Annotated in this window: 54 protein-coding genes, 2 tRNA genes and 1 rRNA gene (1 of these 57 running past the window's edge); 22 read left to right on the plus strand and 35 right to left on the minus strand. The window is 68.0% G+C overall.

Annotated elements, in window-relative coordinates:
* The 24 genes from ACWEVR_RS24945 to argS all read right to left on the minus strand — a co-directional run.
* Window positions 1–89: ribosomal RNA gene (locus tag ACWEVR_RS24945) — 16S ribosomal RNA — on the minus strand; the annotation flags it as partial.
* A gap of 437 nt (window positions 90–526) precedes the next feature.
* Window positions 527–1807, minus strand: a complete 1281-nt coding sequence (gene murA / locus ACWEVR_RS24950; RefSeq protein ID WP_067490426.1) for a UDP-N-acetylglucosamine 1-carboxyvinyltransferase — start codon at window positions 1805–1807, stop codon at window positions 527–529.
* A gap of 96 nt (window positions 1808–1903) precedes the next feature.
* Complete coding sequence (locus ACWEVR_RS24955) at window positions 1904–2500, minus strand: cob(I)yrinic acid a,c-diamide adenosyltransferase (protein ID WP_067641561.1); 597 nt, start codon at window positions 2498–2500, stop codon at window positions 1904–1906.
* Between the two features lies 1 nt (window position 2501).
* Window positions 2502–2924, minus strand: a complete 423-nt coding sequence (locus ACWEVR_RS24960) for a DUF2550 domain-containing protein (RefSeq protein ID WP_067490432.1) — start codon at window positions 2922–2924, stop codon at window positions 2502–2504.
* A 176-nt stretch (window positions 2925–3100) separates the two neighbouring features.
* Entirely contained in the window at window positions 3101–3469 is a 369-nt protein-coding gene (locus ACWEVR_RS24965; RefSeq protein ID WP_370465737.1) for a F0F1 ATP synthase subunit epsilon, read from the minus strand.
* A 30-nt stretch (window positions 3470–3499) separates the two neighbouring features.
* Entirely contained in the window at window positions 3500–4948 is a 1449-nt protein-coding gene (gene atpD / locus ACWEVR_RS24970; protein ID WP_067490436.1) for a F0F1 ATP synthase subunit beta, read from the minus strand.
* 24 nt (window positions 4949–4972) lie between these two features.
* Window positions 4973–5941, minus strand: a complete 969-nt coding sequence (locus ACWEVR_RS24975; RefSeq protein WP_357146752.1) for a F0F1 ATP synthase subunit gamma — start codon at window positions 5939–5941, stop codon at window positions 4973–4975.
* Window positions 5942–6000: 59 nt separating this feature from the next.
* Complete coding sequence (gene atpA, locus ACWEVR_RS24980) at window positions 6001–7641, minus strand: F0F1 ATP synthase subunit alpha (protein ID WP_067641556.1); 1641 nt, start codon at window positions 7639–7641, stop codon at window positions 6001–6003.
* A 69-nt stretch (window positions 7642–7710) separates the two neighbouring features.
* A complete protein-coding gene (locus ACWEVR_RS24985; RefSeq protein ID WP_067490446.1) occupies window positions 7711–8523 on the minus strand; it encodes a F0F1 ATP synthase subunit delta in 813 nt (270 codons plus the stop codon).
* Between the two features lie 19 nt (window positions 8524–8542).
* On the minus strand, window positions 8543–9100 hold the full coding sequence (locus ACWEVR_RS24990) for a F0F1 ATP synthase subunit B (RefSeq protein WP_067490448.1): 558 nt from the start codon (window positions 9098–9100) through the stop codon (window positions 8543–8545).
* A 5-nt stretch (window positions 9101–9105) separates the two neighbouring features.
* Complete coding sequence (locus ACWEVR_RS24995; RefSeq protein ID WP_067447672.1) at window positions 9106–9354, minus strand: ATP synthase F0 subunit C; 249 nt, start codon at window positions 9352–9354, stop codon at window positions 9106–9108.
* An 82-nt stretch (window positions 9355–9436) separates the two neighbouring features.
* On the minus strand, window positions 9437–10270 hold the full coding sequence (gene atpB / locus ACWEVR_RS25000; protein ID WP_225282119.1) for a F0F1 ATP synthase subunit A: 834 nt from the start codon (window positions 10268–10270) through the stop codon (window positions 9437–9439).
* A 308-nt stretch (window positions 10271–10578) separates the two neighbouring features.
* Window positions 10579–11046, minus strand: coding sequence for a hypothetical protein (locus ACWEVR_RS25005; protein WP_452468947.1), 468 nt, complete (start codon window positions 11044–11046; stop codon window positions 10579–10581).
* Window positions 11047–11065: 19 nt separating this feature from the next.
* Entirely contained in the window at window positions 11066–12196 is a 1131-nt protein-coding gene (locus ACWEVR_RS25010) for an MraY family glycosyltransferase (RefSeq protein WP_452468948.1), read from the minus strand.
* Window positions 12197–12209: 13 nt separating this feature from the next.
* The gene (locus tag ACWEVR_RS25015; protein ID WP_357146763.1) at window positions 12210–12875 is read right to left on the minus strand and encodes an L-threonylcarbamoyladenylate synthase; all 666 of its coding nucleotides are present in this window, start codon (window positions 12873–12875) and stop codon (window positions 12210–12212) included.
* Window positions 12876–13044: 169 nt separating this feature from the next.
* Window positions 13045–13944 carry a peptide chain release factor N(5)-glutamine methyltransferase gene (gene prmC / locus ACWEVR_RS25020; RefSeq protein WP_452468949.1) on the minus strand — a complete coding sequence of 300 codons (900 nt, stop codon included), beginning with the start codon at window positions 13942–13944 and terminating at the stop codon, window positions 13045–13047.
* Window positions 13945–14081: 137 nt separating this feature from the next.
* Entirely contained in the window at window positions 14082–15152 is a 1071-nt protein-coding gene (gene prfA / locus ACWEVR_RS25025) for a peptide chain release factor 1 (RefSeq protein WP_452468950.1), read from the minus strand.
* A gap of 94 nt (window positions 15153–15246) precedes the next feature.
* A complete protein-coding gene (gene rpmE, locus ACWEVR_RS25030) occupies window positions 15247–15483 on the minus strand; it encodes a 50S ribosomal protein L31 (protein ID WP_067981454.1) in 237 nt (78 codons plus the stop codon).
* 208 nt (window positions 15484–15691) lie between these two features.
* Complete coding sequence (gene rho, locus ACWEVR_RS25035) at window positions 15692–17785, minus strand: transcription termination factor Rho (RefSeq protein ID WP_452468951.1); 2094 nt, start codon at window positions 17783–17785, stop codon at window positions 15692–15694.
* A gap of 264 nt (window positions 17786–18049) precedes the next feature.
* On the minus strand, window positions 18050–18973 hold the full coding sequence (thrB, locus tag ACWEVR_RS25040; RefSeq protein ID WP_452469029.1) for a homoserine kinase: 924 nt from the start codon (window positions 18971–18973) through the stop codon (window positions 18050–18052).
* A 25-nt stretch (window positions 18974–18998) separates the two neighbouring features.
* On the minus strand, window positions 18999–20093 hold the full coding sequence (thrC, locus tag ACWEVR_RS25045; protein WP_452468952.1) for a threonine synthase: 1095 nt from the start codon (window positions 20091–20093) through the stop codon (window positions 18999–19001).
* Window positions 20090–21424, minus strand: a complete 1335-nt coding sequence (locus tag ACWEVR_RS25050; RefSeq protein ID WP_067641542.1) for a homoserine dehydrogenase — start codon at window positions 21422–21424, stop codon at window positions 20090–20092. The genes thrC and ACWEVR_RS25050 overlap by 4 nt, the downstream gene beginning before the upstream one ends.
* The gene (lysA, locus tag ACWEVR_RS25055; RefSeq protein ID WP_067490473.1) at window positions 21421–22842 is read right to left on the minus strand and encodes a diaminopimelate decarboxylase; all 1422 of its coding nucleotides are present in this window, start codon (window positions 22840–22842) and stop codon (window positions 21421–21423) included. The genes ACWEVR_RS25050 and lysA overlap by 4 nt, the downstream gene beginning before the upstream one ends.
* A 31-nt stretch (window positions 22843–22873) precedes the next feature.
* On the minus strand, window positions 22874–24535 hold the full coding sequence (argS, locus tag ACWEVR_RS25060) for an arginine--tRNA ligase (RefSeq protein WP_452468953.1): 1662 nt from the start codon (window positions 24533–24535) through the stop codon (window positions 22874–22876).
* 89 nt (window positions 24536–24624) lie between these two features.
* Here argS and ACWEVR_RS25065 point away from each other — a divergent pair, with 89 nt between their 5' ends.
* The 7 genes from ACWEVR_RS25065 to ACWEVR_RS25095 all read left to right on the plus strand — a co-directional run bounded on the left by ACWEVR_RS25065 (window position 24625) and on the right by ACWEVR_RS25095 (window position 28951).
* Window positions 24625–25503 carry a DUF3105 domain-containing protein gene (locus ACWEVR_RS25065; RefSeq protein ID WP_452468954.1) on the plus strand — a complete coding sequence of 293 codons (879 nt, stop codon included), beginning with the start codon at window positions 24625–24627 and terminating at the stop codon, window positions 25501–25503.
* Window positions 25503–26183: a DUF305 domain-containing protein gene (locus ACWEVR_RS25070; protein WP_452468955.1), complete on the plus strand. Its 681-nt coding sequence runs from the start codon at window positions 25503–25505 to the stop codon at window positions 26181–26183. The genes ACWEVR_RS25065 and ACWEVR_RS25070 overlap by 1 nt, the downstream gene beginning before the upstream one ends.
* 114 nt (window positions 26184–26297) lie before the next feature.
* A tRNA-Arg gene (locus ACWEVR_RS25075) sits at window positions 26298–26370 on the plus strand.
* A 122-nt stretch (window positions 26371–26492) separates the two neighbouring features.
* Window positions 26493–27128, plus strand: a complete 636-nt coding sequence (locus ACWEVR_RS25080; protein ID WP_452468956.1) for an Rv0361 family membrane protein — start codon at window positions 26493–26495, stop codon at window positions 27126–27128.
* A 65-nt stretch (window positions 27129–27193) separates the two neighbouring features.
* Window positions 27194–27265, plus strand: a tRNA-Cys gene (locus ACWEVR_RS25085).
* A 40-nt stretch (window positions 27266–27305) separates the two neighbouring features.
* Window positions 27306–27845: a MarR family winged helix-turn-helix transcriptional regulator gene (locus tag ACWEVR_RS25090; protein WP_067490658.1), complete on the plus strand. Its 540-nt coding sequence runs from the start codon at window positions 27306–27308 to the stop codon at window positions 27843–27845.
* Between the two features lie 68 nt (window positions 27846–27913).
* Complete coding sequence (locus tag ACWEVR_RS25095; protein WP_452468957.1) at window positions 27914–28951, plus strand: hypothetical protein; 1038 nt, start codon at window positions 27914–27916, stop codon at window positions 28949–28951.
* On the opposite strand, the gene ACWEVR_RS25100 is transcribed toward ACWEVR_RS25095, so the two are convergent.
* Both ACWEVR_RS25100 and ACWEVR_RS25105 read right to left on the minus strand, forming a co-directional pair.
* Window positions 28952–29746, minus strand: coding sequence for an enoyl-CoA hydratase (locus ACWEVR_RS25100; RefSeq protein WP_452468958.1), 795 nt, complete (start codon window positions 29744–29746; stop codon window positions 28952–28954). It abuts the gene before it with no gap.
* 36 nt (window positions 29747–29782) lie between these two features.
* Window positions 29783–30853, minus strand: coding sequence for an enoyl-CoA hydratase/isomerase family protein (locus ACWEVR_RS25105; protein WP_452468959.1), 1071 nt, complete (start codon window positions 30851–30853; stop codon window positions 29783–29785).
* 94 nt (window positions 30854–30947) lie between these two features.
* On the opposite strand from ACWEVR_RS25105, the gene ACWEVR_RS25110 reads away from it, so the two are divergent.
* Complete coding sequence (locus tag ACWEVR_RS25110) at window positions 30948–31493, plus strand: hypothetical protein (RefSeq protein WP_067490492.1); 546 nt, start codon at window positions 30948–30950, stop codon at window positions 31491–31493.
* A 1-nt stretch (window position 31494) separates the two neighbouring features.
* Here the strand turns inward: ACWEVR_RS25110 and ACWEVR_RS25115 are convergent, their stop codons facing one another.
* Window positions 31495–32460 carry a GlxA family transcriptional regulator gene (locus ACWEVR_RS25115; protein WP_452468960.1) on the minus strand — a complete coding sequence of 322 codons (966 nt, stop codon included), beginning with the start codon at window positions 32458–32460 and terminating at the stop codon, window positions 31495–31497.
* Between the two features lie 101 nt (window positions 32461–32561).
* Here ACWEVR_RS25115 and ACWEVR_RS25120 point away from each other — a divergent pair, with 101 nt between their 5' ends.
* Window positions 32562–33359: an NAD(P)H-dependent oxidoreductase gene (locus ACWEVR_RS25120; RefSeq protein ID WP_452468961.1), complete on the plus strand. Its 798-nt coding sequence runs from the start codon at window positions 32562–32564 to the stop codon at window positions 33357–33359.
* Here the strand turns inward: ACWEVR_RS25120 and ACWEVR_RS25125 are convergent.
* Window positions 33356–34126, minus strand: a complete 771-nt coding sequence (locus ACWEVR_RS25125) for an SDR family NAD(P)-dependent oxidoreductase (protein WP_452468962.1) — start codon at window positions 34124–34126, stop codon at window positions 33356–33358. The genes ACWEVR_RS25120 and ACWEVR_RS25125 overlap by 4 nt on opposite strands.
* A 58-nt stretch (window positions 34127–34184) precedes the next feature.
* On the opposite strand from ACWEVR_RS25125, the gene ACWEVR_RS25130 reads away from it, so the two are divergent.
* On the plus strand, window positions 34185–34553 hold the full coding sequence (locus ACWEVR_RS25130; protein WP_452468963.1) for a MerR family transcriptional regulator: 369 nt from the start codon (window positions 34185–34187) through the stop codon (window positions 34551–34553).
* Window position 34554: 1 nt separating this feature from the next.
* On the opposite strand, the gene ACWEVR_RS25135 is transcribed toward ACWEVR_RS25130, so the two are convergent.
* A complete protein-coding gene (locus ACWEVR_RS25135; RefSeq protein ID WP_452468964.1) occupies window positions 34555–35514 on the minus strand; it encodes a DUF2157 domain-containing protein in 960 nt (319 codons plus the stop codon).
* 115 nt (window positions 35515–35629) lie between these two features.
* Here ACWEVR_RS25135 and icmF point away from each other — a divergent pair, with 115 nt between their 5' ends.
* From icmF to ACWEVR_RS25155, 4 genes are all read left to right on the plus strand, one after another.
* Window positions 35630–38845, plus strand: coding sequence for a fused isobutyryl-CoA mutase/GTPase IcmF (icmF, locus tag ACWEVR_RS25140; RefSeq protein WP_452468965.1), 3216 nt, complete (start codon window positions 35630–35632; stop codon window positions 38843–38845).
* A gap of 77 nt (window positions 38846–38922) precedes the next feature.
* Window positions 38923–39987 carry an amidohydrolase family protein gene (locus tag ACWEVR_RS25145; RefSeq protein WP_452468966.1) on the plus strand — a complete coding sequence of 355 codons (1065 nt, stop codon included), beginning with the start codon at window positions 38923–38925 and terminating at the stop codon, window positions 39985–39987.
* A 35-nt stretch (window positions 39988–40022) separates the two neighbouring features.
* A complete protein-coding gene (locus ACWEVR_RS25150) occupies window positions 40023–40430 on the plus strand; it encodes a DUF3224 domain-containing protein (RefSeq protein ID WP_067490513.1) in 408 nt (135 codons plus the stop codon).
* Between the two features lie 123 nt (window positions 40431–40553).
* Complete coding sequence (locus tag ACWEVR_RS25155; RefSeq protein ID WP_452468967.1) at window positions 40554–41846, plus strand: lipase family protein; 1293 nt, start codon at window positions 40554–40556, stop codon at window positions 41844–41846.
* Between the two features lie 2 nt (window positions 41847–41848).
* On the opposite strand, the gene ACWEVR_RS25160 is transcribed toward ACWEVR_RS25155, so the two are convergent.
* On the minus strand, window positions 41849–42598 hold the full coding sequence (locus tag ACWEVR_RS25160) for an SWIM zinc finger family protein (protein ID WP_452468968.1): 750 nt from the start codon (window positions 42596–42598) through the stop codon (window positions 41849–41851).
* Window positions 42598–45393: a DEAD/DEAH box helicase gene (locus tag ACWEVR_RS25165; protein ID WP_452469030.1), complete on the minus strand. Its 2796-nt coding sequence runs from the start codon at window positions 45391–45393 to the stop codon at window positions 42598–42600. Before ACWEVR_RS25165 ends, ACWEVR_RS25160 begins: the two co-directional genes overlap by 1 nt.
* A gap of 196 nt (window positions 45394–45589) precedes the next feature.
* Here ACWEVR_RS25165 and ACWEVR_RS25170 point away from each other — a divergent pair, with 196 nt between their 5' ends.
* On the plus strand, window positions 45590–45952 hold the full coding sequence (locus ACWEVR_RS25170; protein ID WP_067490527.1) for a hypothetical protein: 363 nt from the start codon (window positions 45590–45592) through the stop codon (window positions 45950–45952).
* A gap of 39 nt (window positions 45953–45991) precedes the next feature.
* Complete coding sequence (locus ACWEVR_RS25175; protein WP_452468969.1) at window positions 45992–46675, plus strand: HNH endonuclease family protein; 684 nt, start codon at window positions 45992–45994, stop codon at window positions 46673–46675.
* A gap of 15 nt (window positions 46676–46690) precedes the next feature.
* Here the strand turns inward: ACWEVR_RS25175 and ACWEVR_RS25180 are convergent, their stop codons facing one another.
* The gene (locus ACWEVR_RS25180; protein ID WP_452468970.1) at window positions 46691–47509 is read right to left on the minus strand and encodes a sulfurtransferase; all 819 of its coding nucleotides are present in this window, start codon (window positions 47507–47509) and stop codon (window positions 46691–46693) included.
* 251 nt (window positions 47510–47760) lie between these two features.
* Here ACWEVR_RS25180 and ACWEVR_RS25185 point away from each other — a divergent pair, with 251 nt between their 5' ends.
* Window positions 47761–48966 carry a benzoate/H(+) symporter BenE family transporter gene (locus tag ACWEVR_RS25185; protein ID WP_452468971.1) on the plus strand — a complete coding sequence of 402 codons (1206 nt, stop codon included), beginning with the start codon at window positions 47761–47763 and terminating at the stop codon, window positions 48964–48966.
* Window positions 48967–49077: 111 nt separating this feature from the next.
* Here the strand turns inward: ACWEVR_RS25185 and ACWEVR_RS25190 are convergent, their stop codons facing one another.
* Window positions 49078–49569: an Lrp/AsnC family transcriptional regulator gene (locus tag ACWEVR_RS25190; RefSeq protein ID WP_452468972.1), complete on the minus strand. Its 492-nt coding sequence runs from the start codon at window positions 49567–49569 to the stop codon at window positions 49078–49080.
* A gap of 171 nt (window positions 49570–49740) precedes the next feature.
* On the opposite strand from ACWEVR_RS25190, the gene pdhA reads away from it, so the two are divergent.
* The 5 genes from pdhA to ACWEVR_RS25215 all read left to right on the plus strand — a co-directional run bounded on the left by pdhA (window position 49741) and on the right by ACWEVR_RS25215 (window position 55441).
* Window positions 49741–50823, plus strand: coding sequence for a pyruvate dehydrogenase (acetyl-transferring) E1 component subunit alpha (gene pdhA, locus ACWEVR_RS25195; protein ID WP_452468973.1), 1083 nt, complete (start codon window positions 49741–49743; stop codon window positions 50821–50823).
* Window positions 50820–51794 carry a transketolase C-terminal domain-containing protein gene (locus tag ACWEVR_RS25200; protein ID WP_439268300.1) on the plus strand — a complete coding sequence of 325 codons (975 nt, stop codon included), beginning with the start codon at window positions 50820–50822 and terminating at the stop codon, window positions 51792–51794. The genes pdhA and ACWEVR_RS25200 overlap by 4 nt, the downstream gene beginning before the upstream one ends.
* Window positions 51791–53119, plus strand: coding sequence for a dihydrolipoamide acetyltransferase family protein (locus tag ACWEVR_RS25205; protein WP_452468974.1), 1329 nt, complete (start codon window positions 51791–51793; stop codon window positions 53117–53119). Before ACWEVR_RS25200 ends, ACWEVR_RS25205 begins: the two co-directional genes overlap by 4 nt.
* A 108-nt stretch (window positions 53120–53227) precedes the next feature.
* A complete protein-coding gene (locus ACWEVR_RS25210; protein WP_452468975.1) occupies window positions 53228–54586 on the plus strand; it encodes a uracil-xanthine permease family protein in 1359 nt (452 codons plus the stop codon).
* A 51-nt stretch (window positions 54587–54637) separates the two neighbouring features.
* Window positions 54638–55441: an SDR family oxidoreductase gene (locus ACWEVR_RS25215; RefSeq protein ID WP_452468976.1), complete on the plus strand. Its 804-nt coding sequence runs from the start codon at window positions 54638–54640 to the stop codon at window positions 55439–55441.
* Between the two features lie 5 nt (window positions 55442–55446).
* On the opposite strand, the gene ACWEVR_RS25220 is transcribed toward ACWEVR_RS25215, so the two are convergent.
* Window positions 55447–55863, minus strand: a complete 417-nt coding sequence (locus ACWEVR_RS25220) for an acyl-CoA thioesterase (RefSeq protein ID WP_067490558.1) — start codon at window positions 55861–55863, stop codon at window positions 55447–55449.
* Window positions 55864–55886: 23 nt separating this feature from the next.
* On the minus strand, window positions 55887–56477 hold the 3' portion of the coding sequence (locus ACWEVR_RS25225; RefSeq protein WP_452468977.1) for an AraC family transcriptional regulator. It continues 360 nt past the right edge of the window; the window shows 591 of its 951 coding nt (coding positions 361–951); its start codon lies off the right edge, out of view; it ends in the stop codon at window positions 55887–55889.

Consider the following 56477-nt stretch of genomic DNA (forward strand, 5'->3'; position numbering starts at 1 on the left):
GTGTACCCCGAAGGGCCTTACCGCTCGACTTGCATGTGTTAAGCACGCCGCTAGCGTTCGTCCTGAGCCAGAATCAAACTCTCCGTTGAAGACTCTCAACCACACCCCGAGGGGTGTAATCAGAAATATCTAACTAGAGTCCGAAAAATCTAGCAAAGCGAACACCAGCAAAATAAGATTCGCTGTTGTTCAAAATGTCCAACCTCCCACGACCGGGGGGTACGCGAAGGCTGGAACCAATAAAAGTATTGGCACTGACATTCATCGACACACTATTGAGTTCTCAAAGAACACACGCACACACTTCCGACCCGACGATCAGTCGAGGTTTCCGTGCGGCAAGGGTTCGTACTGTAGTCCAAGCAACCCGCCGGACGCAAATCCGGTCAAGCCCTGAACACGCAATCAGTCAGGCGCTCAGCGTCCTACCTCGTGTCTCAGCGGGGCTGAGTCGGTGTCCGTGTCGCTCTGACTCGAACTAAGTTACGTGCCGCCAAACACGAAGTCAAATCGGCTGGTCAGCAGGCTATTTCGGCGTACCGACGCGCTCGACCTGTCCACCGAGGGCTTGCATCTGCTCGACGAACTTGGGGTAGCCGCGGTCGATGTGGAACACGTCGTGCACCTCGGTGACGCCGTCGGCGACCAGACCGGCCAGCACCAGGCCGGCTCCGGCACGGATGTCGGAAGACCACACCGGGGCGCTCGACAGGCGCGGGATGCCGCGGACCACGGCGTGGTGACCGTCGGTGCGGGCGTCGGCGCCGAGACGGATCATCTCCTCCACGAAACGGAAACGGGCCTCGAAGACGTTCTCGGTGATCATCGAGGTGCCGTCGGCGATGGCGGCCAGGCCGATGGCCATCGGCTGTAGATCGGTCGGGAAACCCGGGAACGGGAGTGTCGCGAAGTTCACCGCACGCGGACGCTCCGGCTGCACCACACGGAAACCGTTGGGCTCGTAGGAGATTCGCGCACCGGCGGAACGCAGCTTGTCCAGCACCAGGGCCAGGTGCTTCGGGTTCACCCCGGTGACGCGCACATCACCGGTGGTCATCGCGGCCGCGATCCCCCAGGTGGCGGCGACGATGCGGTCACCGATCACCCGGTGCGTGGTGGGACGGAGGCTCTTGACGCCCTGCACGGTGAGCACCGAGGAACCGGCACCGTCGATCCGCGCACCCATCTGCGTGAGCATGGTGCACAGGTCGACGATGTCGGGCTCGCGCGCGGCGTTGTCGATGACCGTCTCGCCCTCGGCGAGCACCGCCGCCATCAGGATGTTCTCGGTGGCGCCCACCGACGGGAAGTCGAGCCGGATCCGCGCGCCCTGCAGCTCCTCGGCCTTCGCGACCACGCAACCGTGCTCGATCTCGCTGGTCGCGCCCAGCAGACGCAGACCGGCCTGGTGCATATCGAGCGGTCGCGAACCGATCGCGTCACCGCCGGGCAGGGCAACGACCGCGCGCTTACAACGGGCCATCAACGGACCGAGCACACACACCGAGGCGCGGAACTGGGTGACCGCCGGGAAGTCCGCGTGGTACTTGGGCTCCGCCGGGGTCACGATCGTCACGACCGAACGGTCGCCGCTCTCGTCGTCGGAGATCGTCACATCACAGCCGAGGCCGCGCAGCACCTCCGCCATCAGCGGGACATCGAGGATGTCGGGGCAGTTGGTGATGGTGGTTGTGCCTTCGGCCAGCAACGACGCGGCCATCAGCTTCAGCACGCTGTTCTTCGCGCCGCCGACCGCGACCTCGCCGACGAGCTGATTACCGCCGGAGACCAGAAACCGTTCGCTCACCCCGCCAGCTTATCGACCGATGCGCCACGACACGCCCCCCTGTCACCAAACCGGCTCGATCGGGCCGGAACTCGTGACCGCCGAGCCGCTTTCGCGCTAGCGTCCGCCGCCCGGTTGCCACAGCACGTCACCCTCGGGATTGGTGTAGCGGCTGAGGATGAACAGCAGGTCCGACAGGCGATTGAGGTATTTCGCGGGCAGCACGCTCGTGTCGTCGGGGTACGCGGCGACCGCGGCCCAGGCCGATCGTTCGGCGCGGCGGGCAACCGTGCGTGCGGTGTGCAACAGCGCGGCCAACGGCGTGCCGCCGGGCAGGATGAACGAATTCAGTGGCGCGAGTGACGCGTTGAACTCGTCGCACCACGCCTCGAGCCGGTCGATATAGGACTGGGTGATGCGCAGTGGCGGGTACTTCGGGTCGGCCACGATCGGGGTCGACAGATCCGCGCCCGCGTCGAAAAGGTCGTTCTGGATCTGGCGCAACACCGACAGGATCTCGGGCGCCGGCGTACCGAGGGCAACCGCGACACCGAGCGCCGCATTGGCCTCGTCGCAATCGGCGTAGGCGACCAGGCGCGCGTCGGTCTTGGCGACCCGGGAGAAATCGCTCAGACCCGTAGTTCCGTCGTCACCGGTTCGGGTGTAGATCCGGGTGAGGTGGACCGAAGATCGTGGCTGGGAGTCGTCCGGCATCTCAGATCGGACCCTTTCGCTTGGCACGGTCCGACGGCCGCGACTCCATCCACGACAGAAAAGCCGCCATCGATCCGCGGTCGAGTGCCAATTCGAAACTGGCATGCGGGTCGGTGACGGCTACCACGACGATGTCGTCGGTCATGATGTCGAACTCGTCGCCCTGGGGATGCCTGCGTTCGACGATTTCGAGGCCCTGGCGGTGAATCGTGCTGTCCGGGCCGAATTTGAGGCTGGTGAGTTTGAAGAAGACGAGCCGGTCCTCGTCGTAGCGGATGAGGCCGTGCCGCCAGCCCTGGCCGCCGCGCGCGGGCAGTACCCGCAGCAGCGCGGCCGTCCCACCGCGGCGCAGCATGACCAGCCGATAGGTGGAAGCGCCTGCGATGAACACGAGCGTCAGCACCAGAATGATCAGGAGAACCATCCCGGTTTGCAATGCCGTACGCCCTTTCGCTCCACTCGGGTGCCGTGGACACCCCTGTCATATTCAATCACGGCCGCCCGAAACGGTTCCGCCCGGATCCGTCATCCCCCGGATAAAACACTGCCGGCGGTGAACTCTGGGAGTTCACCGCCGGCAGTGTTCGTGTTGTGAAGCGATCAGGACGCCGTGGTCGCCTCGACGGCCCGGACCTGACCCTGCGCCGCGCGCAGCTGCGCCTCGTCGGCGTCCGCGTCGGCGAGCACCTTGCGTGCCGCGTCGACATCGACCTCGCCCGCGAGATCGGCCGACTCGGCCAGCACGCGAACGGTATCGGCGGTCACCGAGAAGAAGCCGCCGTGCACCGCGGCGACGATCCGCTCGCCCTCGGTCGGCACGATGGTCACCGTGCCGCCCTCGACGAGCTGACCGAGCAGCGGCTCATGGCCCGCCATGATGCCGATCTGTCCCTCGGTGGTCTGCGCGCTGACGAACGAAGCCTGGCCGGACCAGAGCTTGCGTTCGACAGCCACGAGATCGACCGTCATCGTCCTGGAAGTGGACTCTGCCATCGTGGACTACTTTCCGGCGATCTTCTTCGCAGCGGCCTCGACGTCGTCGAGTCCACCGCAGGAGTTGAACGCCTGCTCCGGGAAGTGGTCGAACTCGCCCTTGCAGACCCGGTCGAAGTCGTCGATGGTCTGCTCCAGCGGCACGACCGAACCCGGCTGACCGGTGAACTTCTCGGCCACGATGAAGTTCTGGCCGAGGAACTTCTCCAGACGACGGGCGCGGCCGACGAGGACCTTGTCCTCTTCGGAGAGCTCGTCCATACCGAGGATGGCGATGATGTCCTGCAGCTCCTTGTACTTCTGCAGGATCCGCTTGACCTCGTTGGCGACCCGGAAGTGGCGCTCGCCGACGATCGAAGCCTCGAGGATACGAGAGGTCGAGGTCAGCGGGTCGACGGCCGGGTAGATGCCCTTCTGCGAGATCGGGCGCGAAAGCTCGGTCGTCGCATCGAGGTGGGCGAAGGTGGTCGCCGGCGCCGGGTCGGTGTAGTCGTCGGCGGGGACGTAGATCGCCTGCAGCGAGGTGATCGAGCGACCACGGGTCGAGGTGATGCGCTCCTGGAGCTCACCCATCTCGTCCGCCAGCGTCGGCTGGTAACCCACGGCCGAAGGCATACGACCCAGCAGGGTCGAGACCTCGGAACCGGCCTGGGTGAAACGGAAGATGTTGTCGATGAAGAGCAGCACGTCCTGGTGCTGGACATCGCGGAAGTACTCCGCCATGGTCAGCGCGGACAGGGCCACGCGCATACGCGTGCCCGGCGGCTCGTCCATCTGGCCGAAGACGAGGGCGGTGTCCTGGAGGACGCCCATCTCTTCCATTTCCAGGTGGAGGTCGGTGCCCTCACGGGTACGCTCACCGACGCCCGCGAACACCGAGGTGCCGGAGAACTCGCGAGCGATACGGGTGATCATCTCCTGGATCAGAACGGTCTTGCCGACACCGGCACCACCGAACAGACCGATCTTGCCGCCCTTGACGTACGGGGTGAGCAGGTCGATGACCTTCACACCGGTCTCGAGCATCTCGGTCTTACCCTCGAGCTGATCGAAGCTCGGGGGCTTGCGGTGGATGCCCCACTGCTCGCCGTCGCGGCCGAGGCCGGGCGAGTCGAGGCAGTCGCCGAGGGCGTTGAACACGTGGCCCTTGACGATGTCGCCGACGGGCACCGAGATCGGCTTACCCGAGTCGGTGACGCTCGCGCCACGGACCAGGCCGTCGGTCGGCTGCATCGAGATGGTGCGCACGATGTTGTCGCCGAGGTGCTGGGCGACCTCGAGGGTCAGGGTCTTGGCCACCGACGCGAGCTTGATGTCGGTGTTCAGAGCGTTGAAAAGCTCGGGAATGGCGCCACGCGGGAACTCGACGTCCACGACGGGGCCGATGACACGGACGACGCGGCCGGCGGTTTCGCCCGCCTTCTTCGCGTTGTCCTGAGTGACAGCTGCGGTCATTAGATTGGTTCTCTTCCTGCGCTTCTAGTCGCGGTCCGAGCTCGACGCCAGCGCGTTCACGCCGCCGACGATTTCGCTGATTTCCTGCGTGATCTGGGCCTGACGCACCGAGTTCGCCTCGCGCTGGAGCACACTGGCCAGCTCGTTGGCGTTGTCGGTCGCCGCCTTCATTGCGGTGCGCCGAGCCGCGGACTCGGATGCCGCTGCCTCGAGCAACGATGCGTAGATTCGCGTGTTGACGTACTTGGGCAGCAGAGCGCCCAGCAGCACATCGGCGTCCGGCTCGAACTCGTACTGCGCCGAGACGACCACGTTCGGCGAGTCCGACATGATGTCGTCGCCGAGCTCGTAGTTCTCGTCGACGAAGCTGACCTGGATCGGCGCCAGGCGGCGCACCTCCGGGGTCTGCGTCAGCATCGAGACGAACTTGGTGTACACGATGTGCAGCTCGTCGACACCCGCCATGGTCCCGCCGCTGAGCGTCGGAACCTCGCCGTCGGAGCCGGCCATGAAGGCCTCGACCAGGTGCTGGCAGGCGGCCGACGCATCGGTGTACTTCGGCTGCTGCGAGAAACCGGTCCACGACGCCTGGAACGGGCGGTTGCGGAACTTGTAGTACGTGAGGCCCTTGTTGCCCATCACGTACAGCACGGGTTCTTTGCCCTCGCCACGCAGGGTGGTCATGAGCTCCTCGGCGCGCTTGAGCACGTTGGAGTTGTAGCCACCACACATACCGCTGTCACTGGTGATCACCAGGACAGCGGCCCGCCGGGCGTTGGCACGCTCGGTCAGCAGCGGGTGCGACAGGTTCTTCGAGGCGCTGGCCAGCTCACCGAGGACCTTGGTGATCTCCTCGGCGTACGGCTTGGCGGCCGCGACCCGGGCCTGGGCCTTGGAAATTCGCGAGGTCGCGATGAGTTCCTGAGCCTTGGTGATCTTCTTGATCGAATTCACACCACGAATGCGGGAGCGCAATTCGCGCAAACTTGCCACTACGATTCACTCCCTTCATTCGCCGTATCGATAGTTGCCGACATCAGTGCTGACCCGGCTTACTTGTCGACGTGCTTGCGGGTGACCGACAGCGACTCGACCTCTTCGTGGTCCAGGTCGCCCGCGGCGGCCTCGTTCACGACGCGGCTGCCGTCCGAAGCAAGGAAGCCCTGCTTGAACTTGTCGGTCTCGGACTTGATCGCCTCGGCGGCCTCGCCGTCGAGCGGCTTGCGGCCACCCTCGAGCGCGTCGAAGGACGACTGGGTCGCGCTGTGCAGGTGCTCGAGCAGCTCGGCGGTGAAGCGACGCACGTCGGCGACGGGAACCGAGTCGTAGTAGCCGGCGTCGACCAGGTAGATCGAGACGACCTGATCCTCGACGGCGACCGGGGAGTACTGGTTCTGCTTGAGCAGCTCGACCCAGCGGGCACCGCGCTCGAGCTGGGCCAGCGAAGCGGCGTCCAGGTCGGAGGCGAAGGCGGAGAACGCCTCGAGCTCGCGGTACTGGGCCATTTCCAGACGCAGCGAACCGGCGACCTTCTTCATGGCCTTGGTCTGGGCGGCGCCACCGACACGGGAGACCGAGGTACCGACGTTGATCGCCGGGCGGACACCCTTGTTGAACAGGTCGGACTCGAGGAAGACCTGGCCGTCGGTGATGGAGATGACGTTGGTCGGGATGAACGCCGAGACGTCGTTGGCCTTGGTCTCGATGATCGGCAGACCGGTCATCGAGCCGCCACCCATCTCGTCGGACAGCTTCGCGCAACGCTCCAGCAGACGGGAGTGCAGGTAGAAGACGTCACCGGGGTACGCCTCGCGGCCCGGCGGACGACGCAGCAGCAGCGAGATGGCGCGGTAGGCCTCGGCCTGCTTGGTCAGGTCGTCGAACACGATGAGGACGTGCTTGCCCTGGTACATCCAGTGCTGGCCGATGGCCGAGCCGGTGTAGGGGGCCAGCCACTTGAAGCCGGCGGAGTCCGACGCGGGGGCGGCGACGATGGTGGTGTACTCCATCGCGCCGTGCTCCTCGAGCGCGGTCTTGACGCCCGCGATGGTGGAGCCCTTCTGGCCGATCGCGACGTAGATGCAGCGGACCTGCTTGGTCGGGTCGCCCGACTCCCAGTTCGCCTTCTGGTTCAGGATCGCGTCGACGGCGACGGCGGTCTTACCGGTCTTACGGTCGCCGATGATCAGCTGACGCTGGCCGCGGCCGATGGCGGTCAGCGCGTCGATCGCGGTGATACCGGTGGCCAGCGGCTCCTCGACCGGCTGGCGCTCCAGCACGGTCGCGGCCTGCAGCTCGAGCACGCGGCGGTCGTCGGCTTCGATCTCGCCGAGGCCGTCGATGGCCTGGCCGAGGGGGTTGACGACGCGACCGAGGAACTTGTCACCGACGGGAACCGACAGCACGTCGCCGGTGCGGCGGACCTGCTGGCCCTCCTCGAGCGAGGCGTACTCGCCGAGGATGACGGCACCGATCTCGGTGTCCTCGAGGTTCAGCGCGACGCCGAGGACGCCGCCCGGGAACTCGAGCAGCTCGTTGGCCATCGCCGACGGCAGACCGCTGACGTGCGCGATGCCGTCGCCGGTGTCGGTCACGAGGCCGACTTCTTCGATGGAGGTTTCCGGGGTGTAGCTCTGGGTGTAGCTCTCGATCGCGCTACGGATCTCGTCGGAGGAGATCGTCAGCTCCGCCATGTTGTTCCTGCTCTCGCTGTGGTCTCGAATGTCGGGGGTTGAAGAAGTACCGCGAAGGTGGCGTCCTGGTCAGGACATCGCGCGACGCAGCTTCTCCAGTCGGCCGGTGGCGCTGCCGTCGATGACGTCGTCTCCGACGCGCACGACGACGCCGCTCAGCAGCGTCGGGTCGACCTGCACGTGCACGGTGACCGCCTTGCCGTAGATCCGCTGCAGGGAAGCCGCCAGCTTCTCCTTCTGCTGATCGGTCAGCGTGACCGCGGCGTGCACATGGGCGACGATCTGGTCACGACGGGCCGCCGCCAGATCGGACAGGGCGTCGAAGGCGACGCCGATGTTGTTGGTCCGCAGCCGGACCACGGCCTGCTCGGCCAGCGCAACGGTGACCGGCTCGGCCTTACCGTTGAGCAGCCGCTCGATCAGCTCACGCCGCGCCGAGGCGGGCTTGCCGTGATCGGACAGTGCCTGCTCCAGCTGCGGGTTGTCGGCGATGATCCGGCCGAGCCGGAACAGCTCGTCTTCCACCGCGTCGAGCCGGCCGCCGTCGGCGGCGGACTCGAGCAGAGCCTCCTGCCCGAGCAGCTCCAGGGTGTCGACCAGGTCGCGGGTGCGGGACCAGTTCTGCGCCACGGCGGTGGTCAGCACTGCCTGCGTGGCAGCGCTGACCTTGCCGCCGAAGATCCGCTCGCTGAGTTCAGCGCGCGCCGAACCCGGCACCGAGGCGTCCGCGAGCGCCACACGCAGCGAACGCTGGTCGTCCAGCACGGCGACAACGGCGAACAGTTCCGACCCCGTTGTGGCCGCAACAGTTTCGCTTCCGGTCAACGCGGCCCGAAGCGCCTCGCGAGACCGGGCACTGGCCTCGCGGCTCGCTGCGTACATGCTTCTCACTTTCGCGTCGCTACCTTCCGACCCCGATGGCGTCGGTGTCGTCGAGTTCCTTGAGGAACTTGTCGATCGACGCCGCCTGCTTGGCTTCGTCCGAAACCGACTGACCGATGATCTTCTCGGCCAGCTCGACGGCCGTACGGCCGACCTCGGAACGCAGCTCCGTCAGGATCTGCTGGCGCTGGGCTTCCAGCTGGGAGTGACCGGCGGCGACGATGCGGTCGCTTTCGGCCTGGGCGTCCTGGCGCATCTGCGCGAGGATCTGCTGCCCCTGGGTGCGCGCATCCTCACGGATACGTGCGGCCTCGAGCCGGGCGTCGGCCAGCTGCTGCTGGTACTGCTGCAGCGTCTGCTGGGCCTCGGCCTGGGCTGCTTCGGCCCTGGCGATACCGCCTTCGATCTTGTCGGTGCGCTCTTCGAGGGTCTTGGTCACACGTGGGATCACGTACTTCCAGAACAACAGACCGATGACGATGACACAGACGATCGACCAGACGATGTCGTACGTTGCGGGGACGAGAGGATTCACATCCTCTCCCCCTTCGGCGGCGAGCATCATGATTTCGCGCATCGGAATCAGAAGATGAAGCCGGCGACGAGGCCGATCAGCGCCAGGGCTTCGGTGAACGCGATACCGAGGAACATGGTGGTGCGGATCTGGCCGGACAGCTCGGGCTGACGCGCGATGCCCTCGATGGCCTTACCGACGACGATGCCGACGCCGATGCCGGGGCCGATCGCAGCGAGGCCGTAGCCGATGGCGCCGAAGCCCTTGAAGGTGCTCTCGGTGTTCGCGGCTTCCTGGGCCAGGTAAGCGAGGCTCATGAGTCTTCTTTCCCTTTCTGTTGCTCACCCGCCGGTCGGCGTGTGCAGCAGGTTTGGCGGTATGTAGGTGGTTCGGTCGGGTCTAGTGGTCGGCGGCGTGCTGCGACTGGCCGATGTACACGGCGGCCAGCAGCGCGAAGACGTAGGCCTGCAGGAAGATGACCAGCAGCTCGAACAGAGTGAAGCCGATGGCAGCCAGCAGCGAGAAGGGCGAGAAGACCTTCATCCACGCGGTCGCGTCGAACAGGAAGAACCAGGTGGCGCTGAAGAACAGCACCAGCATGATGTGGCCGGCCAGCATGTTGGCCATGAGACGGACGGTCAGCGTGAACGGGCGCAGGATGAAGGTCGAGATGAACTCGATCGGAATCAGCAGCACGTGCAGCGCGATCGGCACGTCGGGGACGACGATGCTGTGGCGGATGTAGGAGAAGAACCCGTACTTCCTGATGCCCACGTAGTTGTAGACGATGTAGACGATCGCGGCGAGGACCAGCGGCATGCCGATGCGCGCGTTCGACGAGATGTTCAACCCGGGAATCACACCGGAGAAGTTCAGAAAGAGAACCGTGAAGAAGATCGTCGCGAGCAGCGGGAGGAACTTCTTGCCGGATTCTTTGCCGAGTACCTCGTCGGCGATCTGCTCCTTGACGAAAACCACACCGGCTTCCATCACATTCTGCAGGCCGCGCGGCACGATCTTCGGCGAGCGGAAAGCCAGCACGAAGACGGCCACCAGAACGGCGGTCATCAACAGACGGACCAGCATCAGGCGATCGAGTTCGAACGGCGTACCCTCGAACAGCACCGCTGGAGGGAAGAAGTCGGACAGCGATGGCGCGTGGAACTCGCCCGCCGCCAAAGTGATGACGCTCAGCGTTCTCTCCCGTGTTCGGGCCGCGGGTACGACTGTCATTCCCGCGGTTCGATCGGACATTGACGATCAAAGGGGGTCGACTTTTGTCGGCTCGAAATTCGACAGTCGCTGATACGAGGGATACCTGTATTAGCTTCTGTACGGGCGTCGGCGACATCGTCGACATGCTTCAACCGGGCACATTCCACCCGGATCGGCAGTAAGCATAGCGGCCTCGGGTGGGATCTCGGTGATCCCCCCTTGGTAACCCGAGGCATAGCCCGAATCCCCGGACCGCGCCCCTAGCTTGGGTGCTTGCTTACCAACACTTTACCAAGCTATCTACGACAGTGCGTAGCTGGGTGGGATTATTCCTGCTCGGAAGCCGTTTCGCTGTCTCCCGCGCGTGTCGTGACGTACGGGACCTTGTGTCGCACAACGCCATAGGTTTCGGCGCCGAGCACGATGAGCAAGGCCCCTACCACGGTGAGGAACAGCGCTGGCCTGCTGTAGAAGTCGAACTGGTTGAGCACACCAACGACGACGAGCACCACCAGCAGCTTGGCGACCCAGCTGACCAGCATGACCATGCCCGCCATCTGCGGTGGCAGTTTCGCGCTGAACAGCACCGACACCACGGTGGTGAGGATGAATCCGCCACCGATCGCAGCACCGAGCAGTGCGCCCCACAGGCCGGGCATCCCGGCGACGAGGGAGGCGATCACGACCGAGGCGACCACGAGCACGCCGAGGCCGATCAGGCCGTAGCGCAGCGCGGCACGCAGCGGGGCGTCGGGGCCTGGCACGGTTTCGGGTGTAAAGCTCACGGCCCGCACTTTACCTTGCGGGCCGGAGTCAATGCTGGGCCGACTCCGTGCGGCGCATCGAGGGGATCACCGTCACCACCAGCGCGAACACCAATCCGCCCGCCACCAGCAACACCACGAGCCGCCGGTCCATCAGCGAAGTTCCCACCGCGCCGAAGGCGAGCACGCCGACCCATAAATAGATGAGCAACACCACGCGGCGCTGGGAATGTCCGATCTGCAGCAATCGGTGATGCAGATGCATTTTGTCCGGTGTGGAAAAACTCACGCCCGCGCGCACCCGGCGCACGATCGCCAGCAACAGATCGAGCACCGGAATGAACATCACCGCGCCCACCAGCAACAGCGGCGAGAGCAAACCCACAATGTCGCGCGGGCCGTAGCCCTGCAGCGGAATTCGGCCCGACGCACCGGTGGAAACAGCTGCCAGCATCAAACCGATCATCATCGACCCGGTATCGCCCATGAAGATTCGGGCCGGGGAGAAATTGTGCGGCAGAAACCCGAGGCACGCACCGGCCAGCGCGGCGGCCAGCAAAGCGGGCGGATAGGTGTCGACCGAGCCGCCCTGGTCGTAGAGCAAACCCACGGAGAACGCGAAAACAGCCACCGCGCAGATCAAACCGAGGCCGGCGGCCAGGCCGTCCAATCCGTCGACGAAGTTCATCGCGTTGACGAGTGTGACGGTGATGCCGACCGTCACCAGGCCGCCCTGCAGCGCGTCGAGCACCACGGTGGTGTCGTTGAACGGGTCGTAGATCACGTACCAGCTCAGGCCCATCACGGCCATCACGCCCGCCGCGGTGACCTGTCCGGCGAATTTGGTCAGCGCGTCCAGTCCCCAGCGGTCGTCGACTATGCCGACGAGCACGATGATCGTCGCGGCGACGAGCACCGCGGGAATATCGGGCGCGTAATCGAAGCCGCGGCGCAGCGCGGGCAATTGATGTGCGAACAAGATCGCGGCCACGACGCCGACATACATACCGGCGCCGCCCATCCGCGGAATCGGTTTGACGTGCACATCGCGTTCACGCGGAATCGCCACGGCGCCGAAACCGATGGCGAGTACCCGGACACCGCCGGTGGCCAGGAAGGTCACCGTCGCCGAGACGAGCAGCACGAGCAGGAGCTCACGCAGGGGAACGACTGAGCTCATCGCAGGCGGGCGATCACCGGTTGGTGGAGCTGGTCAGGGCCTCGGGCGCCATCCCGAGCACCTCGGCGATATCGGCCACCGGCACCGCACCCTCCCGCAATACGCGCGGTTGATCCGCGGTGAGGTCGACGATCGTGGAGGCGACGGCGTGCTCGGCCGGGCCGCCGTCGAGGTACACGCTCGCCAGCGAACCGAGTTGTTCCCGAGCCTGTTCGACGGTGGTGGCGGGCGGCTGACCCGACACATTGGCGCTCGACACCGCGAGCGGACCGACCGCGCGCAGCAGTTCCAGCGCCACCGGGTGCAGCGGCATCCGCAGCATCACCGTGCCGCGGGTGTCACCGAGGTCCCAGGCCAGCGAAGGTGCCGCCTGCACAACGAGACTCAGCGCACCGGGCCAGAACGCACGGATCAGGTCACGGGCCTGCGGGCGCACCGAGAACACGAGTCCGTCGATGGTGTGCCAGGAGCCGACGAGCACCGGGACCGGCATATCGCGACCGCGCCGCTTGGCGGCGAGCAGGTCGGCGACGGCGGACGAATCGAACGCGTCGGCGGCGATGCCGTAGAGAGTGTCGGTGGGCATCACGACGAGGCGACCCGACTTCAGCGCACTGGTGGCCGCGGTGATCCCCGCGTCTCGAGACGCCTCATCGGCACAGTCGTAGACAGTACTCAAAGCTGTCCGCCTCCTCCGCGTACTTTCCCGGTCTTTAGCTGCGGGCAAGAGTGTAGCCCCCGGTGCGAGGGGCCGGACCCGAGGGACTTTTGGGCGCGCATCAGGCGGTTAGCCACATGATTGCCCGGTGGAGCGGCGACGGAATCGCCGCGCTCCCGTCTCCGGCGGTTCAGCCGTTCGAGGGCCGGTGGGCAGTGACGAAGCGGGGCTTTTCGGACAGGTCGACGTGTTCGGCGACGTCGGTGAGGTCGGCGGCCGACAGCAGCGCCGCAACTCCCCCGCCGTTGGTGTCGTCGTGTTCGACGGCGGTGGCGCCGCCTGGGCGCAGAAGGCGGGCGATCGTCGGCACCATGCCCCGGATGACGTCGAGACCGTCGGGACCGCCGAAGAGGGCGCGGTGGGGGTCGTGGTCGGCGACCTCGGGGTCGAGGACCGCGTCCTGGGGGATGTAGGGCGGGTTGGCGACGACCAGGTCGGCGCGGGCGGTGAGGTGTTCGACCACGAACGGGTCGGTGACGTCACCGGAGTACAGGGTGATGGGGGTATCACCCGCGGCGATGCGCGCGTCGGCGTTGCGGCGGGCCCAGCGCAACGCGTCGGGATCGAGTTCGACGGCGTGTACGTCGGCGTCCGGGCGAGCGTGCGCGATGGCGAGGGCCAGCGCGCCGGAGCCGGTGCACAGATCGACGACGATCGGCGCGTGCGCGAGCGGTTGGGTCTCGAGGAAGCCCAGCGCCCAGGCGAGCAGCAGCTCGGTTTCCGGGCGCGGCACGAACACGCCGGGTCCGACGGCGAGGTCGACGGCACCGAGCGGCGCGGTTCCGGTCAAGTGCTGCAAGGGGATTCGCGCCGCGCGCTGCTCGACCGAATGATCGATGCGCGCCGCGGTCTCGGCGTCGATCATCGGGATCAGCGCCAACCGCATGCGATCCACACCGAGCGCATGGGCGGCGAGCATCTCGGCGTCGAACATCGGCGAGCCGACGCCCGCCTCGGCCAAACGACCGGCTGCGGCAACGATCAAGGGACGCAACGGGACTCGCTCAGCCGCGGTCTCGGACACGTTCACAGCAACCTCCGCAATCGCCTGCGGACGCGAACGGCCCACAGGGTCCGAACTACTGCTCCGCACGCCGGGCGCCAGTCGTTCATTCGTACTCCGGCGTCCGGCGTGATCGCACCGACCGGCCCGTGGCGGTCCATGCCTTACTCGGCAGCCATCCGGGCCTCGCGGTCGGCTTTGCCGAGCGCGTCGAGCAGGGCGTCCATGTCACCGTCGAGGACGGCGTCGAGGTTGTGCGCCTTGAACCCGATGCGGTGATCGGCGATCCGGTTCTCGGGGAAGTTGTAGGTGCGGATGCGCTCGGAGCGGTCGACGGTGCGGATCTGGCTGGCGCGACCGGCCGCCGCCTCCTGCTCGGCCTGCTCCTCGGCCAGCGCCTGCAACCGGGCGGCGAGGACCTGCATGGCACGGGCCTTGTTCTGCAGCTGGGAGCGTTCGTTCTGGCAGGTCACCACGATGCCCGAGGGCAGGTGGGTGATGCGGACGGCGGAGTCGGTGGTGTTCACGCCCTGCCCGCCCTTGCCGGAGGACCGGTACACGTCGATGCGCAGGTCGGTCTCGTCGATCTGCACCTGCTCGACTTCGTCGGGCTCCGGGTAGATCAGCACGCCCGCGGCCGAGGTGTGGATGCGGCCCTGCGACTCGGTCACCGGCACGCGCTGCACGCGGTGCACGCCGCCCTCGAACTTGAAGCGCGACCACACACCGTCGCGCGCGGCGTCGCGGCTCTTGATCGACAGCGTCGCGTCCTTGTATCCGCCCAGGTCGGAGTAGGTGACGTCGAGCGTCTCCACCTTCCAGCCGTGCCGTTCGGCGTAGCGGATGTACATGCGCGCCAGGTCGGCGGCGAACAGCGCGGATTCCTCGCCACCCTCGCCGGACTTCACCTCGAGCACCACGTCGTCGCCGTCGTGCGGGTCGCGTGGGGCGAGCAGATCGGCGAGGGCCTGTTCGAGTTCGGCCAGCTGGGCTTCCAGCCCGGGCACCTCGGCGGCGAAGGTGGCGTCGTCGGCGGCCAGCTCACGGGCGGCCTCGAGGTCGTCGCGCACCGCTTCGAGCTTGCGGTAGGTGCTCATCACCGGCGCCAGCTCGGCGAACCGCTTACCCACCCGGCGTGCCGCGCCCGCGTCGTTGTGCAGCGACGGATCGGCCAGCTGCGTCTCCAGGCCCTGGTACTCGGCCAGGATGTCGTCGATGGCGGACGGTTGCGTCACGGGAGGATTCCTTCGGTGTGCGGGGCGACGGCTCGGGTAGAGAAACCACCGACGCCCGGCCTGCGAATGCAGAACCGGGCGTCGGGGGAGACAACTAGCTTTCGGCGTCGGCCTTCTTGGAACCGGCGCGCTTGCCGTAGCGAGCCTCGAAGCGAGCCACGCGGCCGCCGGTGTCGAGGATCTTCTGCTTGCCCGTGTAGAACGGGTGGCACTGCGAGCAGACCTCGACCGTGATCTGGCCGGACTCCTTGGTGGAGCGAGTCTGGAAGGTGTTGCCGCAACCACACACGACGGTGGTGTCGACATACGTGGGGTGGATTCCTGCCTTCATGGGCGTCCTCTCGATAATGGTCGCCGGGTCGTAGCTCCATGGAGTGGAGTACGTGAACCGGAACCGACTAGGCGGGATGTCTGCGAACTCGCAGACACACAGCGGTCCAGTATGCCAGACCCGGCCGCCCTCATGAGAACACCCCCTACCCTTCGGATGTTCCCGGCAAACCGAAAGGGCCCCGCCGAAGCGGAGCCCTTTCGATCTGTCACTCGTCGAGTGCGCCCGGTGCGGTCTTGGAGACCGACATCAGGAACTCGAGGTTGTTCTTCGACTTCTTCAACCGGTCGATGAGCAGGTCGATCGCCTGATGCGAATCCAGGCCCGAGAGCACCCGGCGCAGCTTGTGCAGCACCGCGGCCTCGTCCGGGGACATCAGCAGTTCGTCCTTGCGGGTGCTCGACAGGTTCACGTCGACCGCCGGGAACACGCGGCGCTCGGCGATCTTGCGGTCGAGCTTGAGCTCGGCGTTACCCGTGCCCTTGAACTCCTCGAAGATCACCGTGTCGCCGGTGGACCCGGTCTCGACCAGCGCCGTGGCGATGATCGTGAGCGAGCCGCCGTTCTCGATGTTGCGTGCCGCGCCGAGGAACCGCTTGGGCGGGTACAGCGCGGTCGAGTCGACACCACCGGAGAGGATGCGGCCCGAGGCGGGCGAGGAGTTGTTGTACGCGCGGCCCAATCGGGTGATCGAGTCGAGCAGCACCACAACGTCTTTGCCCATCTCCACCAGTCGCTTGGCCCGCTCGATGGCGAGCTCGGCGACGGAGGTGTGGTCGGCCGGCGGCCGGTCGAAGGTGGAGGCGATGACCTCACCCTTCACCGAACGCTGCATGTCGGTGACCTCTTCGGGACGTTCGTCGACCAGCACGACCATGAGGTAGCACTCGGGGTTGTTGGTCGCGATCGCGTTGGCGATGTCCTGCACCACGGTCGTCTTACCGGCCTTGGGCGGGGAGACGATCAGCGCGCGCTGGCCCTTGCCGATCGGCATGATCAGGTCGATCACGCGGGTGCTCAGCTTGTTGGGCGTGGTCTCGAGGCGCAGTCGCTGGTTCGGGTACAGCGGGGTGAGCTTCTGGAAGTCGGGACGACGCTTGGCCGCCTCCACCTCGCCACCGTTGACGGTGTCCAGGCGCACCAGCGGGTCGAACTTCTGGCGCTGGTTGCCCTGCTCGCCGTCGCGCGGCGCGCGGACCGCACCGGTGATGGCGTCACCGCGGCGCAGACCGTTCTTGCGGACCAGGTTCATCGACACGTACACGTCGTTGGGTCCGGCCAGGTAGCCGGAGGTCCGCACGAAGGCGTAGTTGTCGAGCACGTCGAGGATGCCCGCGACGGGCTGCAGGACGTCGTCCTCGCGGATCTCGAAGTCGCGGGCCTCGCCGCCACCGCCACCGGTGCCACCGTCGCGGTCACGCCCACGACGACGCTCACGGAAGCGACGGCCCCGGCGACCGCGGCCGCCTTCCTCGTCGTCGCCACCACGATCACGGTCGTCGCGCGGGCCACGATTGCCGCCCGCGTTGCCGTTCTGGTTCTGGTTGCGCTCGCCGCGCTCGTTCTGGTTGCGGTCGTTCTGATTACGCTCGCCAGCGGAATTGCGGTCGCCACCGGAATTGCGGTCGTTGCGCTCGCGACGACGCTCGCCCTGCTCGCCACCCTCGGCCTGCTTGGGCTCCTCGGTGCGAGTCTCGGTGCGATTCTCGGCGGGGGCGTTCTCGCCGCCTCCGGAACGGGCCTGGTCACGACCGCGACGCTGCCTGCCACGGCCACGCTGACCGCTCTCGCGACCGGACTCCTCGCCCGCCTCGGCGGGGGCTTCGGTCTTGGCCTCGACCGGCTTGGTCGAAGCGGTCTCGGGCTCGGCGTGCTCGGTCTCGGTGGCCTTGGTCTCGACCGGCTTCACCTCGGCCGTCTTCGCCTCTGCCGCCTTGGATTCGGCGGCGGGCTTCTCGGCCTTGGCCGGGCGCTCCCGCTTGGCGGGGGCCTCGGCGGTGGTGGGCGCGTCGGCCGTCACGGCGGCGGCTTCGGCAGGCTTGGCACCCTTGGCAGGCGCTCCGGCCTGGTTTTCTTTGATTGCGGCGATGAGATCGCCCTTGCGCATACCGGAGGTGCCTCGGATACCGAGTTCCCCAGCGAGCGCACGCAACTGCGGCAACAGCATTCCAGTCAGCCCCGATCGTGCGACGTCGGTGTGTTCGCTCATTTTCGAAATCTGTCCGGATTCACTTTCGCGGCCGCCCGAATTCGTCGGGTCGGTATCCACCCCGGGTGTCGCGAGCAGGTCCGTTTCTGTCACGGAAATCCTTTCCTTCCCTCGAATGCCGTGTGCTGAGTCGAGGGTTCGTTCCGCAGACCCGGCAACATATGCCGAGCTCGGATTATGCGTCCCACAGGACGCGTGTGCCGTACTACCCGCCCCGCCGGACCGGAGGCTTCGCCACCAGAAGAAAGTGGTAAGGGGAGCGATTGCCCTGATGAAGCACCGGCGTCTGATGCGCACGATGTACGGACCACCCCAGAATAGCCGCCTACCACGAACAACGGCAAGGCAGGCACGCCGTCAGTCGATCGACACCCCGTCGGCGATACCTGGCTCGACCACGCGCAAACCATCTTTCTCGGCCAGTTCGCGCAGGTCAGCGGGGAATTCCGTGGTCGTAAGCGCGAGGATTGTCGGGCCGGCACCCGAAACCGTCGCGGCGATTCCGGCGTCACGTAGCCGCTCGATCCAGGCGGTGGTGAGCGGTAGCGCGGGGGCACGCTGGGTCTGGTGCAACCGGTCGGCGGTGGCGGGCATCAGCAGGTCGGGACGCTCGGTCAGCGCGACGACGGCCAGGGCCGCCCGGCTCACGTTGAACGCCGCGTCGCCGTGGGGCACCTGCTCGGGCAGCAGCCCGCGCGTGTGTGCCGTGGACGAACGCTCCTGCGGAATCAGCACCACCGGTCGCAGCGCCCGCGCGGGATCCAGGCGCACAGCCCGGTAGGCGCGGGCCTCGGCGTCGGTCTCGGTCCACGAGACGACGACACCGCCGAGCACGCTGGCGGCGGCGTTGTCGGGATGGCCCTCGAACTCCGAGGCCAGCTGAACCAGCCGGTCACCGTCGAGGCGAAGCGCCGGATCGAACTTCGCGGCGAGTCCGGCACCGGCGGCCAGGCCACCGACCACGGCCGACGCGCTGGAACCGAGACCACGTGAATGCGGAATCACGTTGCGGCACACGACATCGAGACCGTCGGCCCAGACGCCGAGCGATTCCAGGCCGCGTTCGATGGCGCGGACGACCAGATGGGTAGGGCCCCACGGCACGTCGTCGGCGCCCTCACCCTCGACCCGGATCGCGAGGCCGGATTCGGTGGTGCGCACGACGATTTCGTCGTAGATGCCCAATGCCATTCCGAGACAATCGAATCCGGGTCCGAGATTGGCGGTGGAGGCCGGAACGCGCACGGTCACCTCGAGACCGGCGGGCAGGGTCGCTGTCATCAGCGTCGGCTCACGCGCGGTCAACTCAGGCCAGCTCGAGTTCGCGGGCGATGGCGACCGGATCCACCGCGATCGGCTTGACCTCGGGCATTCCGGCCAGCGCGTTGTCGGGGTCCTTGAGGCCGTTGCCGGTGACGGTGCACACGACGGTCAGGCCCGAATCCAGCCAGCCCTCCTTGCGCGCGGCGAGCAGACCGGCGACGCTCGCGGCCGACGCGGGCTCGACGAACACGCCCTCGGTCGCGGCGACCAGGCGGTAGGCGGCCAGAATCTCCTCGTCGGTGGCGGCACGGAAGGCACCACCGGACTGCTCCTTGGCCTCCATCGCACCGTTCCACGAGGCGGGTGCGCCGATGCGGATCGCGGTGGCGACGGTCTCGGGGTCCTTCACCGGAGCACCGTTGACCAGCGGCGCGGCACCGGCGGCCTGCACGCCGAGCATGCGCGGCAGCACCGAGGTGATGCCGTCGGCGTGGTATTCGCGGTACCCGCGCCAGTAGGCGGTGATGTTGCCCGCGTTGCCGACAGGCAGCACGTGCACGTCGGGTGCCTTGCCGAGCACATCGCAGATTTCGAAGGAGGCGGTCTTCTGCCCCTCGATGCGGGCGGGGTTCACCGAGTTCACCAGTCCGACCTGCGGGAATTCGGCGGTCACCTTGCGGGCCAGCTCGAGGCAGTCGTCGAAGTTGCCCTCGACCTGGATGATCTTGGCACCGAGCATCACGGCCTGGGCCAGCTTGCCCATCGCGATCTTGCCCTGCGGGATCAGCACGGCGCATTCCATGCCCGCGCGGGTGGCGTAGGCGGCGGCCGAGGCGGAAGTGTTGCCGGTCGACGCGCACAGCACGGCCTTCTGACCGCGGTACTTGGCGTCGGTCATGGCCATGGTCATGCCGCGGTCCTTGAACGAACCGGTGGGGTTGGCGCCCTCGACCTTCAGGTACACCTCGCACCCGGTGAGTTCGGACAGGTGCGTGGCGGGGACCAGCGGAGTACCGCCCTCGAACAGGGTCACCGGCTCCCAGTCGGCGGCACCGGCCAAACGATCGCGGTAGGCCGCGATCAGGCCGGGCCAGCGCGAGTGCACGCCACTCTGCGGGGCGATGCCAGTGGAGTTCATGATTCTTCGGTGCCTTCCAGTCTGAGAACGCTGGTCACAGCGGTGACGGAATCCATTTCCGCCAGTACCGCGACAGTATCGGCCAGCGACGACTCCACCGCATGGTGGGTGACGACCACGAGCCGGGCGCCGTCGCCGTGACCCTGCTGACGCACGGTGGAGATGCTCACCCCGTGCTGGGCGAAGGTGTCGGCGACTGCGGCGAGCACGCCGGGACGGTCCTCCACCTGCAGGTTCACGTGGTAGCGGGTGGGGGTGTCACCGATCGGCGCGATCGGCAGCTCAGCATAAACCGATTCGCCGGGTGCGCGACCACCGTAGAACTTGTTGCGGGCCGCCATCACCAGGTCGCCCAGCACCGCCGAGGCGGTCGGTGCGCCGCCGGCGCCCTGCCCGTAGAACATCAGGCGACCGGCGTTGTCGGCCTCCACGACCACGGCGTTGAACGCGCCGTTGACCGAGGCGAGCGGGTGCTTGCGTGGGATGAGCGCCGGGTACACGCGCACGGAGACGCGGTCCTTGCCGCCTTCGGCCGCGCTCGGCTCGCCGGGGACGCGCTCGCAGATGGCGAGCAGCTTCACCGTGCAGCCGACGGCCGAGGCGGTCTCGAGGTCTTCGGCGGTGATCTTGGAGATGCCCTCGCGGTACACATCGGCGGCGGTGACGCGGGTGTGGAACGCCAGCGAAGCCAGGATCGCGGCCTTGGCGGCGGCGTCGTAGCCCTCCACGTCGGCGGTGGGGTCGGCCTCGGCGTAGCCCAGGTCGGTGGCCTCGGCGAGCACGTCGTCGTAGGCGGCGCCGGTCTCGTCCATCGCGGAGAGGATGAAGTTGGTCGTGCCGTTCACGATGCCGACGACCTTGTTCACCCGGTCACCCGAGAGCGACTGGATCAGCGGACGCACCACCGGGATCGCACCGGCGACCGCGGCCTCGAAGTACAGGTCGGCGCGGCTGCTCTCGGCGGCGGCGGCCAGTTCGCCGGTGTAGTCGGCCAGCAGCGCCTTGTTGGCGGTGACCACGGACTTGCCGGCGGCGAGGGCGTCGCCGATGAGCTTGCGGGCCGGGTCGATACCGCCCATGACCTCGACCACCAGGTCCACGTCGTCGCGGGCAAGCAGCGCCTCGGCGTCGGTGGTGAGCAGCTCGGCGGGCAGCCCGCGGTCCTTGGACAGGTCGCGCACGGCGACACCGCGCAGCACCAGCGGCGCACCGACGCGCGAGCGCAGGTCGTCGGCGTGGTCGCGCAGTACGCGCACCACCTCGGTGCCGACGGTGCCCATGCCGAGCACGGCTACGCCGAGCGGGCGCCCCGCGTCGTTGGTGCCGTTCATCCTTCTACCTCCAGGCTGAGCAGGTCCGCCACCGTTTCCCGGCGCAGAATCAGTCGCGACTCCCCCTCGCGCACCGCGACCACGGCGGGCCGGGTGAGCAGGTTGTAGCGACTCGACATCGAATAGCAGTACGCCCCCGTCGCCGCGACCGCGACCAGGTCGCCCGGTCCGGCGTCGGCGGGCATCCACGTGTCGCGGATGACGATATCGCCGCTCTCGCAATGCTTTCCGACCACGCGCGCGACCACGGCGTGCGCGTCGGAGCTCCGCGAGACCAGACGGCAATCGTAATCGGCCTGGTAGAGCGCGGGGCGGATATTGTCGCTCATCCCGCCGTCGACGCTCACGTACCGGCGCCGCGCGCCACCGTCGAGCTCGACGTCCTTGATGGTGCCGACCTCGTAGAGGGTGACGGTGCCCGGTCCGGCGATGGCGCGCCCCGGCTCGACCGCGATGATCGGCTCGGGCAGCCCGGCGCGGGTGGCCTCGGCGGCGACCAGGTCGCGCAGCTTGGCGGCGAACTCGTCGAGCTCGGGCGGGTTGTCGCTGGGCAGGTAGGCGATGCCGAGGCCGCCGCCCAGGTCGAGGGTGGAGATCTGGGCGGTGCGTTCCACACCGAACTTGTCGATCGCCTCGCGCAGCAGGCCGAGCATGCGGCGGGCCGCGATCTCGAAGCCGTCGAGCTCGAAGATCTGCGAGCCGATGTGGCTGTGCAGGCCGACCAGGCGCAGGTTGTCGGCCTCGAAGACGCGCGCCAGGGCTTCCATCGCGTCGCCGCCGGCGATCGAGAAACCGAACTTCTGGTCCTCGTGGGCGGTGGAGATGTACTCGTGGGTGTGCGCTTCGACGCCGACGGTCACGCGGACCAGCACGTCCTGCACCACGCCCGCCGCACCGGCGACGGCTTCCAGGCGTTCGATCTCGTAGAGCGAGTCCACGACCACGTGGCCGACGCCCGCCGCGACGGCGGCTTCCAGCTCGGGGACGGACTTGTTGTTGCCGTGCAACGCGATTCGCTCCGCGGGGAAGCCCGCGTTGAGCGCGATGGCCAGCTCGCCACCGGAGCACACATCGAGGGAAAGGCCCTCGTCGCGGATCCAGCGGGCGATCTCACCGCACAGGAACGCCTTCGACGCGTAGTGCACGCGCGCGGCGGTGCCGAACGCGGCGACCATGTCGCGGCAGCGCGAGCGGAAGTCGTCTTCGTCGATCACGAACAGCGGGGTGCCGTACTGAGCGGCCAATTCGGTGACGGGGATGCCCGCCAACCGGACCACGCCGTCGTCACCACGCGAGGCATTGCGGGGCCACACGTGTTCGGGCAGGTCGATCATCTCGCGCGGATCGGTCGGCCGCTCGCCGAGCGTCGGGGCGTGCGGGATCTCGGCGTGCCGAGGCCCGGCGGGGTGTGCACTCATCGAGCGTCCTTCCTGAAAAAGTCTGCGGAGCTCACATGCGCTCCGGTGCGCTCACGCCTAGCAGGGCCAGGCCGTTGGCCAGCACCTGACGGGTCGCCTTCACCAGTTCGAGGCGGGCGGCGCCCCGCGGGCTGACGGCGTCGTCGCCCTTGGGCAGCACGCGCATGTCGTCGTCGGACTGGAACGGGTGGTACACCCCGGCCAGTTCTTCGAGGTAGCGGGCGATCCGGTGCGGTTCGCGGGTCTCGGCGGCGGTGGCGACCACGCGCGGGAAATCACCGAGGGTCCGGATCAGGTCACCTTCGCGACCGGACGTCATCAGCGCGAAATCCGGTGTCACAGTGGCGAATTCGGGGTACTTGGCGGCATTGCCGATGATGCTGTTGGTGCGCGAGTGCGCGTACTGCACGTAGTACACCGGGTTCTCGCTGCTGGCCTTGGTCCACAGATCGAGGTCGATGTCGATGCTCGAGTTCACCGAGGACCGCACCAGCGAGTAGCGGGCCGCGTCGACACCGATCTGCTCGACCAGGTCGTTGAGCGTCACCACGGTGCCCGCCCGCTTGCTCATCTTCACGGCCTGGCCGTCGCGGACCAGGTTCACCATCTGCCCGATCAGCACCTCGACGGTGTCGGGATCGTCGCCGAAGGCGGCCGCGGCGGCCTTCAACCGGCCGATGTAGCCGTGGTGGTCGGCGCCGAGCATGTAGATGGCCAGGTCGAAGCCGCGCGAGCGCTTGTTCTGGAAGTAGGCGATGTCGCCGGCGATGTAGGCGGAGGTGCCGTCGCTCTTGAGGACCACCCGGTCCTTGTCGTCGCCGAATTCGGTGGAGGCGATCCACCAGGCGCCGTCCTTCTCGTACAGGTTGCCCGAGTCCTTGAGCTGCTGCACAGCCCGGTCGACGGCGCCGGAGGCGAACAGTTCGCTCTCGTTGAAGTACACGTCGAAATCGGTGCCGAAATCGTGCAGGTCCTGCTTGATCTGGGCGAACATCTGCTGCACGCCCTCGCGCCGGAACAGCTCGTGACGCTGGTCGGCGGGCAGGGTGAGCGCATCGGGATGCGCGGCGACGATGCTCGCGGCGATCTCCTGGATGTACTCGCCCGCGTAGCCGTCCTCGGGGGTCGGCTCGCCGAGCGCGGCCGCGACCAGCGATTTCGCGAACCGGTCGATCTGGGCGCCGTTGTCGTTGAAGTAGTACTCGCGGGTCACGTCGGCGCCCTCGGCGGCCAGGATGCGGCCGAGCGCGTCACCGACCGCGGCCCAGCGGGTGCCACCGAGGTGGACGGGACCGGTCGGGTTGGCGGAGACGAATTCGAGGTTGATCTTGGTGCCGGTCAGCGCCGAGCCGGTGCCGTACTTGTCGGCCGCGGTCAGGATCTGGGTGACGATCGCGCCCTGTGCCGACGCGGCAAGGCGGATGTTCAGGAAGCCGGGACCTGCGACCTCGGCCACATCGATGCCCTCGGTGGCCGACAACGCCTCGGCCAGCCAGCCGGCCAACTCACGGGGATTCGTTCCCACCCGCTTGGCCACCTGCATCGCCACATTCGTGGCATAGTCGCCGTGTTCGGGGTTGCGCGGACGCTCCACTGTGACCTGCTCGGGCAGGACCGACGAGTCCAGTCCACGTTCGACAAGCACCTTCGCCGCGGTGGTGCGAAGGAGATCTGCAAGGTCAGCTGGAGTCACGAGTCTCTATCCTATTGGCTGGGCGCCTCGCAACCACGACCGCCCGCCACGAACGCACCGATCCATACGTCGAAAGAGCTAACCGAGCGATGCCGAGCAGGACAAGCGCAACATCAGCCAAGGCCGTCCGGGCCGCGGGGAAGTCGTCTCCGTCCCGCAAGCCGGGCAAGGGCAAACTCCCGCACAAGAAGCGTGAAGTGCCCTGGGGCCTGCTCGGCGGCGGCGTGGTCATCGTCGCGCTGATCGGCCTGCTGGCCTACAGCATCGTGCCCAAGTACATGGACCAGGCCGCCATCCGCGAAGCGCAGACCGACCTGTCCGAGTGGGCGCCGAGCGAGCAGAACCAGGACCCGGCGGCCAAGATCGAGGGCGTCGTGAAGCAGGAGTACCCGGCGGCACTGCACGTCAGCGAGACGCAGCGCGTCGCCTACGACAAGTCGCCCGCCTACGGTGGCCCGCACGACGTGGCCTGGGCCAACTGCACCGGCACGGTGTACGCCAAGCCGATCCGCATGGAGAACGCGGTGCATTCGCTCGAGCACGGTGCGGTGTGGATCACCTACAACCCCGACAAGGTCGACGCGGCCGGGGTGGAGAAGCTGTCGAACTTCGTCAAGGACCGGCCGTACACGATGATGTCGCCGTACCCGGCCCTCGACACCCCCATCGCGCTGCAGTCGTGGGGCCACCAGCTGAAGCTGGACTCGGCCGAGGACGCGCGCATCAAGCAGTTCATCTCCGCGCTGCGCACCAACCCGTACGCGCACCCCGAGGTCGGCGCCAGCTGCTCGAACCCGATCTTCGACGCCAACAACCCGCCGCCGTTCGACTCCTCGCCCTACGGCCCCGACGCCATCCCGATGGACGGCACCGGCGCCAACCAGGACGCGAGCGAACTCGGCGGACTCGGTTCGGGTGTCCCCGGTCTGCCGGGCATCCCGATGCCGGGCGCGCCGGCCGGTCAGTGATGAGCGAGACCGAGCCCACCGGCAGGCGCCCTGCCGGTGCGGTGCTCGTGCTCGGTGCGATCGGCCTGCTCCTGCTCGGTGCCGTAGCGGGTGTGCTGCTGCGGATGCCGCTGGAGAAGGCCGAATCGGCCGCGCCCGGGCCGGTCGACATCGGTTTCAACCAGGACATGTCGGTGCACCACGCCCAGGCCGTCGACATGGCCGGAATCGCGTTGATCGGTTCCACCGACAACGACGTGCGCCGCCTGGCCTACGACATCATGACCACCCAGTCGAACCAGATCGGCCGCATGCAGGGCTGGTTGCAGCTGTGGGACGCACCGAGCCAGAGCGTCGAGGGTTTCATGGGCTGGATGAGCGACACCGGCGGACACGGTCACGGCGCGAGCCCGACGACCGCACACCACGGCCCCGTGTCCGCGATGCCCGGCATGGCGAGCCAGGAGGAGATGACGGCCCTGCGCCAGGCCACCGGCCCGGCCCTGGACACGATGTTCCTGCAGCTGATGCTGCGCCACCACCAGGGCGGTGTCCCCATGCTCGACTATGCCGCCGAACAGGCCTCGACCACCGCGGTCCGCTCCCTCGCGGCCACCATGTCGAAAACCCAATCCGGCGAATCGACCCTGATGACCACCATGCTCACCACTCGAGGCGCCACCCCCCTCCCCCTCGGTTGACCCCGGTGCCGGACCGGGATCAACCCCCCGGTCCGGCACCGTTTTTGGCGCACCGCACCCGATGCGATACGCTGTCGCTGCCCGATCGCCCCACCGGCGACCGGCATCTATCCCGCCCTCGTAGCTCAGGGGATAGAGCGTCTGCCTCCGGAGCAGAAGGCCGCAGGTTCGAATCCTGCCGAGGGCACATCGCGTTCAAGGCCCCGTCCGTTCGGTCGGGGCCTTGTTCGTTCGTCGCAGTTGTTCATCTGGTTGTACGCACGGTTCCACAGGTTTCGGGGCCTGTCCCCGGTGACAGCAGGAGCGGGCATGACTGATCCATCAGACGGCTTCGGGGAACAGCCCTATCCGGGGCAATCTCAGCAGGGGCAACCGCAAGCCGGGCAACCGCAAGCCGGGCAGCCGCAGGGCGGACAGCCACAGGCGGGTTATCCAGGGGCGGGTGGTCCGCCGCCCGGTGGGTTCGGGGCGCAGGCGGGACCGCCACCGAAGAAGAAGCGCACGGGTTTGTTCATCGGGCTGGGCGTGCTGGCACTGGTCGTGCTGGGGGTTTTGGCGGCGGTGGTGGTGCTCACCGTGCAGGGACGCACGCCGCTGGCCTCGGACGACAAGAAGATCGAGGTGGCCATTCGCGACTTCTACGACACCCTCGACTCCGACGGGTTCATCGCGGCGTCCGAACTCGCGTGCGCGGCCGACCGCGCCGAGATCGAGAACCTCACCCCGGAGCAGCGCAGACAGTTCGACACCGCGACGGTGTCGGTGCGCATCGACGACGTGCGCGACATCGTCGTCACCGGTGACGACGCGGAAGCCACCGTTGTCGGTCAGCTGACCCTCTCCGTCGAAGGCGAGGAGCCCGACACCGAGGACAGCACCGAGGAACACCTCACCAAAGAAGACGGCACCTGGAAGATCTGCTCGGCCCCGGCCAACAAGCACTGACATTGCGATCACCGTGATCGCAACCCTGGGCACACCCGCCGCGCACCGGCATCATCATTGGCGAGGCGGGCGTGGCTGAGAGGTTTAGGCGACGGTCTGCAAAGCCGTTCACGTGGGTTCGATTCCCGCCGCTCGCTCTATACGGAACGCGGCCCGGTTCGTGACATGATCGAAAACATGTCACGAACCGGACCGCTACCCCGAGACCCGATCGCCGAGGCACACCGGCAATGGATCGAGCACGGCTGGGGATCGGTCGCCGACGGCATGGCCCTCGTCACCTCCCTGGTCCGGGCACAGCAGATCGTGATGGCCCGCGTCGACGAGGCCCTCAAACCCTCGGGCCTCACCTTCTCCCGCTACGAACTGCTGCAGCTGCTCAGTTTCAGCCGCACGGGCGCACTGCCGATGGCCAAAGCCAGCGCCCGCCTGCAGGTGCATCCCACCAGCGTCACCAATACGGTCGATCGGCTGGAAGCGGCCGGACTTGTCGAGCGCGTGCCGCATCCGAGCGACCGCCGCGCCACCCTCATCGAAATCACCTCCGCCGGAAGGAAATCCGTCGCCGAGGCGACCGAGGCGTTGAACGCGCAAGTTTTCGCCGAGCCGGGCCTGGCGCCGGGCGAGAGCAAACAACTGCTCGAGCTGCTCGCCCGGTTCCGCCATGCCGCCGGGGATTTCGACGACACGGCAAACCTCGCATTCCACGCGACCTGAGGGACAGAGCCGCGAATCGCGGGCCGACTCGCTTGGCAGGTAGCGCGAAAAGGTCCACCATGTAGCGCATGGTGCTGGTCCTCGGGGTGTCGGCAGGTGCGGGTGGTGCCCGTGCCGTGCTCAACCACACCGACCAACCGCATCTACCGCCGCTCGATCGGGTGCGCATCCCGCGCCGCGCGGGCGCCTCGGTGGAGGAATCGGTACTCGCGGCGATCCGCCGGATGCGGGTGGCGGCCATCGCCCGCGACGAGTGCGTCACCGCCACCGTCGTCACCTGCCGCAGCGACCTGCACGGCGACGCCATCCGCGCGGCGGCGGGCCCCTCGGTGACCATCGTCGACGAACCGCTCGCCCAGCTGCGCTACCTGCGTTTCACCGGCCTGCTGCCCGACACCGATTCGGTGATGCTCTACGACCTCGGCAGTTCCGGCCTCACCGTCACCCACGCCGACTGCCGCACCGACACCATCCTCGCCAGTCAGCGCAGCACCGTCCTCAGCGGCGACGGCTACGACGCGCTGCTGCGCTGGCAACTGGCGCGAGGCGGCGTCGCGACCGACCGCCGCACCACCCGCACACATCGCGAAATGCTCAGCCGCGCAAGGGTTGTCACCGCAACCGACGCCGACACCGGCGAACGCGCCGTGGTGACCCGCAGCGATCTGGCCGCCTTGTGCGAAGCGGGACTGCATCATTCGGCATCGTTCGTGCGGAAGATGATCGAGGACACCGGTGTACGGCCCGGTGCGCTCGTCCTGCTCGGTGGATGCGTCCGCAACCCGGCGCTGCGGCACGCCGTGGGTCAGCTGGTGGATCTGCCGATCGTGTACGACCCTGAGCCGGAATATGTTTCGGCACGCGGCGCGGTGCTGCTGGCCGCACGGAAACCCTCGCGCCTGCGCATGCCACGATTGCGGGCGGGCGCGACGGCCGACCCGGTCGCACCGTCCGGGCCCGGTCGGCGCAAATTCCTCGCCGCCGTCGCGGTGACCGCGACCCTGGGCGGCGCGGTCGCCGGGCTGCTCGGCACCGACGACCGGGCGGACGAGAAGAACCCGCCGACGCCCGCCCAGTTCATCGACGGCTCGCTCCCCGCGAAATAACTAGCTGTTGGTGAAGTTCGGCGCCCGCTTCTCGGTGAAGGCGGCCATGCCTTCCTTCTGATCGTCGGTCGCGAACAGCGAGTGGAACGCCCGGCGCTCGAACAGCAGGCCCTCGGCCAGGCTGGTCTCGAAGGACCGGTTGACCGCGGCCTTGGCGAGCATGGCCGCGGGCAGCGACATGCTCGCGATGGCCTGGGCCGCCTCGAGCGCGGTATCGAGCAGCTGGTCGGCGGGCACGATGCGCGATACGACACCGGCCCGCTCGGCCTCCTCGACGCCCATATTGCGGCCGGTGAGGATGAGGTCCATCGCCTTGGCCTTGCCGACCGCGCGGGTGAGCCGCTGCGAACCGCCCATCCCGGGGATGACACCGAGCTTGATCTCGGGTTGACCGAACTTGGCGGTGTCGGCCGCGATCAGGATGTCGCACATCATCGCCACCTCACAGCCACCGCCGAGCGCGTAACCGGCGACGGCGGCGATGGTCGGCTTGCGGAAGTTCGCCAGGCGGTCCCAGCCTGCGAAGGTGTCGGCCAGGAACATGTCCATGTAGGACTTGGTCGCCATCTCCTTGATGTCGGCACCGGCGGCGAACGCCTTCTCCGAACCGGTGAGGACGACGGCGCCGATCGAATCGTCGCGCTCGAGTTCGTCGAGCGCGGCGGTGATGTCCGCGAGCACCTGCGCGTTGAGGGCGTTGAGGGCCTTGGGACGGTTCAGCGTGATCCAGCCGACCCCGCCCTTGCCGTCGCTGCCGCCCTTGCGTTCCAACAGAATCGTCTCGAACTCGCTCATGGTCTGCAGACGATACCGAGCGGCGCCACCACCGGACTACACGGGCAAACCGAGTTCGCGCTCGCCGAGCGGGGCGAAGTAGGCCTCGACCTGCGCGTCGGTGACCTCGGCGAGGGTCGCGGGCGACCAGCGTGGCGTGCGGTCCTTGTCGATCACCTGCGCGCGGATGCCCTCGGCCAGGTCGTGGGTGCTCAGCGCTGCCACGGTGATCCGGAATTCGACATTGAGAGCGGCGGCCAGGCTGAGCGGGCGGGCGTTGCGCAGGGCGCGCAGCGTCGCCTTCACCGCCACCGGCGACTTGGCGAGGATGTCCTCGGCGGCCTTGGTCGCCTCGGGGAGGTCGGCCGCGCGCAGGGCCGCGATGATCTCCTCGACCGTGTCGGCGCGGTAGCAGCGATCGATCCAGTCGGCGTGGGCGGCCAGCTCGGATTCGGGTGCGGGCGTGGCGAATCGGGTGATGGCCTCGTCGGCGGGAGTGGTGCGCAGGGCGTCGAGCAGCGCGGGCAGGTCGGCCGAGGGCACGAAGGTGTCGGCGAAACCGGCGACGATCGCGTCACCCGCGCCCATGCGCGCGGTGGTGAGGGCGACGTGGGTGCCCAGCTCGCCGGGCGTGTGCGAGAGCAGGTAGGTGCCGCCGACATCGGGCACGAAACCGATGCCCGCTTCCGGCATGCCGATCTGCGAGCGTTCGGTGACGATGCGATGGCTGCCGTGGGCCGAGACGCCGACGCCACCGCCCATCACGATGCCGTCCATGATCGCCACATACGGCTTGGGGTAGCTGTCGATCAGCTCGTTGAGCAGGTATTCGTCACGCCAGAACGCGGCCGCCGCGGTGTCGAGCGGGGCGGGCGCGCCGGGGCCGCCGTCGTTGATCGCCTTGGCGTCGCGATGGATGGCGACGATATCGCCGCCCGCGCACAGGCCACGTTCGCCCGCACCGACGATTGCGACGGTGTCGACGGCCGGGTCGGTCGCCCAGGCACGCAGGGCGTCGGTGACGGCCAGGCTCATCGCGTGGTTGAGCGCGTTGATGGCCCTCGGCCGGTTCAGCGTGATCAGACCGAGCCGGTCGCGGACCTCGAACAACACTTCGGCTTCACCCATGTCCGTCACCATAAAGTCGGATGTCCGAGTACCCGCAGCCGCGAGGTGCGAGTTGTGACCCATTCCACGGCGGTGCGTGGGGCAGAATCGGCGCATGGGCACCGACAACTTCGCACGGATATCCCGGCTGCGCGCGCTGATCGACCATGCGAACACCGGTGCGGGCGAACGCGCGACCGCCCAGCGCATGCTCGACCGGCTGTTGCGAAAAACCGGTGGCGGCAACGCTTCTCGACCCTCCGACCGGGTCTATGGTGAGCGGCACCACCGGCCGGGCAGGCACGCGACCACGGCCGCCATCGTGGAGTCGGTGCGCGAGGACATCTCCTTCGCGCGCACCTTCGCCCCCGGTGCGCCCGGTGAGGTGATCGTGCACAGCCCACTGGCCGCGGCGCCTGCCGAACTCACGGTCGCGGTGACCACTCCCTTCGCCGACCAGATCGTCGTCACGATCGACGACATCCCGCCGCAGTGGGGTTGGGAATCCGACGAGTTCGACCGCATCGTCGCCACCCGCGACCTGCGCGCCCTCGCCGACGAGCTGGCCGAGATCATCGACGCCTACAACCACTACGGCCCCGATGTGGGCCCGCGCTTCTTCCGCACCATCCGCGCCCAGCAGACCACCCTCATCCGCTGATCTACCCGCCACCGTGGAAGGTGGCCCGGTAGGCCGAGGGGCTGGTGCCCAGCGCTCGCGCGAAGTGCTGACGCAGGGAGGCGCCGGTGCCGAACCCGGCCCGCTCGGCGATCTGGTCGACGGTGAGTGTGGTCTGTTCGAGCAACTGCCTCGCCCTGATCAGCCGCTGTGCGGTGAGCCAGGCGCCCGGCGACATCCCGGTCTCGCGCCGGAACCTGCGGGTGAAAGTCCGCGGACTCATGGCTGCGCGCTCGGCGAGGACGCGCAGGGTGAGCGGTCGATCCAAGTGGTTCAGTGCCCATGCCCGGGCGCGGCTGGTCGTCGACTCGTCCTCGGCCGGGAGCGGTAGGTCGATGAACTGCGCCTGCCCGCCTTCACGATAGGGCGGCACAACCGTGCGCCTGGCGACGTCACCGGCGACGGCCGCACCGTGGTCGGTGCGGATCAGATGCAGGCACAGGTCGATGCCCGCCGCTTCGCCCGCCGCGGTGAAGATGCCGTCGTCCTCGGTGAACAGCACGGCGGCGTCGACACGCACTGCCGGGAAGGCCGCGCTGAACCGGTCGGCGGACAGCCAGTGGGTCGTCGCGCGGCGCCCGTCGAGCAGGCCCGCGCGGGCGAGCACGAAGGCGCCCGTGCAGATCGACGCGATCCGGCGCCCCGCCGCGCGGGCCAGGCGCAGCTGCTCGGCGATCCGGTCCTGCGCGGGGTCGCTCATCTCATCGAGTTCGTGCGAGGCGGGGACGACGATGGTGTCGGCAGTGGCGAGCGTCGCGCTGCCGTGCTCGACGGCGACCGCGAAATCGGCGTCCGTGCGCACGAGGCCCGGCTCGATCGCACAGGTCAGCACCTCGTAGAGGCGTGCGCCGTCGGCGGAGCGGGCCGAGCCGAAGATCTGGTGCACGATGCCCAGCTCCATCGGCATGACCCCGGTGCGAGCAAGAACCGCGACCCGGTGGACAGCCATGGCCCGATTCTTTCATATATCGGCCTTCCGGCCACTGGTGTGCGTGGGCCGGACTCGGCAGCCTGAGAAGGACGAACGAGCTACCGAAAGGACCGTGACCGATGCGAGTGCTGTGGGTGTTCGCCCATCCGGAACCGCGATCGCTGACCGCCCAGCTGCACACCGCCGGAATCGCCGCGCTGCGTGAGGCCGGGCACGAGGTGATCGAATCCGATCTCTACGCCATGAACTGGAACCCCGTGGTGACGGCCGAGGACTTCGCGCATGACGGCGCCGAGCGGCTGGACGTGGCCGACGAATCCGAAGCGGCCCTGCGCACCGGGCGGCTGGCCGCTGACATCCGCGCCGAGCACGCGAAGCTGGCCTGGGCCGACACCGTGGTGCTGCATTTCCCGCTGTGGTGGTACGGGATGCCCGCGATCATGAAGGGTTGGCTGGACCGCGTGCTGGTGCAGGGTTACGCGTACGGGGTGCGTGATCCCGAGTCCGGTCGCACCCGCCGCTACGGTGACGGCGGCCTGGCCGGCAAGCGCGCCACGGCGGTGGTTTCGGTCGGCGCCCATGCCGGGCTGGGACCGCGCGGCATCCACGGCGACCTCACGGAAGTCCTCTTCCCCCTGCTCCACGGCACTTTCTTCTACACCGGCATGGAGGTGATCGAGCCGGTGATCGTGCCCGGCACCAACCGGGTGAACCACGAACGCTTCGCCGCCATCACCGCCGACCTGTGCGCCCGGCTGCTAGCCCTGCCGACGACGCCGCCCATCCCCTACCGCCACCAGGACAGCGGCGACTACGACGCCGACTGGAACCTGCGCCCAGCCGAGCACCCGGGCGGGTCCGGCCTCGGGATCCACCGCCTCGACGGCGAATCCCGGTGGCCCGCAGCGGCTTCCTAGCCGAGCCCCTGGGCGAAGCCGCCGTCGACGACGAGTTCGGTGCCCGTGGTGAAGGTGGCGTCCACCGCCAGGTACAGCGCCGCGGCAGCCACCTCCTCGACCGTGCCCGGACGCGCCATCGGCGTCGTCGCCTCGCCGTCGCGGATGAACTCGGCGCGCTGCTCCTCGGTCAGCTCGGCGACACCCATGCTCGGCGTGAGGATGAATCCCGGAGCCACCGCATTGACCCGGATACCACGCGGAAGCAACTCGGCGGCAAGCACTTTCGAGAACGCACGCACTGCTTCCTTGGCCGCCGAATACGCGCTGAGCCCGGGGAAGATCCGGTCGTTGGACACCGTCGTGTACACGATGGCACCGTGGTCGCGGATCAGGGGCGCCAACCCCTGGGTGGTGAAGAACGCGCCCTTGGTATTCACGTCGAAGACGCGATCCCAGTGCGCCACAGTCACTTCCGGGAGGGTTTTGAATTCCGCGATGCCGTGGTTGACGAAGAGGTAATCGATGCCGCCAAGGCGTTCCTCGACGATCCGGCCGAGTTCATCGATGTCGTCGGGATCTGTCGCATCGGATCGAACGATATGTGCTGCGTCGGAATCCAGTGTCGCCCGTGCCTTCTCGATACCGGTCTCGCTGCGGCCGGTGAGCACGACGTCGGCGCCCCGCGCAACGAGCGCCTCGACGATAGCCAGGCCCATGCCATGAGTGCCACCGGTGACGACGGCCGTCTTGCCCGCCAATGTTTTCGGAGCTGCTGTTTCGGTCATGCCACGACGGTAAAGTTTTACGTTGACGTGAAGGTCAAGGCAGTGAGGCGGGCATCACATGCGGATCGGCGAGCTGGCACACAGAACAGGACTGAGCACCCGCGCGTTGCGCTACTACGAGGAACAGGGTTTGCTGCGCCCACGTCGACAGCCCAGCGGCTACCGGGAATTCGACGAATCCGCCGTCGAGGCGGTGCGGCGCATCCGCATTCTGCTGTCCGCGGGATTGCCCACCAGGGTGATCGTCGAGGTGCTGCCCTGCATGACCGAAGCAGGCACCTATCTCGCGCCGACCTGCCCGAAGATGGCCTACGACCTGCGTACCGAACTGGACCGGATGCGGCGCGACATCGCCGAACGCGAGGCGGCGACCGAAATCCTGGAATCGATCCTGGCAGAGGCGCCGCACGAGCAGCTTGCCGGTTAAATCAGCGGGGACGTTTCGGCCCGACGACGGTGGCGATCAGGCCGCCGGTCAGGACGATCGCGCCGACGGCCAGGACGGCGCTGGCGACGGCGGGGCCGCCCGACGTGTTGTCGGCGACCACCTGACCGACGCCGATCGCGATGCACGCGGAACCGCCGAGGACGAGGACCGGTTCGCGCCGGAGCAGGTAGGCGACGAGAAAGATCACGCCGACGAAGCCGGTGAGCATGGGACGCCAAAGAGATTCGCCGAGGGTCACCGATTGCGCGCCTGTTGTCGCGATCAGTCCACCGAGCAGGAATCCGGCCCAGTCGAGGACGAGCAGCCGCGCCCACGCGAGCCCGAACCAGACGGCCCCGAAGACCATGAGCGCGATGCCCTGCCACAGCCAGCGGTGCGTCCCGTCGGTGAGCTCGACGATCGTGGCCACGCCGAAACCGGCGATCGCGATCATCCCGAGCAGGCTCGGCACCATCAGGTAGCCGAGCGTCGCCACCAGCAACCCCGCGCACAGCGCCGCGATCTCGGCATCGCCACCGCGCTCACCGAACGCGATCGCCACCGTGCCGCTGGTCGCCATGGCCGCCAGCACCAGCAGCGCCGACGCCAGCCTGGTTCGTACGGCCGTGGCGATGGGCACACGGCGGAACAAACCGGGCCGTCCACCTGCCAGCACCACGGCGCCACCGAGCGAACATCCGGTGACGACGGCGAGCAACACCACTCGCCCGGTGTCGGCGACATCGGCCCACGCGCGGTCGAGGAAGAGCCCGAGACCCGCCGCGACGAGCCCGGCACCGAGGTAGGCGACGATCTCGGCGAGCACCCGCCCGGTCGGCGCGCGACCCGCTCGCTCCTGTTCCTCCACAGCTCGCAGCACCGCGTCGCGCTGGTCACCACTGATGACCCCGCCCGCGACCAGCCGCTCCAACGCCACGCCCACCCCGTGTTCGCGAACCATCCGTCGAGTATGTCGGCCGAGTGCCCCAACCGGCCCCTTTCGCCGTGACGCCGTTCACAGTAGGATTAGTTTGATGTCCTAGTATCGGGCGTTCTACAAAATGGCGGAGGAAGTCATGAGCACCTCATTGCACGTTCCTGTCCATCCGGTGCGGTTCGTGACTTCGGCCGCCCTGTTCGACGGGCACGACGCGGCGATCAACATCATGCGGCGCATCCTGCAGGCCCAAGGCGCGGAAGTGATCCATCTCGGACACAACCGGTCGGTGCGCGAGATCGTCGACGCGGTGGTCGAGGAGGACGTGCAGGGTGTCGCGGTGAGCTCGTATCAGGGCGGGCACATCGAGTTCTTCGAGTACCTGGCCGAGGCGCTGCGCGAGGCCGGGGCGGGCGACGTGCGCATCTTCGGTGGTGGTGGCGGTGTGATCGTCCCCGAGGAGATCGAACGCCTCGCCCGCTGCGGCGTGCGCATCTTCTCCCCCGAGGACGGCCAGCGCCTCGGTCTGCCCGGCATGATCAACGAGCTCATCCGGCTGTGCGATGTGGACCGAGCCACCGTCGCCCCCGATCTCGACGCCCTCTACACCGGCGATCGAATCGCCTTGGCCCGCACCATCACTTGCCTCCAGCAGGGCGCACTGCCCGAAACCGATCGCGCCGCGATCCTCGCCGCGGCGGCTGCGCGCGAAGTGCCGGTCCTCGGCATCACCGGCACCGGTGGCTCCGGAAAGTCCTCGCTCACCGACGAATTGGTGCGCCGGTTGCGCACCGACCAGCAGGACAAGCTGCGTGTCGCGGTGCTCGCCGTCGACCCGACCCGGCGCCGCGCCGGTGGCGCCCTGCTCGGTGACCGCATCCGCATGAACGCACTCGACGGCGAACACGTGTACTTCCGTTCGCTGGCCACGCGCGGCAATCACGAACTGCCCGACGACATCGACACCATGATCGCCGCGTGCCGGGCAGCGGGCTTCGACCTGGTGATCCTCGAGACGCCGGGCATCGGCCAGGGTGACGCAGGCATCGTCGACCACGTGGATGTGGCGCTGTATGTGATGACGCCGGAGTTCGGTGCCGCCTCCCAGCTCGAGAAGATCGACATGCTCGACTACGCCGATGTGGTCGCGGTGAACAAGTACGAGCGCCGCGGCGCGGCCGACGCGGTGCGCGATGTGGCGCGCCAATTGATCCGCAACCGTGCGGAATTCGGTTCCGACCCCGCCGATATGCCGGTGTTCGGCACCAGCGCGGCGACTTTCGACGACGACGGTGTCACCGCGCTCTACCAGCATCTGCTCACCCGGCTGACCGAGCACGGCCTCACGGTGGAGCCGGGTGCGCTGCCCCGCGTGGAGACGAAGGTGTCGACCAGGTTCGCCCAGCTCATCCCGCCGTCACGGGTGCGCTACCTGGCCGAGATCGCCGAGACCGTGCGCGCCTACCACCAGGACACCGCACGGGAAGTGACTGCGGCACAACGTGTTCAGCGGTTGCGTGCGGTATATGAGGAACTGCCCGACGACACTGCCGTCGGCGACCTGCTGGCGGCGGCCACCGGTGATCTGTCGCCCGCCTCGGCGGCCCTGCTGGACGAATGGCCCGCGCTGGCCGAGAGCTATCGGGGCGAGGAGCAGGTGGTGCGGGTACGCGACCGTGAGATCCGCACCCCGTTGCGACGCGAATCGCTCTCCGGCACAAGCGTTCCCCGAGTAGCGCTGCCCCGCTACACCGACGCGGGCGAACTGTTGCGGTTCCTGCGCGAGGAGAACCTGCCGGGCCGATTCCCCTTCACCGCGGGCGTTTTCCCGTTCAAGCGCGACAACGAGGACCCCACCCGCATGTTCGCGGGCGAGGGCGATCCGGCGCGCACGAACCGGCGCTTCAAAGCACTCAGCGCCCACACCGAGGCCACTCGCCTCTCGACGGCCTTCGACTCGGTGACCCTCTACGGCCACGAACCGGCGCAACGGCCCGATATCTACGGCAAGGTCGGCACCTCGGGTGTCTCGGTGGCGACGATCGACGACATGCGCACCCTGTTCGACGGTTTCGACCTGTGTGAACCAACGACGTCGGTGTCGATGACCATCAACGGCCCGGCCCCGACGATTCTGGCGTTCTTCCTCAATGCGGCGATCGACCAGGCGGTGCGACGCTTCACCGAATCCGAAGGCCGGGAACCGACAGAGCAGGAGGCCACCGAGATCAAGGCGCGCACGCTGTCCACCGTGCGCGGCACCGTACAGGCCGACATCCTCAAGGAGGACCAAGGGCAGAACACCTGCCTGTTCTCCACCGAGTTCAGTCTGCGGATGATGGCCGATGTGCAGGAGTGGTTCGTCCGCAACAATGTGCGCAATTTCTATTCGGTGTCCATCTCCGGCTATCACATCGCCGAGGCCGGTGCCAATCCGATCAGCCAGCTCGCCTTCACCCTGGCCAACGGATTCACCTACGTGGAAACGTATTTGGCGCGCGGACTGGCGATCGATGAATTCGCGCCGAACCTGTCGTTCTTCTTCTCCAACGGGATGGACCCGGAGTATTCGGTCATCGGAAGGGTGGCACGGCGCATCTGGGCCGTCGCCATGCGCGACCGGTACGGCGCGGGTGAACGCGCCCAGAAACTGAAGTACCACATCCAGACCTCCGGCCGTTCGTTGCACGCCCAGGAAATGCAGTTCAACGACATCCGCACCACTCTGCAGGCGCTGATCGCGGTCTACGACAATTGCAACAGCCTGCACACCAACGCTTTCGACGAAGCCGTCACCACTCCCACCGAGGAATCGGTGCGCCGGGCGCTGGCGATTCAGCTCATCATCGCCAAGGAATGGGGCCTGGCGGTGAACGAGAATCCGCTGCAGGGCAGTTTCATCATCGACGAGCTCACCGACCTGGTCGAAGAGGCGGTACTGCTGGAATTCGAGCGGATCAGTGAACGCGGCGGCGTGCTCGGTGCCATGGAGACCGGTTACCAGCGCGGCCGCATCCAGGACGAGTCGATGCGCTACGAGCAGCGCAAACACGACGGAACGCTGCCGATCATCGGGGTGAACACCTTCCGCGGTCCCGAAAGCGAGGCCGCGGCGCCGACGGTGGAATTGGCCCGGGCCACCGAGGACGAGAAACGGTCCCAGCTCGAGCGGGTGCAACAGTTCCGCGCCGAGCACGCCGAGGAATCGCATCGCGCGCTCGCCCGACTGGCCGAGGTCGCCCACACCGACGGCAATATTTTCGAGGTACTGATGGACGCGGCACGGGTATGCACTTTGCAGCAGGTCACCGATACCTTTTTCACTGTCGGCGGACAGTATCGGCGGACCGTCTGAGGCGACCGAATGCGACCATCGCCGCGGCCGACGTGTGACAATTCCCGGAGCAATGCCGGCGCGGCGATGGGACGTACATGGATCTGACCGGGCTCGACATCATCGATGCGCATATCCACCAGTGGGATCCGCATACGACACCTCGGCTGTTCAGCAAGCACGCCAAGCTGCTGCGATATGTGCCGCTGCCGGTCGACCTCGCTGCGAAATTGACCCCGCGCCGCGACCTCCAGTTCGTCGGCGATCCCGCGGCCTACCTCGGCCCGTATCTGCCCGCCGACTACCGCACCGACCAGGGCGGGGTCGCGGTGCGCGGGCTCGTGCACGTAGAGGCCGAGTGGACCGGCTCGGCGCCCGACGAGACGCGCTGGGTGGCCAGCCTGCCGTTCGGGGTCGATACACCCGCTCTCGCCGCGATCGTCGGCGCGGCCGACCCCGCCGCCGCGGATCTCGGGCCCACGCTCGACGCGCATCAGTCGGCCTCGCCGCTGCTGCGCGGGATCCGGGCCACCGTGGCCCACCATCCCGATGCGGGGGTGAAATCGTTCGCCGCGCACGACGGACTGCTCACCGCGCCCGCCTTCCTCGACGGTTTCGGTCAGCTCGCCGAGCGCGGGCTCGGTTTCGACGCGTGGCTGTACTCGGGTCAGCTGCCGGAGGTGACGGCGCTGGCCGAACGCTTTCCCGAGGTGACGATCGTCCTCGACCACCTCGCCACCCCCGCGGGCGTCTTCGGTCCGGTCGGCAAACACACCGGCAGGACGGCGGGCGAGCGACGCGACATCTTCGACCGCTGGCGCGACGACATCACCGATCTGGCCGCCCAGCCCAATGTGGTCGCCAAGGTGAGCGGGCTGATGATGCCGGTACTCGGCCACCCGGTCCCGCCGCGCGGGTTGTCGACCCAGGTATCGGTGCTCGCCGACCGGCTGGGTCCGATGCTCGCGCACGCCCTGTCGGTGTTCGGCCCCGACCGGCTGATCTGGGGCTCGAACTTTCCCGTCGACAAGCCGATCACCAGCCTCCCCGTGGCCGTCGACGCCGTCGCGACCGCGCTCACCAAGGCCGGTGCGTCGACCGAGGACCTGCGGAAGGTCTTCGGCGGTAACGCGGTTCGCGTTTACCGCATCGACCTGGGATGACGGGTTTTGTCGGTGCCCCGGTTTAGCATCACGGAATGAAGACGACCGGCACGTTCGAACTCACCGCCTTCGACCCGACCGATCTGCAGCCACAACCGCCGATCAGCACCGGCCTGCCGGTCGGCATCGCCCACATGACCAAGGTCTACGCGGGCGACATCACGGGCACCTCGGCCACGCTGTTCACCTCGGCATTCGACATGTCGACGGGTGCGGGCACCTACATCGCCATGGAGTCCTTCGAAGGCAGCCTGGCGGGCAGGTCCGGTGCGTTCAACTTCGTCCATTCCGCCACCACCGGCGGCACCGATCGGACCGACGAGTTCTTCCACATCGTCCCCGGTAGCGGCACCGGCGAACTCACCGGTATCACCGGCACCGGCGCCCTCTACGTCGACACCACCGGCGGCCACCACATCTGGTTCGAGTACGACCTGCCCTGAGGAACCGTCGGCTCGACAGAATCTCGACGCCAAACCGGCGTTATGAGCCCGATCGGCTGCGAGTGACCGCGTCGTCCAACTACGTTGACACCCTGTCAACAGGACGCGTTCGAGGGAGCTGTGGTGGCGGCAGGGTTTCGGTGCTGGGTCGGTGGTGTCATCGCGGTGATGGCCGTTTCGGTGGCGGTTCCCGCCGTGGCCGCTCCTCCGCTCGGTCCGACCGGCGACACCACGTTCTACACCCCGCCCGCCGAGATCCCGGCGACGCCGGGACAGCCGATCAAGACCGAACCCATGTCGCTGCCGATCACCCTGCCCGGTAGCAACGGCCCGCTTCCGGCGGAAACCACCCGCGTGATGTTCTCCGCCACCGATCGCACGGGGTCGGCGGTCGCCGCGACCGGTGCGTATCTGCGGCCGACCCTGCCGTGGGTCGGACCCGGGCCGCGGCCGCTGCTCGTGCTCGCGCCCGGCACACAGGGTCAGGGCGACCAGTGCGCGCCGTCGAATACCCTGGCATTTCTGTTGCAGTACAACGGCGGACTCGATGTGGGCGTGCAGTACGAGCAGTACGCGGCGATCTACCCGTTCCTCGCGGTCGGTGGTGCGGTGATGCTCACCGACCACGAGAGTTTCGGCACACCGGGACCGCACAGTTACATGTCGCGTGCCTCCACCGGGCAGGTCATGCTCGACGCCGCGCGGGCCGCCCGTGAACTGCCCGGCAACGGACTCGAGCCGGGTGCCCCGGTGGCGCTGTGGGGCTATTCGCAGGGGGGCGGGGCTGCGGCCGCGGCGGCGGAACTCGCCCCGAGCTACGCACCGGACCTGCCGATCGTCGGCACCTACGCCGGGGCACCGGTGGTCGACGCACGCGCCCAGCTGCGCCACTTCGACCGTGGCTCGCTGGCCGGCGCCCTCGGCTACTACATCAACGGCGCCGTCGACGAGAACCCCGCACTCGCGCCCGCTACCGATCGACTGCTCAACGACACGGGCAAGCGCATGCTGGCCGACACCGCACGGCAGTGTGTGGCCGAAACCGTACTCACCCAGGGTTTCCGGGACAGCCGTAGCTGGACGAGCACCGGACAGAGCGTGCTCGAAGCGTTGGATTCCGATCCGGACTGGGCAGCCCACCTCGACGACGACCGGGTCGGACAGTTGCGACCCGGCGCCCCGGTACTCATCCACAGCACGGCGAATGATGAACTGGTGCCCACCTACAGCGCTCGCAGGCTCGCCGCGGACTGGTGCGCCGCCGGTGCCACCGTGGCCTACTACGAGCAGCCGCTCCCCGGAGATCCGGTGAAACTCGGTGTGTCGCATGTGCTCAACAGCCCGCTGAGCTTGCCTGGCGCGCTGCTGTGGCTGCACGGCCTGTTGCGGGGCGAGCCCGCGCAGCGCACCTGCTGAACTCAGCTGTCGAATTCGGCGTAGAGGGCACGTAATTCGCGGAGGCCGGTGGCGGCGGTCTGCTCGTCTTCGGCCGACATGCGCAGGGCGCGGCGCAAGGCCATGGCGTCGAGGTCCTCGATGACGGGGTGGAATTCGATGCGTGGCAGGTCGGGGAGGGTGAGGTCGTCACCGTACGGATCGTCGGAATCGGTGGTGCGAGTGGATCTTTCGACGCCTCCGATGAGGATGTCGAGGTCGAGTCCGCGCAGGGTGAGGATTTCGCCCGGTTGCTCGTCGAGGCGTTCGGCGAGCAGGTAGCAGACCGCGGCCACATGCTTACACGGCCAGCCCATGTCCGGGCAGGTGCAGGAGAAGTCCAGTTCGGCGGCGGTGGTCGGCAGCAGGTGCGGGCCGAGCGCGGGTGGTAGTGCGCCCGAAGCGATTTCGGCGAGCATTCCGGGCGCTTCGCGGATCTCGGCCAGCAGCAGCTCGATCTCTTCCTCGCGCAGCGGCCGCACCGACAACACGGAGGTGAACGGGCTCGGTTGACTACCCTGCACCTCGGCCGTGACCGCACCGCGCTCCACGCGATAGTTCACCACCTGCCCGACCCGCGCGTAGGTACGGCCGCGCGAGAGCCTGCCCGCGTCGGCCACCTTCTCCACCGCCTCGAGCAGCGACTTTCCCCACCACGTGCGACCGAAACCACCGCGCGCCTGCGCACCGCCGCGCACCGGTTTGCGCGGACCGAACTGACTGAAATCGGCCATCAGTCACCCACCGCCTCGGCCCCGAGGGTGAACAGTTCGCGCAACTCGTCGGTGCCGAGCTCGGTGATCCAGTTCTCCCCCGCTCCGACGGCCAGGTCGGCCAATGCCTTCTTGCCGCTGATCATTTCGTCGATGCGCTCCTCGATGGTGTCGACGCAGACGAGTTTGCGAACCTGCACCGCACGCTGCTGGCCGATGCGGAACGCGCGGTCGGTGGCCTGGTTCTCCACGGCCGGGTTCCACCAGCGGTCCAGGTGGATCACGTGATTGGCGGCGGTCAGGTTCAGCCCTGTCCCGCCCGCTTTGAGCGAGAGCAGCATCAACGGCGGTCCACCCTCGGCTTGGAATCCGGTGACCATGTCGTCGCGACGCTGCTTGCTCACCCCGCCGTGCAGGAACGGGATGGGTGTCCCGAACCGTTCGGTGAGGAACGGCAGGATCAGGTCGCCGAACTCACGGAATTGGGTGAACAGCAGGGCCTTCTCGCCGTCGGCGAGGACGGCGTCGAGGATGTCCTCCACCAGGGCGAGCTTGCCCGAACGATGCCCGCCGCGGCGCATGATGGGCGAGGCGTCGCCGAGGAAATGCGCGGGATGGTTGCAGACCTGCTTGAGCCTGGTCAGCGCGCCGAGCACCGCACCCTTGCGCGCCATACCCTTGGCATCTTTGAGCTTCTCCAGCATGTCGTCGACCACGGCCTGATACAGCGCGGCCTGCTCGACGGTGAGGTTGGCGCGCACCGTCATCTCGAGCTTCTCGGGCAGATCGCTGATGACCGCCGGATCGGTTTTGAGCCTGCGCAGCACGAACGGTTCGGTGATGAGCCGCAACCGGTCGATGGCGTGCTGGTCGCGTTCGCGTTCGATGGGGACCGCGAAGCGGGCACGGAAGGACTGCGGGCTGCCGAGCAGCTTGGGCATGGCGAAATCGAACAGGGCGCGAAGTTCTTCCAGCCGGTTCTCCACCGGCGTTCCGGTGAGCGCCAGCCGATGCCGGGCCCGCAAGGCGCGGGCGGCCCGTGACTGCCGGGTGGTCGCGTTCTTGATGTGTTGGGCCTCGTCGAGAACCACCCGCTCCCAGTGCTGTTCGCTCAGCAACGTCGCATCGCGCGCCAGCAGGGCATAGGTGGTGACGACCAGATCCGCATTCGCGACCGCGGCGGCGAAATCCGCGCCCTTGCGCCGATCGGTCCCGTGGTGCACGAGGACGCGCAGGTCCGGTGCGAAACGTTCGGTCTCGCGCTGCCAGTTGCCGACCACCGACATGGGGCACACCAGCAGCGTCGGCCCTACCGGACCGACGGCCTCGCGTTCGTGCACGAGCAACGCGAGTACCTGCACGGTCTTGCCGAGACCCATGTCGTCGGCCAGGATCGCGCCGCAATCGAGCCGGCTCATGGTGGCCAGCCAGCTCAGGCCGCGCTCCTGATAGGGGCGGAGCTGGGCTTTCAGGCCGATCGGCACCGGAACGGGCTCGGGATCGCCGTGTCCGGTGAACAGTTCGGCCGCCCAGCCGTCGGCGGTGACCTCGGTGACCGGCACATTGTCGACCCGTTCGGCGGCGAGCTCGCCGATCATGTCGGCCAGGGTGATCGGGGTGTCGTCGGCGTGCAGCGCCACGTACCGGGCGGCGGCCGCCAGCGCGCGGTGGTCGGCCTGCACCCATTCGCCGCGCAGCTGGACGAGATCGGATTTGCTGCGCACCAGCCGTTCCATCTCGGCCGGGGTGAGCACCATGTCCCCGAGCGCCAATTCCCAACGATAGGAAAGCAATCCGCTCAGACCGACGGTGGATTCGGCGGCGGCCGGGCTGCTCACCCGCAGGCGCATGCTCGGTTCGGCGATGTTCCAGGCGCGCGGCAACAACAGGCGAATCCCGGCCTCCTGCAGCGCATGCGCGCCGTGGGCGACCAGGTCGGCGACCACCTGGGTCGGCAGCAGGAGGTCGAGTCCGCGCGGGTCGGTCGGCAGGTCACGCAGGCGCGGGTAGGCCTTGCGGGCCTGGCCCAGCTTCTCGGCGGCAGTGCGTACCAGAACCGGGTCATCATCGAGGACAACAGGTTTCGGTGCGTCGTCGACCGGACGCAGACACACCTGCAGTCGCCACAGCGCCACCGAGTCGTCGTCGGTGGTGAATTCGCCGTCGGGTTCGCACAGGCGAAGGACCAGCTCGGGTTCGTCGGCGGCGTATCCCTCGCGCCACTGCGACAGTGTTTCGGCCAGCCGGTAGGAGCCCTCGTCGAGCGGGGTGTCGCTCATCAGCGCCGCCAGCAGCGGGTGCGTCATCGAACGGTGGCTCAGGTATTCACGGGCGATCGGGTCGGTGAGTTCGGTGACCAGGTCCTCGAGCACCCCGGCGGGCGGCCCGGCCACCCGCAGCGCGGCGGGCATGGCCGTGGCCAGCTCGGCGAGCCACGCCCGCTGCCGTTGCCCGCCGACCAGCCGCCACCGCACCCACCACTGCCCGTCGGCGCGATCCACCTGCGGCACCACCCGACCGGCCCGCACCCAGCGCTCGATGCCACGGGCGACGTGCGCGAGGAATCGCAGGTCGCCGGAGATGTGCTCGCGGGGCAGCCTGCTGCGCAGCACGACGGCGGCCGTCGGCGGCGCGAGCGCGTGCGCGCGGACCTCGGCTCGACCCGGTGCGCCCGCCTCGTCGACGGTGAGCACCTCGGCGCGGTGCCGGAACCGCGCGCGCTCGAGAATGTCGCGGAGCACCGAACCCACCGCAACGGGTTGCCCGTCGTGCCACAGCAGCAGGCCCGAACCGGGGGACCACAGACCGTGCAGCATGGTTGCCATCCAAGCAGGAGCCACCGACACCCCGCGCTCGGCCATCGCTCTGGATTTCTGGGCTCCCACGGAACATACTTGGATATTCCCTGGTCACGGCCGGAAGATCACCGGCGACAACTGCATACTCACCCAGGCGAACCGGCCACGAACCGGCTCGGCCGATGAACCCCCTGAATGCGTGCGGAGGGCAGCGATGACGATTCTGCTCCAGGTTCTCGAGCAGAGCTACACCCCCACCACCCCGTGGGAGCGGCGCAAGTTCACGTTCGTCGATGCCGGGAAGATCGTCGGCATGCGCCTGGACGGTCAGTCCGGCGTGTGGATCGATCTGTCCCGGCCCGGTGAATCGCAGCGGCTGGCCCACACGGCCGACCCGCGCGACTCCATCACCTTCCTGCTCACCGTGTTCGCCAAGATCGCCGAGTGCGAGGACCGGGGTGGTTCGTGGTTGATCGGCCACGACGGCACCCACATCTCCTCGATCGCGGCCACCCGGTTCCCGCCACATGCCGCCGAGCTCGCGGCCGACGACATCCTGGCGCGCGCCTGGTTGTAGTACGGCGAAGTTGTCGGTGGGGTCGGCTACAACCTGTGCATGGGGAGACTCGCGTGGCTGGTCCTGCTGGTGCTCGCGTGCGCGGGTTGCGGGGTGCTTGCGCCCGAACCGATCGCGCCCGCGCCGGGTAGTCCGACGCGCGCAGAGGTGAGCGCGCTGCTCGATCAGGTGCGTGTGGTCGATGCACGACCGCACCCCGGCGGGTACGAACGGGGCTGCAAGGCCGGGCAGGGTTGTGTGTTCGGTCCGGCCTGGTCCGACGACACCGACGCGCCCGGCGGTCACGACGGCTGCGACACCCGCAACAACGTGCTGGCCGCCCAGCTTCGCGATGCGGTTCGCCGGGGTCGCTGTGTGGTGGTGGAGGGCGTGCTCACCGACCCCTACACCGGCACCGACATCGCTTTCCGCAAATCCGACGGCGGCGACATCCAGATCGACCACGTCTATCCGCTCGCCGCCGCCTGGGACATGGGCGCACACGCCTGGCCACCGGAACGCCGTCTGCGCTTCGCCAACGACCTCTCCGTCAACCTGCTGGCCACCAGCAAGACGACCAATCAGTCCAAAGGCGACGACACGCCTGGCGAATGGCTGCCACCCGCCCGGCCCAACCACTGCTTCTACGCCGCCAAGTACCTCACCGTCGCCGTCGCCTACGACTTACCGATCACCGCCGCCGACAACGCCGCCCTCCACGACATCGCCCGCACCTGTCCTTGATGGATGCCGCCGCTGTCAGGCGCCCGTCGCCACCGGACGCTTCGGATCGTTGGACCACTGCGACCAGGACCCCGGGTAGAGGGCGGCGTCGATCCCGGCGACGGCCAGGGCCGCGATTTCGTGCGCAGCGGTGACGCCGGAGCCGCAGTAGACCGCGACCGGTCCGTCACCGAACTCGGCGAAGCGCTCGCGCAATTCGTCGGCGGTGCGGAAATGCCCTGTGGGGTAGAGGTTTTCAGCGGTCGGTGCGCTGACAGCGCCGGGGATATGACCGGCCTGCGGATCGACCGGTTCCACCTCGCCCCGGAAACGTTCGCCCGCGCGAGCATCGAGCAAGACACCCGCCCATTTCGCGGCGGCGTCCGCATCGATCACAGGCAGTGCGCCGGGGCGAACAATCAGGTCACCCGGGGTCGGGTCGGGTTCGGCACCGGTCGCGAGTTCCCCGCCGGACGCGGTCCAGGCGGGCAGCCCACCGTCGAGAATGCGCACGTTGTCGACACCGGCCCAGCGCAACAGCCACCACGCGCGGGCCGCCGCCATGCCGCCGGTCGCGTCGTAGACGACCACGGGCTCATCAGTGCCGAGCCCCCAGCTGCGGGCGCACTTCTCGAAGGTTCCGGGATCGGGCAAAGGGTGTCTGCCACGGGCCGGTGACGGTGCGGCGGCCAGTTCGGTCTCCAGATCGACGAACACCGCACCCGGAATGTGCCCGTCGAGATAGTGCTGCGGACCGTCCGGATCGCCGAGCGCCCACCGCACGTCCAACAGGTGAATCTTGTTCGCCGCCAGCTCCTCCCGAAGCTCGGCCGCCGAAATCAGCACCGCACCCACGCCAACTCCTCACTCCCGGTCCGTCCCCCGCCGCCACCCTACGCACTCCCCGCCCACCCACACCCGAAACGGCACCCCACGCATCGGACGGAGGCTGGACAGCCGATCACCACGCTCCGGTGGCGGCAACGACCGAGAGCCGCACGCCACCAGAGCGTGGTGATCGAGCGGCAGGCACCGCGGGCCGGATCAGGCCAGTTTCGCGCTACTGGCCGGTGACGCTCTCAGACCCGTCGGGCAGGATTTGCCGAATGTCGCAGGTCTCCGCCAGTTCGTCGCCCGATGTCACCGAGAAGCCGGCCGGGATAGGTCAGCCGCTCGGTGCGGGCGCGGTGACCGCCCTGGTCGGGTTCACCAGTTCCTTCGCGGTGGTGCTGAGCGGGTTGCGGGCGGTGGGGGCGAGTCCGGCGCAGGCCGCGTCGGGGCTGCTCGTGCTGTGTTTCACGCAGGGCATCGGCATCCTGCTGCTGAGTTTCCGGTACCGGATTCCGATCACCCTTGCCTGGTCGACACCCGGCGCAGCGCTGCTGGTGAGCACCGGTCTGGTAGCCGGTGGATGGCCCGGTGCGGTCGCGGCGTTCGCCGTGACGGGCGTGCTGATCGTCGTCACCGGCCTGTGGCAGCGGCTCGGTTCGCTGGTCGCGGCGATTCCGGTGCCGATCGCGCAGGCCATGCTCGCCGGTGTGCTCGTTCCGCTGTGCCTGGCTCCGGTACAGGCGTTGCGTACCTCGCCCGCCGTGGTGGTTCCGGTGATCGTGGTGTGGCTGGTTCTGCAACGATACGCACCGAAGTGGGCGGTGCTCGTGGCCTTCGCGACGGCGGCCGTCGGCACCGGCATCGACATCGTGGTCGCCGACCGGCATCTCGACCTGTCCGCCATGATCCCCACCGTGGAACTGACTGCCCCACAATGGCATTGGCAGGCGATCATCGGCATCGCCGTTCCGCTCTACATCGTCACGATGGCCTCGCAGAACATCCCCGGCGTCGCCGTGATGCGTTCTTTCGACTACCAGGTGCCGTGGCGGCCTGCCATGCTCGTCACCGGGATCGGCACCGTCCTCGGCGCCCCGGCGGGCGGTCACGCCATCAACCTCGCCGCTATCAGCGCCGCGCTCGCCGCCGCCCCGAGCGCGAGCCCGGACCCGAAGCGCCGCTGGATCGCCGCGGCCACCGCGGGCGCCTCCTACCTGGTCCTCGGCCTGGCCTCCGCCGCCCTGGTCACCCTCATCGCCGCCGCCCCCGCGGGCACCCTCGAAACCGTCGCGGGCCTGGCCCTGCTCGCCACGCTCGCCGCTTCCCTCTCCGCCGCGCTCACCGATCCGGGCGACCGCCTCGCCGCCCTGGTCACCTTCCTGGTGGCCGCCTCCGGCACCACCCTCCTCGGCATCGGGGGCGCCTTCTGGGCACTGCTCGCCGGTCTCATCGTCCGCCGCATACTCCCAGCTCAGAAGTAGGTGCGCTGAGGCCGATCCGGACCTCACCGCCTGACCCGCGCGCTCCGCCGAGCCTTCGGTCCGGGTCAGGTGAATCGGGCCCCGCAGTCTGACCCGCAGGTTCCGTCGATCTCAGTCCGGGTCGGCGAGGCGGTCGAGGAGGGGTGCGGTGCGTGGTCCGACGAGTTCGCGCATGACGAGGGCCATGTTCGTGCGTTCGACGCCGGAGATCTTCAGGATGGCGCCCGCGATGCGGTAGAGGTCGTCGGCGTCGCGGGCCACGATGCGGACGGTGAGGTCGGTCTCGCCGGTCATGCCGCAGACCTCGGTGACCTCGGGAACGTCGGCGAGCTCGTCGACCACCGCATCGAGCTGGTGCTGATCGACGACCACCGCGACGAAGGCTGCCAGCGGATAGCCGAGAGCACGCGGTTCCACGCGGCGCTCGAAACTGCCGAGCACCCCACCGCTGTCCCAGCGCGCGAGTCGTGCCTGCACCGTATTGCGTGACAGCCCGAGGCGGGCGGCCAGTTCCACCCCGGTGGCCCGGGGGCTGGCGATCAATTCGCGCAGCAATCGCGCGTCGGTCGCGTCGAGGGTCACGGCGGGTTCGCGACTGGTCATACAACGCAGTATGACAGCGCGTCACCCCAGCACAACGTGCATTCTGCTCAGTCACGTGTCGTTCGCTTGCGCAGGCGGCGGTATCGTGGATGCTGTGTGATACACATCGCACTCAGCGATCAGTCGTACCCGCATCGGCCCACAAGGCACGGTGGAGAGGAGGCGATCTCGATGCCGGAGAAGCAGACCTACCCGGTCCAGTTGATCCAGCCGGACGGACGTCGCGTATTCGATCGTGAGCACGGCGCGCTGGTCACCGATATCGATGCCGGACGATTGCGGGGCCTCTACCGGGACCTCGTCGTGACCCGCCGGATCGATCTCGAGGCGACCGCACTGCAACGCCAGGGTCAGCTCGGCCTGTGGCCTCCCATGCTCGGCCAGGAAGCGGCGCAGGTCGGTTCGGTGCACGCACTGCACCCCGACGACTACATCTTCTGCTCGTACCGCGAGACCGCGGTGGCGTACTGCCGCGGCGTACCGCCCGAGCAACTGACGCGGCTGTGGCGCGGAGCGGCCCACCACTGCTGGGATCCCGACGCGGTGAACATGACCAACGCCAATATCGTCGTCGGTTCCCAGGGCTTGCACGCCACCGGTTACGCCTACGCGGCCCACCTCGACGGCGCCGATATCGCCACCATCACCTACTTCGGCGACGGCGCGACCAGTCAGGGCGATATCGCCGAGGCGCTCGGTTTCGCCGCCACCTGGAGCGCACCGGTGGTGTTCTTCTGCCAGAACAACCAGTGGGCGATCAGCGAACCGGTGACCGTGCAGAGTCACGTGCCGCTGGTGCGCCGGGCCGACGGGTACGGCATCCCCGGTGTGCAGGTGGACGGCAACGATGTGCTGGCCGTGCTCGCCGTCACCCGCCAGGCGGTCGAGCGCGCCCGCAGCGGCGGCGGCCCCACCTTCATCGAGGCGATCACCTACCGGATGGGTCCGCACACCACCGCCGACGATCCGAGCAGGTACCGCACGGCCGCCGATATCGAGTACTGGGAGCGGCGCGATCCGATCGAGCGGGTGCGGCTGCTGCTCGAACGCGAGGGCCTGCTCGACGACGAGTTCGCCCGCTCGGTCGCCCGCGCGGCCGACGAGGTCGCCGACCGGGTACGCACCGCGACACTGCAGATGCCCGACCCCGATCCCCTCCGCATGTTCGACCACGTCTACGCGACCGAGCACCCGCTGATCACCGAAGAGGCACACCAGTTCTCGGCCTACCTCGCCGAAGGAGCGCAGTCATGATCACCACCTTCGCCGCCGCTCTCAACACCGGTCTGCGCCGCGCCATGGAAGACGAGCCGAAGGTGGTGTTGCTCGGCGAGGACATCGGCAAGCTGGGTGGTGTGTTCCGGGTGACCGACACGCTCCAGAAGGATTTCGGTGACAATCGCGTCATCGATACACCCCTGGCCGAATCCGGCATCGTGGGAACGGCTTTCGGAATGGCATTGCGCGGTTACCGGCCGGTGGTGGAGATCCAGTTCGACGGTTTCGTCTACCCCGCGTTCGACCAGATCGTGTCGCAGGTCGCCAAGATCCACTACCGGACGGGTGGAAAGGTGAAGGCGCCGTTGACGATCCGCATTCCGTTCGGCGGCGGGATCGGTGCCGTCGAACACCATTCGGAGTCACCGGAGGTGTATTTCGCGCACACCGCCGGTCTGCGTGTGGTGTCGCCCAGTACGCCCTTCGACGCGTATCACATGATCCGGCAGGCGATTTCGCTCGACGATCCGGTGGTCTTCTTCGAGCCCAAGCGGCGGTACTGGGACAAGGCGGACGTGGACTTCCACAGCGAACCCGACCTGCCACTGCACAAGGCGCGTGTGCTCACCGAGGGCACCGATGCCACCGTTCTCGCCTACGGCGGCACCGTCGCCACCGCGCTGACGGCCGCGAAAATCGCTGGTGAGGAAGGCAACTCGATCGAGGTGATCGACCTGCGCAGCCTGTCCCCACTCGATGTCGACACCATCGCCGAATCCGTCGACAAGACCGGACGGCTGGTGATCGTGCACGAAGCGCCGGTGTTCGCCGGGCTCGGTGCCGAGATCGCGGCGCGGATCACCGAGCGCTGCTTCTATCACCTCGAGGCGCCCGTACTGCGCGTAGGCGGCTACGACATCCCCTATCCCCCGGCTAAGCTCGAAAAGCACCATCTGCCTGATCCCGACCGCATCCTCGCCGCGGTCGACCGCTGCCTAGCCGCATGACGACGAAAGGTGCGCCCGTGCCGCAACCAGCTGGCGACGACGGACACGTGCTCGAATTCCGTCTCCCCGATCTGGGTGAGGGCCTCGCCGACGGTGACCTGGTGTCGTGGGCCGTCGACGTGGGCGACACGGTGGAACTGAACCAGACCATCGCCGAGGTGGAGACCGCCAAGGCGGTGGTCGCGCTGCCGTCGCCGTTCTCCGGAACGGTCGTCGAATTGCTTGCCTCGCCCGGCGATACGGTGCCGGTGGGCGCCCCGCTGATCCGGGTGCGCAACGATCTCGAGGTCACCGACCCGCCCACCGCCGAGGACCGCAGGGACGTGCTGGTCGGGTACGGGCCCGAGGCCGAAGCCACCTCGCGACGACGCAAGCCGGCACCGTCGATGGCATCCACCACGCCGAGCACGCACCGGGCCGCTGCCACACCCGCGGCCCGGAAACTGGCCAAGGAGCTCGGGATAGACCTGTGGTACGTCGCGGGTTCGGGACCCGAGGGTGCGGTCACCGTCGAGGACGTGCGCTCGGCCGTGCCGGTCACCGGGCCGCGGGCCAAGCCCGGGGCCGAGCTCGGCGCTGTCGCCCAGCAGAACGGGCACGACGCGGGTCTCATCGAGTCCAGGGCTCGCGAGGAACGCACGCCCGTCTCCGGAATCCGCAAGCGCACCGCCGCCGCGATGCTGGCCAGCGCCCGCACCATTCCGCAGGCGAGCGCATTCGTCACCGTCGACTGCACGGCCTCGATGGAACTGCTCGACCACCTGCGCACCACGAAGTCGTTCGAAGGACTCACGCTCACCCCGTTGGCCCTGGTGGCGCGCGCCGCCCTGGCCGCCATCGCCGAACACCCCGGCGTCAATGCCGCCTGGGACGAGCAGAATCAGCAGATCGTCACCAAGCACTACGTGAACTTGGGCATCGCGGTGGCCGCCGACCGTGGGCTGCTCGTCCCGAACCTCAAAGACGCGCAGACCCTGAGCCTGCGCGAACTGGGCCGCGAGATCAGCTGGGCCGCCGACACCGCCCGCTCCGGCAACGCCACCCCCGCCGACCTCCTCGGCGGCACCTTCACCATCACCAATGTCGGTGTCTTCGGCGTCGACACCGGCGTCCCCCTGGTCAACCCCGGCGAAGCCGCCATCCTCTGCCTCGGCTCGATCCGCAAGCGCCCCTGGGTATTCCGCGACGAACTGGCCGTCCGCTGGACAACCACCCTCGGCCTCAGCTTCGACCACCGCATGATCGACGGCGAACTGGGCGCCCGCTTCCTCGCCACCACCGCAACCTTCCTCGAGGACCCCCTCACCCTCCTCAGCCGCGTCTGACCTGGCCGGACCGCCCCCTCCTGACCGCATCTGGGAATATACGAGTCCCGCAACGCAGGCGAAACACGGTGCGCTCCCGCTGTAAAAAACGCCGTCTACAACCTGTGTATGAGCGAGGCACATCCTGTCGACGCCCGGTTGCCGTTGGGTCGGCAACTGGCCTTCGGCCTGCAGCACGTCCTGATCATGTACACCGGATGTATCACCGTGCCCTTGGTGTTCGGGGCGGCGGCGGGGCTGGACAGAGCGACGATCGGGTTGTTGATCAGTGCTGATCTGCTGGTGGCGGGCATCATCACGCTGGTGCAGAGCCTGGGGGTCGGGAAGCTGGCCGGGGCGAGGCTGCCGATCGTGTGTGGGGCCACGTTCGTCGGGCTCAATCCGATGATTCTGATCGCGAAGGAGTACGGGCTCGACGCGGTGTACGGGTCGATGCTGATCGGTGGCGTGGTCGGTGTGGCGCTGGCGTGGCCGTTCGCGCGGGTGGTGCGGTTCTTTCCGCCGCTGGTCACCGGGACCGTGCTGACCGTGGTCGGTGTGTCACTGATCGGGGTGGCCGGTGGCCTGATCATCGGCAACGATCCGAAGGCGCCGAGCTTCGCGTCCCCGTCCACGATCGGGTTGGCGGCGGTGGTGGTGCTGATCGCGGTCGGGTTCGTGTGTCTCGGTCGTGGCGTGTGGTCGCAGCTGGGCGTGCTCATCGCGCTGGTCGCGGGCATCGTGATCGCGCTGCCGATGGGGCTGATTTCGACGACGGGCGTCGGTGCCGCCGACTGGATCGGCATTCCGCAACCCTTCCACTTCGGGTCACCACAGTTCCCGGTGACCGCCGTGGTGGCGATGAGCATCGTGATGGCGGTGGTGTTCGCCGAGTCGACCGCGAGCATGCTGGCGATCAGCGAGATCACCGGAAAACCGCTCGGCAGAGGTGATCTCGCGCGCGGACTGGTCGGTGACGGCCTGTCCGGTGTGCTCGGCGGCATCTTCACCGCGTTCGTCGACACCATCTTCAACCAGAACGTCGGCGCGGTCTCGACGACCAGGATCTACAGCCGGTACGTGACCGCCGTGAGCGGGGCGATCCTGGTGCTGCTCGGCCTGGTCCCCCGCATCGGTGAAGTAGTGGCGGTGATCCCGAAACCGGTGGTCGGCGGCGTGGGGCTGGTCCTGTTCGCGACGGTCGCCGTGGTCGGTGTGCAGACCTTGCTGCAAGCCGACCTCACCGACCGGGTGAACGCGACCATCGCGGCCACCGCCATCGGCATCGGTCTGCTGCCGGTCTTCACCAAGGACATGTTCGACAAGTTCCCCACCTCGGCGCAGATCCTGCTGGACAGCGGTGTCACCCTCGGCGCGGCCACCGCCTTCCTGCTGAACCTGGCCTTCAACCACACCGTCCTCGGCACCCTCGCCCGCGGCGCGAAGGCACCCGTCGAACCGGTCCGCGAGCCGGTGGCCGCCACCTGAACCGTCCGCGATCCGATGCGGGACCGGCGGCACCGCCGTTAGGGTGCCAGCATGGAGACAGCAGGCAAGGTCGCGATCGTCACCGGCGCGGGTGCGGGCATCGGTGCCGCGCTCGCCGCCCGGCTGGTCGCCGGTGGCGCACGGGTCGTCGTCGCCGATCTCGACGGTGACAGCGCGGCGAAGGTGGCCGCCGAACTCGGCGACAAGGCGACAGCAGTCGGTGGCGACGTGGCCGACGAACAGGTGGTCGCGCAGCTCATCGCCACCGCCGAACGCGAATTCGGCCCGGTGGACATGTATTTCGCGAATGCCGGAATCGGCGGTGGACCCGGCCTCGACAGCACCGAGGACCAGTGGGCCGCCGCGATCGATGTGAATGTGATGGCGCATGTGCGGGCCGCGAAGCTGCTCGTGCCGGGCTGGGTCGAACGAGGCGAAGGGTACTTCGTCTCCACCGCGTCGGCGGCGGGCCTGCTCACCCAGCTGGGTTCGGCACCGTACTCGGTGACCAAGCACGCGGCGGTCGCGTTCGCCGAGTGGCTGTCGATCACCTACGGCGACAAGGGTGTTCGCGTGAGCTGTTTGTGCCCGATGGGCGTGGACACCCGGCTGCTCAGCGGCGACCTCATCCCGGAGAACCCCGACGCGGCGGCCTTCGCGATCAAGGCGGTGAAGACCGCGGGCGCGGTGCTGTCGGCCGAGGAGGTCGCCGACACCGTCATCGAGGCGATGGCCGCCGAACACTTCCTGATTCTGCCGCATCCCGAGGTATTGCAGATGTATCGCAACAAGGGCGCCGACTACGACCGATGGATCGCGGGTATGCGCCGCTTCCAGGAAGCGTTGCGCGGGTAGGACTGTTACTCGGTCACGAGTTCCGCGGCGGCCGCCCGCACCACCTCGGGGATCGGCACCGGCTTGCGTGTTTCGGTGTCCACGTAGACGTGCACGAAATCGCCGGTGGCCGCCAGTTCGAGACCACCGTCGGTTTCCCGGAAGATCGCCAGGTCGTAGGTGATGCTCGACTTGCCGAGCCGGGAGATGCGCAACCCCACCTGAAGCTGGTCGGGGAAGCTGACCGAGCCGTGGAACCGGCACGAGGTCTGGGCGACCACACCGAGCGCGGGCAGCGCCGTGATGTCGGTGCCGGTGGCCCGCATGAGCCAGGCATTGACCGCGGTGTCGAAGTAGGAGTAGTAGGTCACGTTGTTGACGTGACCGTACTGGTCGTTGTCGGCCCAGCGGGTCGGCATCGGCCACAGCACGGGGTAATCCATGCCGTCATGATGCCAGCCCCGGTTCAGGCCGAAGACGACAAAGCCGCTCCCCCACCCTGCCGGTGGTCACGCGGGCTCACCCTGAAGTGCCGTTTGAAGGCGGTACTCAGGGCGAACGCACTGCCGTAGCCGACCTGGCGGGCGATGGATTCCACGGTCGAATCGGTTTCGGCGAGCAGGTCGGCGGCCAGCGACAACCGCCATTCGGTCAGGAAGGTCATGGGCGGTTCGCCGACCAGTTCGGTGAACCGGCGCGCGAGCGCGGCCCGCGACATGCCGACCGCGTCGGCCAGCGCGACCACGGTCCACGGGTGGGCCGGGTTGTGTTGCAGCAGCCGCAGCGCCTTGCCGACCAGCGGGTCGCTGTAGGCGTGGTACCAGGCGGGCGCGTCGTCGCGGGCGAACCAGGCCCGCAGGGCGGCGATGAGCAGCAGGTCGAGGAGGCGGTCGAGGACGGCGCCCTGGGCGGGGCGGTCTCTGGTCGCCTCGTCGACAAGCAGGTCGAGCAGGCGTGAATCGAGGTCGCCACGCGGCAGTACCGCGACCTGTGGGAGGGCACGCAACAGCCGGGTACTCACCGCACCCGCGGATTCGTAGGTACCCGTGACCATCAG

The organism is Nocardia sp. NPDC003979, assembly GCF_053605015.1.

Excerpts from the sequence above, each read along its gene's own strand:
- ACWEVR_RS24955 (WP_067641561.1), bottom strand. The coding sequence starts at position 2,500 with ATGCCGGACGACTCCCAGCCACGATCTTCGGTCCACCTCACCCGGATC.
- ACWEVR_RS24960 (WP_067490432.1), bottom strand. The coding sequence starts at position 2,924 with ATGGTTCTCCTGATCATTCTGGTGCTGACGCTCGTGTTCATCGCAGGC.
- ACWEVR_RS24965 (WP_370465737.1), bottom strand. The coding sequence starts at position 3,469 with ATGACGGTCGATCTCGTGGCTGTCGAACGCAAGCTCTGGTCCGGCCAG.
- atpD (WP_067490436.1), bottom strand. The coding sequence starts at position 4,948 with ATGACCGCAGCTGTCACTCAGGACAACGCGAAGAAGGCGGGCGAAACC.
- atpA (WP_067641556.1), bottom strand. The coding sequence starts at position 7,641 with ATGGCGGAGCTGACGATCTCCTCCGACGAGATCCGTAGCGCGATCGAG.
- ACWEVR_RS24985 (WP_067490446.1), bottom strand. The coding sequence starts at position 8,523 with ATGTACGCAGCGAGCCGCGAGGCCAGTGCCCGGTCTCGCGAGGCGCTT.
- ACWEVR_RS24990 (WP_067490448.1), bottom strand. The coding sequence starts at position 9,100 with ATGCGCGAAATCATGATGCTCGCCGCCGAAGGGGGAGAGGATGTGAAT.
- ACWEVR_RS24995 (WP_067447672.1), bottom strand. The coding sequence starts at position 9,354 with ATGAGCCTCGCTTACCTGGCCCAGGAAGCCGCGAACACCGAGAGCACC.
- atpB (WP_225282119.1), bottom strand. The coding sequence starts at position 10,270 with ATGACAGTCGTACCCGCGGCCCGAACACGGGAGAGAACGCTGAGCGTC.
- ACWEVR_RS25010 (WP_452468948.1), bottom strand. The coding sequence starts at position 12,196 with ATGAGCTCAGTCGTTCCCCTGCGTGAGCTCCTGCTCGTGCTGCTCGTC.
- rpmE (WP_067981454.1), bottom strand. The coding sequence starts at position 15,483 with ATGAAGGCAGGAATCCACCCCACGTATGTCGACACCACCGTCGTGTGT.
- thrB (WP_452469029.1), bottom strand. The coding sequence starts at position 18,973 with ATGACAGCGACCCTGCCCGCCGGTCTCGAGGTGACCGTGCGCGTTCCG.
- thrC (WP_452468952.1), bottom strand. The coding sequence starts at position 20,093 with ATGAACTCCACTGGCATCGCCCCGCAGAGTGGCGTGCACTCGCGCTGG.
- ACWEVR_RS25050 (WP_067641542.1), bottom strand. The coding sequence starts at position 21,424 with ATGAACGGCACCAACGACGCGGGGCGCCCGCTCGGCGTAGCCGTGCTC.
- lysA (WP_067490473.1), bottom strand. The coding sequence starts at position 22,842 with ATGAGTGCACACCCCGCCGGGCCTCGGCACGCCGAGATCCCGCACGCC.
- ACWEVR_RS25065 (WP_452468954.1), top strand. The coding sequence starts at position 24,625 with ATGCCGAGCAGGACAAGCGCAACATCAGCCAAGGCCGTCCGGGCCGCG.
- ACWEVR_RS25070 (WP_452468955.1), top strand. The coding sequence starts at position 25,503 with ATGAGCGAGACCGAGCCCACCGGCAGGCGCCCTGCCGGTGCGGTGCTC.
- ACWEVR_RS25080 (WP_452468956.1), top strand. The coding sequence starts at position 26,493 with ATGACTGATCCATCAGACGGCTTCGGGGAACAGCCCTATCCGGGGCAA.
- ACWEVR_RS25090 (WP_067490658.1), top strand. The coding sequence starts at position 27,306 with ATGTCACGAACCGGACCGCTACCCCGAGACCCGATCGCCGAGGCACAC.
- ACWEVR_RS25095 (WP_452468957.1), top strand. The coding sequence starts at position 27,914 with ATGGTGCTGGTCCTCGGGGTGTCGGCAGGTGCGGGTGGTGCCCGTGCC.
- ACWEVR_RS25100 (WP_452468958.1), bottom strand. The coding sequence starts at position 29,746 with ATGAGCGAGTTCGAGACGATTCTGTTGGAACGCAAGGGCGGCAGCGAC.
- ACWEVR_RS25105 (WP_452468959.1), bottom strand. The coding sequence starts at position 30,853 with ATGGGTGAAGCCGAAGTGTTGTTCGAGGTCCGCGACCGGCTCGGTCTG.
- ACWEVR_RS25110 (WP_067490492.1), top strand. The coding sequence starts at position 30,948 with ATGGGCACCGACAACTTCGCACGGATATCCCGGCTGCGCGCGCTGATC.
- ACWEVR_RS25115 (WP_452468960.1), bottom strand. The coding sequence starts at position 32,460 with ATGGCTGTCCACCGGGTCGCGGTTCTTGCTCGCACCGGGGTCATGCCG.
- ACWEVR_RS25120 (WP_452468961.1), top strand. The coding sequence starts at position 32,562 with ATGCGAGTGCTGTGGGTGTTCGCCCATCCGGAACCGCGATCGCTGACC.
- ACWEVR_RS25125 (WP_452468962.1), bottom strand. The coding sequence starts at position 34,126 with ATGACCGAAACAGCAGCTCCGAAAACATTGGCGGGCAAGACGGCCGTC.
- ACWEVR_RS25130 (WP_452468963.1), top strand. The coding sequence starts at position 34,185 with ATGCGGATCGGCGAGCTGGCACACAGAACAGGACTGAGCACCCGCGCG.
- ACWEVR_RS25135 (WP_452468964.1), bottom strand. The coding sequence starts at position 35,514 with ATGGTTCGCGAACACGGGGTGGGCGTGGCGTTGGAGCGGCTGGTCGCG.
- icmF (WP_452468965.1), top strand. The coding sequence starts at position 35,630 with ATGAGCACCTCATTGCACGTTCCTGTCCATCCGGTGCGGTTCGTGACT.
- ACWEVR_RS25145 (WP_452468966.1), top strand. The coding sequence starts at position 38,923 with ATGGATCTGACCGGGCTCGACATCATCGATGCGCATATCCACCAGTGG.
- ACWEVR_RS25150 (WP_067490513.1), top strand. The coding sequence starts at position 40,023 with ATGAAGACGACCGGCACGTTCGAACTCACCGCCTTCGACCCGACCGAT.
- ACWEVR_RS25160 (WP_452468968.1), bottom strand. The coding sequence starts at position 42,598 with ATGGCCGATTTCAGTCAGTTCGGTCCGCGCAAACCGGTGCGCGGCGGT.
- ACWEVR_RS25165 (WP_452469030.1), bottom strand. The coding sequence starts at position 45,393 with ATGCTGCACGGTCTGTGGTCCCCCGGTTCGGGCCTGCTGCTGTGGCAC.
- ACWEVR_RS25170 (WP_067490527.1), top strand. The coding sequence starts at position 45,590 with ATGACGATTCTGCTCCAGGTTCTCGAGCAGAGCTACACCCCCACCACC.
- ACWEVR_RS25175 (WP_452468969.1), top strand. The coding sequence starts at position 45,992 with ATGGGGAGACTCGCGTGGCTGGTCCTGCTGGTGCTCGCGTGCGCGGGT.
- ACWEVR_RS25185 (WP_452468971.1), top strand. The coding sequence starts at position 47,761 with ATGTCGCAGGTCTCCGCCAGTTCGTCGCCCGATGTCACCGAGAAGCCG.
- ACWEVR_RS25190 (WP_452468972.1), bottom strand. The coding sequence starts at position 49,569 with ATGACCAGTCGCGAACCCGCCGTGACCCTCGACGCGACCGACGCGCGA.
- pdhA (WP_452468973.1), top strand. The coding sequence starts at position 49,741 with ATGCCGGAGAAGCAGACCTACCCGGTCCAGTTGATCCAGCCGGACGGA.
- ACWEVR_RS25200 (WP_439268300.1), top strand. The coding sequence starts at position 50,820 with ATGATCACCACCTTCGCCGCCGCTCTCAACACCGGTCTGCGCCGCGCC.
- ACWEVR_RS25205 (WP_452468974.1), top strand. The coding sequence starts at position 51,791 with ATGACGACGAAAGGTGCGCCCGTGCCGCAACCAGCTGGCGACGACGGA.
- ACWEVR_RS25210 (WP_452468975.1), top strand. The coding sequence starts at position 53,228 with ATGAGCGAGGCACATCCTGTCGACGCCCGGTTGCCGTTGGGTCGGCAA.
- ACWEVR_RS25215 (WP_452468976.1), top strand. The coding sequence starts at position 54,638 with ATGGAGACAGCAGGCAAGGTCGCGATCGTCACCGGCGCGGGTGCGGGC.
- ACWEVR_RS25220 (WP_067490558.1), bottom strand. The coding sequence starts at position 55,863 with ATGGATTACCCCGTGCTGTGGCCGATGCCGACCCGCTGGGCCGACAAC.